General features: G+C 55.5%; 43 protein-coding genes (1 of these 43 running past the window's edge). 37 read left to right on the top strand and 6 right to left on the bottom strand.

Annotation, left to right across the window (positions count from 1 at the left end):
- The 28 genes from tagH to JNL86_11515 form a co-directional block, all read left to right on the top strand.
- A protein-coding gene (tagH, locus tag JNL86_11650; protein MBL8043561.1) for a type VI secretion system-associated FHA domain protein TagH crosses the window boundary here: on the top strand, window positions 1-557 show its end. 709 nt of this gene lie to the left of the window's left edge; 557 of the gene's 1,266 nt are visible here — the last part of the coding sequence; the start codon falls outside the window, past its left edge; it ends in the stop codon at window positions 555-557.
- Entirely contained in the window at window positions 547-1,023 is a 477-nt protein-coding gene (gene tssJ / locus JNL86_11645) for a type VI secretion system lipoprotein TssJ (GenBank protein MBL8043560.1), read from the top strand. Before tagH ends, tssJ begins: the two co-directional genes overlap by 11 nt.
- A 20-nt stretch (window positions 1,024-1,043) precedes the next feature.
- Complete coding sequence (gene tssK / locus JNL86_11640; protein ID MBL8043559.1) at window positions 1,044-2,384, top strand: type VI secretion system baseplate subunit TssK; 1,341 nt, start codon at window positions 1,044-1,046, stop codon at window positions 2,382-2,384.
- A gap of 6 nt (window positions 2,385-2,390) precedes the next feature.
- Window positions 2,391-3,089: a type IVB secretion system protein IcmH/DotU gene (icmH, locus tag JNL86_11635; GenBank protein MBL8043558.1), complete on the top strand. Its 699-nt coding sequence runs from the start codon at window positions 2,391-2,393 to the stop codon at window positions 3,087-3,089.
- A complete protein-coding gene (tssM, locus tag JNL86_11630) occupies window positions 3,089-6,721 on the top strand; it encodes a type VI secretion system membrane subunit TssM (GenBank protein ID MBL8043557.1) in 3,633 nt (1,210 codons plus the stop codon). Before icmH ends, tssM begins: the two co-directional genes overlap by 1 nt.
- A 5-nt stretch (window positions 6,722-6,726) precedes the next feature.
- Window positions 6,727-7,683 (top strand): type VI secretion system-associated protein TagF, encoded by a 957-nt coding sequence (gene tagF / locus JNL86_11625; GenBank protein MBL8043556.1) that lies wholly within the window; start codon window positions 6,727-6,729, stop codon window positions 7,681-7,683.
- Between the two features lie 142 nt (window positions 7,684-7,825).
- The gene (locus tag JNL86_11620; protein MBL8043555.1) at window positions 7,826-8,629 is read left to right on the top strand and encodes a hypothetical protein; all 804 of its coding nucleotides are present in this window, start codon (window positions 7,826-7,828) and stop codon (window positions 8,627-8,629) included.
- A gap of 12 nt (window positions 8,630-8,641) precedes the next feature.
- Window positions 8,642-9,760, top strand: coding sequence for a type VI secretion system protein TssA (gene tssA / locus JNL86_11615; protein MBL8043554.1), 1,119 nt, complete (start codon window positions 8,642-8,644; stop codon window positions 9,758-9,760).
- 23 nt (window positions 9,761-9,783) lie between these two features.
- A complete protein-coding gene (gene tssB / locus JNL86_11610) occupies window positions 9,784-10,317 on the top strand; it encodes a type VI secretion system contractile sheath small subunit (GenBank protein MBL8043553.1) in 534 nt (177 codons plus the stop codon).
- 2 nt (window positions 10,318-10,319) lie between these two features.
- The gene (gene tssC, locus JNL86_11605) at window positions 10,320-11,813 is read left to right on the top strand and encodes a type VI secretion system contractile sheath large subunit (GenBank protein MBL8043552.1); all 1,494 of its coding nucleotides are present in this window, start codon (window positions 10,320-10,322) and stop codon (window positions 11,811-11,813) included.
- 424 nt (window positions 11,814-12,237) lie between these two features.
- A complete protein-coding gene (locus JNL86_11600; GenBank protein MBL8043551.1) occupies window positions 12,238-12,693 on the top strand; it encodes a type VI secretion system tube protein Hcp in 456 nt (151 codons plus the stop codon).
- Between the two features lie 189 nt (window positions 12,694-12,882).
- Window positions 12,883-13,857, top strand: coding sequence for a hypothetical protein (locus tag JNL86_11595; protein MBL8043550.1), 975 nt, complete (start codon window positions 12,883-12,885; stop codon window positions 13,855-13,857).
- Window positions 13,858-13,892: 35 nt separating this feature from the next.
- Complete coding sequence (gene tssE, locus JNL86_11590; GenBank protein ID MBL8043549.1) at window positions 13,893-14,714, top strand: type VI secretion system baseplate subunit TssE; 822 nt, start codon at window positions 13,893-13,895, stop codon at window positions 14,712-14,714.
- Window positions 14,714-16,528, top strand: coding sequence for a type VI secretion system baseplate subunit TssF (tssF, locus tag JNL86_11585; GenBank protein ID MBL8043548.1), 1,815 nt, complete (start codon window positions 14,714-14,716; stop codon window positions 16,526-16,528). The genes tssE and tssF overlap by 1 nt, the downstream gene beginning before the upstream one ends.
- The gene (gene tssG / locus JNL86_11580; GenBank protein ID MBL8043547.1) at window positions 16,492-17,556 is read left to right on the top strand and encodes a type VI secretion system baseplate subunit TssG; all 1,065 of its coding nucleotides are present in this window, start codon (window positions 16,492-16,494) and stop codon (window positions 17,554-17,556) included. Before tssF ends, tssG begins: the two co-directional genes overlap by 37 nt.
- A gap of 23 nt (window positions 17,557-17,579) precedes the next feature.
- Entirely contained in the window at window positions 17,580-20,288 is a 2,709-nt protein-coding gene (gene tssH / locus JNL86_11575) for a type VI secretion system ATPase TssH (protein MBL8043546.1), read from the top strand.
- A gap of 35 nt (window positions 20,289-20,323) precedes the next feature.
- Window positions 20,324-22,603: a type VI secretion system tip protein VgrG gene (gene tssI / locus JNL86_11570; GenBank protein MBL8043545.1), complete on the top strand. Its 2,280-nt coding sequence runs from the start codon at window positions 20,324-20,326 to the stop codon at window positions 22,601-22,603.
- A gap of 12 nt (window positions 22,604-22,615) precedes the next feature.
- Window positions 22,616-23,110 carry a hypothetical protein gene (locus tag JNL86_11565; GenBank protein MBL8043544.1) on the top strand — a complete coding sequence of 165 codons (495 nt, stop codon included), beginning with the start codon at window positions 22,616-22,618 and terminating at the stop codon, window positions 23,108-23,110.
- A gap of 112 nt (window positions 23,111-23,222) precedes the next feature.
- Complete coding sequence (locus JNL86_11560; protein ID MBL8043543.1) at window positions 23,223-24,542, top strand: methyltransferase domain-containing protein; 1,320 nt, start codon at window positions 23,223-23,225, stop codon at window positions 24,540-24,542.
- Window positions 24,530-25,537, top strand: coding sequence for a DUF2169 domain-containing protein (locus tag JNL86_11555; GenBank protein ID MBL8043542.1), 1,008 nt, complete (start codon window positions 24,530-24,532; stop codon window positions 25,535-25,537). The genes JNL86_11560 and JNL86_11555 overlap by 13 nt, the downstream gene beginning before the upstream one ends.
- A 95-nt stretch (window positions 25,538-25,632) precedes the next feature.
- Entirely contained in the window at window positions 25,633-26,592 is a 960-nt protein-coding gene (locus JNL86_11550; protein MBL8043541.1) for a hypothetical protein, read from the top strand.
- Window positions 26,593-26,607: 15 nt separating this feature from the next.
- Window positions 26,608-27,027 carry a DUF4150 domain-containing protein gene (locus JNL86_11545; protein ID MBL8043540.1) on the top strand — a complete coding sequence of 140 codons (420 nt, stop codon included), beginning with the start codon at window positions 26,608-26,610 and terminating at the stop codon, window positions 27,025-27,027.
- Window positions 27,028-27,570: 543 nt separating this feature from the next.
- Window positions 27,571-28,521: a DUF3396 domain-containing protein gene (locus tag JNL86_11540; protein ID MBL8043539.1), complete on the top strand. Its 951-nt coding sequence runs from the start codon at window positions 27,571-27,573 to the stop codon at window positions 28,519-28,521.
- 310 nt (window positions 28,522-28,831) lie between these two features.
- Entirely contained in the window at window positions 28,832-29,296 is a 465-nt protein-coding gene (locus JNL86_11535) for a hypothetical protein (protein ID MBL8043538.1), read from the top strand.
- A gap of 207 nt (window positions 29,297-29,503) precedes the next feature.
- Window positions 29,504-30,784 (top strand): TIGR02270 family protein, encoded by a 1,281-nt coding sequence (locus JNL86_11530; GenBank protein MBL8043537.1) that lies wholly within the window; start codon window positions 29,504-29,506, stop codon window positions 30,782-30,784.
- Between the two features lie 100 nt (window positions 30,785-30,884).
- Window positions 30,885-31,478, top strand: coding sequence for an O-acetyl-ADP-ribose deacetylase (locus tag JNL86_11525; protein ID MBL8043536.1), 594 nt, complete (start codon window positions 30,885-30,887; stop codon window positions 31,476-31,478).
- A 215-nt stretch (window positions 31,479-31,693) separates the two neighbouring features.
- Window positions 31,694-32,227 carry a hypothetical protein gene (locus JNL86_11520; protein MBL8043535.1) on the top strand — a complete coding sequence of 178 codons (534 nt, stop codon included), beginning with the start codon at window positions 31,694-31,696 and terminating at the stop codon, window positions 32,225-32,227.
- Window positions 32,228-32,359: 132 nt separating this feature from the next.
- Window positions 32,360-33,247 carry an N-acetylmuramidase family protein gene (locus JNL86_11515; GenBank protein ID MBL8043534.1) on the top strand — a complete coding sequence of 296 codons (888 nt, stop codon included), beginning with the start codon at window positions 32,360-32,362 and terminating at the stop codon, window positions 33,245-33,247.
- Between the two features lie 775 nt (window positions 33,248-34,022).
- Here the strand turns inward: JNL86_11515 and JNL86_11510 are convergent.
- Window positions 34,023-35,402: an autotransporter outer membrane beta-barrel domain-containing protein gene (locus JNL86_11510; protein MBL8043533.1), complete on the bottom strand. Its 1,380-nt coding sequence runs from the start codon at window positions 35,400-35,402 to the stop codon at window positions 34,023-34,025.
- A gap of 233 nt (window positions 35,403-35,635) precedes the next feature.
- On the opposite strand from JNL86_11510, the gene JNL86_11505 reads away from it, so the two are divergent.
- Window positions 35,636-37,585: a caspase family protein gene (locus JNL86_11505; GenBank protein ID MBL8043532.1), complete on the top strand. Its 1,950-nt coding sequence runs from the start codon at window positions 35,636-35,638 to the stop codon at window positions 37,583-37,585.
- A 21-nt stretch (window positions 37,586-37,606) separates the two neighbouring features.
- On the opposite strand, the gene JNL86_11500 is transcribed toward JNL86_11505, so the two are convergent.
- The 4 genes from JNL86_11500 to JNL86_11485 form a co-directional block, all read right to left on the bottom strand.
- A complete protein-coding gene (locus JNL86_11500; protein MBL8043531.1) occupies window positions 37,607-37,816 on the bottom strand; it encodes a type VI secretion system contractile sheath large subunit in 210 nt (69 codons plus the stop codon).
- A gap of 62 nt (window positions 37,817-37,878) precedes the next feature.
- Window positions 37,879-38,520 (bottom strand): type VI secretion system contractile sheath large subunit, encoded by a 642-nt coding sequence (locus JNL86_11495; GenBank protein MBL8043530.1) that lies wholly within the window; start codon window positions 38,518-38,520, stop codon window positions 37,879-37,881.
- A gap of 8 nt (window positions 38,521-38,528) precedes the next feature.
- Window positions 38,529-39,176 carry a type VI secretion system contractile sheath small subunit gene (locus JNL86_11490; protein ID MBL8043529.1) on the bottom strand — a complete coding sequence of 216 codons (648 nt, stop codon included), beginning with the start codon at window positions 39,174-39,176 and terminating at the stop codon, window positions 38,529-38,531.
- Window positions 39,177-39,193: 17 nt separating this feature from the next.
- Entirely contained in the window at window positions 39,194-40,909 is a 1,716-nt protein-coding gene (locus JNL86_11485; GenBank protein ID MBL8043528.1) for a protein kinase, read from the bottom strand.
- A gap of 228 nt (window positions 40,910-41,137) precedes the next feature.
- On the opposite strand from JNL86_11485, the gene JNL86_11480 reads away from it, so the two are divergent.
- Complete coding sequence (locus JNL86_11480; GenBank protein ID MBL8043527.1) at window positions 41,138-41,902, top strand: hypothetical protein; 765 nt, start codon at window positions 41,138-41,140, stop codon at window positions 41,900-41,902.
- Between the two features lie 276 nt (window positions 41,903-42,178).
- Window positions 42,179-43,660 carry a transglycosylase SLT domain-containing protein gene (locus JNL86_11475; GenBank protein ID MBL8043526.1) on the top strand — a complete coding sequence of 494 codons (1,482 nt, stop codon included), beginning with the start codon at window positions 42,179-42,181 and terminating at the stop codon, window positions 43,658-43,660.
- A gap of 4 nt (window positions 43,661-43,664) precedes the next feature.
- On the opposite strand, the gene JNL86_11470 is transcribed toward JNL86_11475, so the two are convergent.
- Window positions 43,665-46,259, bottom strand: coding sequence for a protein kinase (locus tag JNL86_11470; protein MBL8043525.1), 2,595 nt, complete (start codon window positions 46,257-46,259; stop codon window positions 43,665-43,667).
- 535 nt (window positions 46,260-46,794) lie between these two features.
- Here JNL86_11470 and JNL86_11465 point away from each other — a divergent pair.
- The 6 genes from JNL86_11465 to JNL86_11440 all read left to right on the top strand — a co-directional run bounded on the left by JNL86_11465 (window position 46,795) and on the right by JNL86_11440 (window position 57,335).
- Complete coding sequence (locus JNL86_11465) at window positions 46,795-47,559, top strand: LPP20 family lipoprotein (protein ID MBL8043524.1); 765 nt, start codon at window positions 46,795-46,797, stop codon at window positions 47,557-47,559.
- Between the two features lie 533 nt (window positions 47,560-48,092).
- On the top strand, window positions 48,093-49,889 hold the full coding sequence (locus JNL86_11460; protein MBL8043523.1) for a ShlB/FhaC/HecB family hemolysin secretion/activation protein: 1,797 nt from the start codon (window positions 48,093-48,095) through the stop codon (window positions 49,887-49,889).
- 155 nt (window positions 49,890-50,044) lie between these two features.
- Window positions 50,045-52,564: a filamentous hemagglutinin N-terminal domain-containing protein gene (locus JNL86_11455; protein ID MBL8043522.1), complete on the top strand. Its 2,520-nt coding sequence runs from the start codon at window positions 50,045-50,047 to the stop codon at window positions 52,562-52,564.
- A 40-nt stretch (window positions 52,565-52,604) separates the two neighbouring features.
- Window positions 52,605-55,082 carry a CHAT domain-containing protein gene (locus JNL86_11450; GenBank protein MBL8043521.1) on the top strand — a complete coding sequence of 826 codons (2,478 nt, stop codon included), beginning with the start codon at window positions 52,605-52,607 and terminating at the stop codon, window positions 55,080-55,082.
- A gap of 41 nt (window positions 55,083-55,123) precedes the next feature.
- Window positions 55,124-56,068: a DUF4384 domain-containing protein gene (locus tag JNL86_11445; protein ID MBL8043520.1), complete on the top strand. Its 945-nt coding sequence runs from the start codon at window positions 55,124-55,126 to the stop codon at window positions 56,066-56,068.
- A 146-nt stretch (window positions 56,069-56,214) separates the two neighbouring features.
- Window positions 56,215-57,335 (top strand): IS3 family transposase gene (locus JNL86_11440; protein ID MBL8043519.1). Its coding sequence is split into 2 segments (ribosomal slippage): window positions 56,215-56,476 and window positions 56,476-57,335, totalling 1,122 coding nucleotides; the frame shifts between segments, so codons are not numbered across the junction.
- Window positions 57,336-57,671: the final 336 nt, after the last annotated feature.

The following is a 57,671-nucleotide window of genomic DNA, read 5'->3' as shown; positions in this document are numbered from 1 at the left end:
GCGCTGAATTCATCGGGCAGTTCGCGCAGCGGATCGATCAGATTCTCCAGATCACCTTCAGCAATCTGCTGGAGTCGTTACGAGGCAGGCGGCAATTTGCCCGTGAATTAGAGGTGGAGGCGACCCGTATTCTCAATTGGGCGCCTAATCAGATCAAACAGGCGGAAAACGAGCAGCAGGTCGGGGCCTTTCTTCTCGACGCCTTGTCCAATCCACAAGAAACAGAAGCCGTCATGGCAGATCTTCAACGGGTCTTTCGCGATTTGGCCCTCCATCAGATCGGGGTCATCAAGGGTTTTGAAGAGAGTCTTCGCGCCATACTGAAAGAGTTCGATCCGGCGGCAATCGAAACGGAAATTGAGGCCAGTCCGGTGGAAATCGGGCCGTTGCGTCTCCCTCCTTCCTTCCGTCTCCTGAAACATTGGGGAGCCTGGAAACACTTCAAACGAAAACACCGGCGGTTTACAGAAGAGGAAGTCAGGATCTTTGAACAAATACTGGCGCCACATTTCGCGAAAGGCTACCTGGATGTCCAGAAGACTCAACGTGGTCGGTAATCTGTGTTTCTTTCTGATCATCCTCATGATGGGAGGAATCACCGTCGGGTGCGGGAGCGGCATCAAAGATGTCCGAGTCACGCTCCTGCCGACCTATAGGCTGAATCCCGATGAATCAGGCGCCCCCTTGTCCGTTGTCGTGCGCGTGTATCAGTTGAGGAATAGGGAGCGGTTTGACCGAGCGGATTTCCGGGCACTCTGGAGGAATGACGAGAAGGAGTTGGCGGGGGATTTGCTCGAACGGAGGGAGGTCACGGTCTATCCTGAAACGAAGACCTCCATAGAATTGCAGGTAGATCAGAGGAAGGGGGTTCAGTTTCTGGGAGTCATGGCGTTGTTCCGTAAGCCGGAAGGAGAGCTCTGGCGGCGGGTCGTGTCGTCGGACCAGTCCACGTGGATTCCCTTTGCAACCCCCACCGTCAAATTGATTCTGGATGAACACAAGCTCAAATTGAAGGACGAATAAGGAAGGCGACGGTCATCACAATGGAGAACAACCAACGGGTCGTCTGGAGCGAGGGGATGCTCCTCACTCCGCAGTTATTTCAACAGTGGGACCAGTATTACGAGCGTCATCTCAATGAACGGCTTCGTGCGTTGGTCGCGTTCGGGTATGGCGCCTTGAGGCTGGACATCGATCATGACGGGCTCTCCAACGGCCGGGTCACGTTGCTTGGTTTTCATGGGCTGTTGCCGGATGGTGTGGTCGTCAGGATTCCGGAAGAGGACATGGCTCCGCAAACGCGGCTCATTGGTGACCTGTTCCCGGCCTCAGTCGATCACCTCGATGTGTTTCTGGCCTTGCCGGTGGAGCAGACGGACGGCGTGAACTGCGCGTTGGGCGGCGAGTCGGGCTCTCGAGCCGCTCGGTATTCTTCAGCCTATGTCGAACGGAAGGATTCCACGACGGGCGGCAATCCTCAGGAGATCCTCGTCGCACGAAAGAACCTCCGTATCTTGTTTTCGGGCGAACCCACGAGCGACATGGTGGTCCTGAAGATCGGCGAGTTGCTCAGGACCCAGTCGGGGGCCGTCGCATTGAAGGAAACCTACATTCCGGCTTGTCTGTGGATCTCCGCCTCGGCGTACCTCATGCGGCTGCTCCGCGGCCTTATCGAACTCATTACGGCTCAAATCGGATCCTACGGTAATGCTCAGCGTGGCATTTTGGAAGCCATCGGAATGGATCTGGGAAAATATCACCTCATCTCCGCGCTCATGGCCCATTTGCCGGCCATGCAACATGCGAATCTGGTTGAAAAGGTGCATCCGGAGTTTCTGTATCTCATCCTTGCCCGTTTGACCGGAGCGCTCTCGATGTTGGCCGGACCCCTTGAAGTCCTGACGCTGCCGCCCTATCGACACGACAACCTTGCAGCCACCTTCGAGGACCTGGACCATACCATCCGCTCCATCGTGGAACGATTTCAGCCCACGCATTACCTGACCATCGCGCTGGAGGCCAGCGGGGATAACGTCTGGGTGGCGCGGGTTCCGGAAAGCCGCCTTTTTGCGTCCTCTCAGTTTTTCTTGGTGGTCGCCGGCGATCTCAGCGAGGATCAGATTCGCCAGCAAGTGCCGCAATTCATCAGGATCGGTTCGCCCGCCAAGCTAAAGGAAATTGTGGCAGCCGCGATGCCTGGAGTTCGGCTGTACCATACCCCGCGCCCTCCTGCGACATTGCCGGTTCGGGTTGGCCAGCAATACTTTCGTTTGGATGATCGAGGAGTGTTCTGGGAGGAAATCAAGAAAACGCAAATCGTTGCCCTCCATGTTCCTCAAAGCCTGCAATCCCTTCGGCTGCAGTTGCTGGCAACGAAGGAGTAGTCAGCCATGGTCACCGTCCCGGCCGAAAAGACGAACTCCCTGAGCGAAGTGTTCAACGACCTGTTGGTGCTCGGCGTACAACTCCGTGATGCCACCAATCCGGGAGGAGTCGAGAGCCTCCGTACCCGGCTCCAGCAGTTGTTCCAAGCAGCTGAGGAAAGAGGCCGCACCTCCGGCGTGACCCAGGAGGCGTTGACACAAGCTCGCTACGCTGTGGCCGCATTTCTTGACGAGATGCTCATCAACTCGCGCTGGCCGCAGAAGGACGAATGGGCCGCTCGGCCGCTGCAATACGAATTATTCGGGGAATTTACGGCAGGGGAAGGGTTCTTTAAACGACTGGAAAGTATTCGCGGTGGCATCCCGATGAACGCCGACTTGCTGGAGCTCTACACCTACTGTCTCATGCTCGGGTTCGAGGGCCAATACAAGCTGCAGGATCGTGAAAAATTACGAGGGCTGGTCGAGGACCTTGCACGCCAGATTCAAGGAAAGCGCGGGGAGATCCCACCGCTTTCGCCTCGTGGGCGACGCCCGGAAGAGTTGCTGGAGATGGTCAAGAGCGAGCTTCCGGTCTGGGTCATCATTGCAACCAGCACCGCCCTGGTCCTTCTGTTCTATCTCGGACTGTCTCTGTTGATCGGACAGGATGCCGGCTATGTCGGCCATGAATTGAAACGGCTCCTCCAGGAGGTGCGGGGATAATGGGGTTGTTTGCGAGGATAAAATCGCTGGTGGTAGCCATGCTGGGGCATCGCCGCCTGGTGGTCGAGTTCGGACTAGTCTGTTTGGTCTGGTTGGTCTGGGTGGCCGGTCCGACGATCGGTCTGGATTCGGTCGAAAGCCGGGTGCAGATTATCATCGCCATCGTCTTATTGCGGTTCATCTTCTCTGTCATCCAACATGTCGTCTCTCAGCACCGTGCCGTGCAATTGGAGGTATCGCTGCAACAGCAGGCCCAGGTTCAAGTGGCGGCGGCCAGGCCTGACCATAAGGAGGAGTTGGAAGCATTGCGCCGCCAGTTCGATAAGGGCCTGGCGGCTCTGAAAGAGTCTACGATCGGGAAGGGGGTTAAAGGGAAAGCAGCTCTCTATGCCCTGCCCTGGTACATGTTCATCGGGCCGCCCGCCTCTGGAAAAAGCACCGCCCTTCGCCATTCCGGGTTGCAGTTTCCCTATCTCGGCGAATCCGGGCAGGGGCTGCAGGGAATGGGAGGAACCAGAAACTGCGACTGGTGGTTTACGAATGACGCGGTGCTGCTCGACACGGCCGGTCGCTATGTCACCCATGAGGAAGATCAAAAAGAATGGCTGGGCTTTTTGGATCTGCTCAAGAAGTGCCGGAAAGAAAAACCCCTCAACGGCATCCTCGTTGCGATCAGCATCGCCGATCTGATGCAGGCCAGTGAGGAGGAGCTGGAGGCTCATGCCAAGAAAATTCGAAGTCGTATCGACGAGCTGATGACGCATCTGGGAATGACATTTCCCATCTATCTGATTTTCACGAAATGCGACTTGGTGAGGGGTTTTGTTGAATTTTTTGATGAACTCACGAAGGCCGAGCGGGAGCGGATTTGGGGCTGCACGTTTCCCAAGAGCGCTGCCAAAGATCCGCCGCAAGTGCGTTTCAAGACCGAGTTCGATCAGTTGCTCGCCGCCGTGAAATCCCGCCGGTTCGCCCGCCTGGTGAATGCTCGCGGACCCTACAAGTTGAATATTTTCACCTTTCCTCTCCAGCTCGCTTCTGCGACCGACAAGTTGGCGCATTTTGTCGAAGTGTTGTTTCAATCGAACCCGTACCAGGAAGGTCCGATGTTCCGCGGGTTCTATTTGACCAGTGGGACGCAAGAGGGGGCGCCGATCGATCGCATCCTCGGGGTCATCAGTCGCGCTTCCGGACTTGGTGATATGGTCGCCTCAATGTTTTCGCCCGCCGAGACCAAGAGCTATTTTCTGAAGGAACTGTTTACCGACGTCATCTTTCCGGATCAATTCCTCGCGGGGCCCTCGACCGCCATCCATAAACAACGGGGCTTCCTGCGCGTGGCCGCCTTTGCGGCGGGAACGCTATTTGTCGCAATCTCAGTGATCGCGCTTGCGTTCTCCTATGTCGGGAATAGGGCGCTGGTCAGCAATACCCTATCGGTGGCGCTGAATGCGCCCGATCTCCAAGTGACGGATGCGGCGAGCCTCGAAAAGGATGTGGAGTATCTCGATAGGCTGGGCGGTCGTTTGGGGGAACTGGTCTCCAATAGCGAGAACGGTGTGCCGTTCCGACTCTGGGGTTTATATCGAGGAGAGCGGCTGCTCGGCGATCTCGAGGAGGTCTACGCGCGGCAGGTTGAAAAGATCTTTCTCCTTCCGACGAAGCGCGCGATGGAGGACGAACTTTATCAATTTGCGTCGGGAGAGTCGCGCGGGGAGGCGATAGGCGCAAGTGATCACTACTATTCCATGCTCAAAGCCTACATCATGCTCGGTGAGCCCAAGCGCCTGAGCAGCCCATATTTGGAGCGATGGCTGACCACTTACTGGAACGAGCGGCTGAAGGGCCTGTATGCCACCTATGCGGTTCCGGACTGGGTGCAGGCCAGTATCAAACGGCATATGGCTCTCTATACCGCTGTGCTGGCTCGCGCGCAACAGGGCCGGGTTGAGTTAAATAAACACCTGGTGGCGAGCGCGCAAGAGCGTCTGCGCGATATCCCCATTGTGGACCGGCTCTATGGCCTCAGCCTTCGTGAAATCGACGAATCTCTTCGGCCCGCTCCATTTTCTGTTGAGACGTCCCTTCAAGGAGGTCAGCAGGGGACGGTCGTCAGCAACCATATGATTCCTGGTGTGTTCACCTACGAGGGTTGGAAAGGACCGTTCCAGGTTGCCATGGGTCGCGTGCTCGAAGGTCTTGGAAGCGAAGCCTGGGTCGTGGGCGAGCCTGATACGAAACAGATCGATCTGGAGCGGGGGATCAAGACACTCTACTTTCAAGACTATCGACTGCATTGGCGGGCCTTCTTGAAATCCCTCTCACTTGGTCCCGCCGTCACTCCGACGGACATGGAAAAATTGCTCTCGATCTTGAGCCTGCCGGATTCGCCCTTCCTGCGAATATTGGAAGCGGTCGATCGCAATACCGTGCCGGAGCCTGAAGGCATTGCAAAACTTCAGGAGTCGGCAGTCGGCTTGCTGGGAAAGGTGAAGGAAAAGCTAGGGTTGGAAGCAGTCGGCAAGAAGCTCGAGAAGCCACCGCGTGCGTCGGACGCGACTGAGTTTCCGGGCGGAGTCACCGTTTATTTTCTTGCGCTGCATGATCTGATTGTTGCCCGGAAGGATGCAAAGGAAGAGACGCCTATCGTCCAGTACCTGACGGAATTACGGAAGGCGCACCAGGTGTTTCGACCCATTCTACTTGAGGAGACCATCAGCCCGGGTACCAACACCCTTGCGAGGACCATCGTGGCTGGAGGATCGAATGAGCTTAAGCAGGGGATGGAGAAGACAGATGCCTTCCTGCAGAAGCTGGACACCGAATTACGAGAATCCATGGCGGCGTTGCTGTCGGAGCCATGGTTGATGACCATGCGCGGAGTGTTAGAGCGGACGCGGTTGGATATCGACCAACGCTGGGGCACCGATGTGTTTCAAGCCTGCAAGCGTACGATTGAGGGTAAATATCCCTTTCGCTCATCTGGAGAGGATGCTGTGGTGGAGGACGTCGTCAATTTTTTGCACCCGGATAAGGGGGCGCTCTGGCGTTTCTACCAGGCAGACTTAAAACCATTTCTGGAAGAGAGGGGCGACCGTTTAGTGCGCAGAGCATCGAACGGAGTCGCGCTGACCGTCTCCGATGCCTTCATCGAGTCGTTGGAGAAGGCCAGGTTTGTTTCAGAGAGCCTCTTTACGAAAGCATCTCCGGATTTGGGATCGGTGATCGAAGTCTATCCCTATCCGCCAGGGGGGGCTGGCGGTCGAAGCGTCAGTGAGATACGGCTGGACATTGGTGGCGAGCCGCTGCGGTATCGCATGGAGCCGCAAGACTGGTGGGAGATGAAATGGCCTGGCCCGACACCGTCTCTTGGAGCCGCGCTGGTTGTCAAGGTTGGCGACAGCTCGGTCACGAGGGACTTCAAGGATGTCTGGGGACTGTTCAAGCTTATCAGGGCTGGTGCGATTGAGTCGACCGATCACAGCGATGTCAAGGTGAAGGTCCAATGGGAGTTACTAACCCCGGACTCCAAGCCGCTGCATATCCGATATGACGTGAGAGCCAAGAGCATTAGGAACCCATTCCGTCCTGGATTCTTCGAGCAATTCACCTGCGTCCCCCATGTGACGTGAGCTCAATGTATAGCTCTACGCTCGGCTATTACGGAAAGCTGCCTCTGTCTGCGGAATTTATTCGATGCCAGGCGTCAGGAGCGGAGATTGATGCATTGGATCAGTGGATCCGCGAGGGGATGTTCCATGCAAAATCCACCCTGGGGCCTTCCTGGTCCATGGAATTCATGCAAGGGGATCAGTGGACGTTTTTATACTTGCCGCCCGATCGGAGCCGCTTCCTGGTCGGCCTCCTGAAACCAAGTCAGGACAAGGCGGGGCGAGAGTTTCCTTTTTTGATTTACTTACTCTTGGAGAGGAAGGAGTTTCATGAGATCCCCTGGTGCGCACCCATGCATTTCAGGGAGTTTTTTGAGCAGAGCCATCGGTTGCTGGAGGATATCAGCACCGAAGCCGATCTCAACCGCCTGCAATTTCGGCTACAGGCGCTTTCACCGGTAGAGGCGCCTGAGACCACTTTTATAGAGACGCGATACCATGCGGAGCTGCTGCACCGCCGGATGCGAGAATACTGGACTGATGTATTGGGCGGGTTCGACAGTACCCAAAAATACGACCTGCTTCGGTCTTTGCTCCATTCACGGTCAGGATCGGACTCCGCGAGCCGACGCCACTGGCAGGCCCAATTCCCCTTGCTCATAGATAGCAAGGAGGAGACCTACGACCTCCCATTTTGGATGGATCTCGCATCTCACGCCTCGGGCCACCGGCCGGAGACTGGGATTCTCTTCTGGAATCGATGGCCTTCCAAGATGAAGCCGTTGCTGTTGGTCTCCATGGAACGACCGCTCCCCCAACTTCTGCTTTCTCTCATCCGTCCGGAAGGCCGGCCAAATGAGCTGTTCGAGAACGACGATGAGGGGCAGTTGACGGAGGCTGGACGTGAGCTTCTCGATGATGGAGACGTGACCTTGGAGGCATTTCTGCATCGTGTGTCGGGACTCAGCGCCGGGGGATCCTAAAAAGCGAGGTCGGTTCAAAGGGGTTCGGCGGGCAGTGGGGAAAGATGTGGAATGCAAGTATTTGCCGCAGAGACAGCCTTGCTCTTTTCCTGTGATTTCACTAGGATGGAATCCCTTCCACCCCTCAGCAGAGGTCCCTTGTATGGGAGCAAATGACTTACTCAAACTGCATCAACTCTCCGCGGCGATTTCCGAGTTAAACGAGGACATTAAGCGACATCCGACCGACGCCAGACTGCGGACGTTCCTGTTCGAACTCCTCTGCTTCACCGGTGACTACGAGCGGGCGCACCGTCAGCTTGACGTCATCGGACATCAAAACGAACAGGTCGGCATTGGCGTGGAGGTCTACAAAAACATCCTCCGTGCCGAAGTCACTCGGCGGCGATTTTTCAATGAGGGCATCAAGCCGAGTTTTCTGTTTGAACCTCCCGAACATGTCGCACTCTATATAGACGCTCATAACCAGCTGCGCGAGGCGCACCAGGTTGAGGCCAAGGCGCTGTATGAACGGGCACAGCGTGCCAGGCCGGAGATCCGAGGCCGGATGAAAGGGCAGCCCTTCACCTCCTTCCGTGATTCCGACGATCGCCTCAGGGGCATCCTGGAGGTGATTGTGCGCGATTCCTACATTTGGATACCCTTCGAACGCATTCACAAAGTGGTCATTCCACAGCCGAAACACTTGCGGGATTTGCTCTGGGTGCCGGCGACGGTGGAAATAGAAGATGGCCCTGTGGGTGAAGCCTTTCTACCCGTGCTGTACGCAGGATCGGAGCTGGAGGTCGATGACAAGGTGCGTCTCGGCCGGATGACCGAATGGCTTGATCTGGGCGCAGGATTGGTCGGAGGAGTCGGTCAGAAGACCTTTCTCGTGGATGACCGCGAAGTTTCGATCCTGGAAGTCGGGGAGCTGGAGTTTGAGGTGTTGGCGGCAGTGCGATAGGCAAAGGACATCATGGCTTCCGTGCCGACAGTGGATATCGATGCGATTCTCAAGCCGATCTCAGGCGACAAGCCCTGTGGGCTTGATCCGCGAGACGGCGTATCCTTTGAATTGCTCAAGGAAGCGCGTCGCGAAGAAGATGCCGCAAGCCAGGGCGAATGGAAGCGCGAAGTGAAGGTCGCGGACTGGCCGAAGGTTATTCAACTCGCGACAAGAATTCTGTCGACTGAGGGCAAAGATCTTCAAGTGGCGGCCTGGCTGACCGAAGGATTGGTCAAGAAATATGGCTCAGCAGGACTCCGGGATGGCTTCAAGATCTTGGGTGGATTGCATGAACAGTACTGGGATTCGTTTTACCCGTCGATTGAAGACGGCGACCTGGAGTTTCGCGGTGGACGGCTCGAAGCACTGAATAAAATCCTTCCGGTCGCCATCCTCAACATGCCGTTGGTTCAGCCACCCGGCGGGCCAGCCTACAGCTGCTGGCAATACAAGGAATCGCAAGAAGTCGAGAATCTGCGCCGGGGAGCGGCGACGGATGGGCAAAGAAAGCGGCAGCTTGCCGAGGCATTGGAAGAGGGCAAGCTCGAAGGGGAAACATTTGAGAAGGCGGTCGCGTCGACACCTTTGAGCCATTGCTCGACCATTCTTGAGAATCTGAACCAGAGTTGGGACGAATTTGAACGGTTCGAGCGTATCCTGGATGAGAAATATCGCCCGGAAGCGCCGAGTTTGCGACTCATCAAGGAGGCCTTGAGCGAATGCCGGTCTCTGATGAATAGCATTGTTCGAAAAAAGGGGGGTGTCGGGGTACCGACCATAAGTCAATCAGCCATCGTTCCTCAGGAGGCCGACATGGCACCGGTGGTACACATGACGGCGAGCGGATCCGGCATTGTGCCGGTTGATCGCGCAGATGCATTGCGGAGACTGGGAGCCGTTGCGGAATTTTTTCGGCGGACGGAACCGCATAGTCCGGTGGCCTATCTTGTCCAGCGCGCAGCGCGGTGGGGAGAAATGCCGCTGGAAGAATGGCTCCAGGAGGTTATCAAAAGCGATGATGTGCTCGGCAACGTCCGTGAAACGCTGGGGCTAACCCAGAACCGGTCGGCGAGTGACCAACATACGTAGTCATCTATCGATGGAGGATGTTCATGGCGCGTGAAAGCACTCAACACAAGTTGGATCGAGTTCGTCCGCCGCGTGTGCAGATCACCTATGACGTGGAGACGGGCGGCGCCATTGAGATGAAGGAGTTGCCCTTCGTCGTTGGCGTCATGGCAGACTTGGCTGGAAAGCCAGAGCAGCCACCTGCGCTCTTGAAGGATCCTAAGCGCAAGTTCGTGGAGACCGATCGAGATAACTTCAATGATGTGATGAAGGGGATCGGCCCTCGTCTCGCGTATAAGGTGGATAACAAGCTAACCAATGACGACACCAAAATTGGGGTGGAGTTGCGCTTCAATAACATCGATGACTTCAGCCCCGAGCAGGTCGCCGACCAAGTCGAGCCTTTGAAGAAGCTAGTCGAGGTCAGAAAGCAGCTGTCCGCCCTTCTGGCGAAAACCGACGGGAACGACAAGTTGGCGGAGAAACTCCAGGAGATTATCGCCAACTCTGAGTTGCAGCAGAAGATCGGAAAAGAAGCAGGACTGGGAACTGAAGGTGGTTCCCAGAAGGAGGGCTAACCATGGCGGAAGAAGCGAAACAAGCGCAGCCCCAGGGCGCGGCGGCGGCAGGAACGGTGGAGAGTGGGGTTCTTGATCAAATTATCAATGAGACCCGTATCGGAAAGGATGATTGGGAGCGAGACCAGTCGCGCCGTCAGATTGCCACCCTCGTGGAAGAAGTGATGAAGGGCACCCTCCGGGTATCCAAAGACCTCGAGGCGACGATCAATGCGCGGATCGCAGACATCGACAAGGTCCTCTCCGCGCAGCTCAATGCCATCATGCATTCGCCGGAGTTTCAAAAGCTGGAAGGGGCCTGGCGCGGGCTGCACTATTTCGTCATGCAGAGCGAAACCAGCACCATGCTAAAGATCCGCGTGTTGAACATCAGCAAGGATGAACTGCGGAAGGATCTCGAGAAGGCGGTGGAATTCGACCAGAGCGCGCTGTTCAAAAAGGTCTACGAAGAGGAGTACGGAACCTTCGGTGGAGCGCCTTATGGTGCCTTGATCGGAGACTTCGAATTCGGGCGACATCCTCAGGATTTGGCCTTGCTGGAGAAGGTGTCGAATGTGGCGGCTTCGGCTCATGCGCCGTTCATTTCGGCGGCTGCGCCAGGACTGCTCGGGCTTGAAACGTTCACGGACCTTCCCAATCCTCGTGATCTGGCCAAGAAATTTGAGACTCCGGATTATGCCAAGTGGAAGTCCTTCCGCGAGTCAGAGGACTCTCGGTATGTAGGGCTGACCTTACCTCATGTCCTGATGCGGCTGCCCTATGGTCCGGAGACGGTACCGGTGGAGGCATTTAATTTCAAAGAAGATGTGGATGGTACTGATCACAGCAAGTATCTCTGGGGAAATGCCGCCTATGCCATGGGGGCCCGGCTCACGGACGCGTTTGCCAAGTATGGGTGGACCGCAGCCATCCGCGGGGTCGAAGGAGGCGGGCGTGTGGATGGACTTCCGACTCATACGTTCCGCACCGATGAGGGAGAGATCGCACTGAAATGCCCGACAGAAATTGCCATCACCGATCGTCGCGAGAAGGAGCTGTCGGACCTCGGGTTTATTCCTCTCGTACACTGCAAGGGGACCGACTTTGCGGCGTTCTTCGGGGCGCAATCCTGCCAGAAAGCCAAGAAATATGACACGGATGCGGCGAACGCCAATGCGCGCCTCTCTACGCAGCTTCAGTATCTTCTGGCCATGTCACGGTTCGCCCATTATCTCAAGTCCATTATGCGGGACAAGATCGGAAGCTTCATGACGCGCAAAGATTGCGAAGATTTCCTGAATCGCTGGATCAGCAAGTATGTCGTGAGCACCGAAGATGCTGGGCAAGAGATCAAAGCCAAGTTTCCTCTGAAGGAAGCTCGAGTAGAAGTCGCAGAAGTGGCTGGGAAGCCTGGTGTCTACAAAGCCATTGCGTTTTTGAAGCCGCACTTTCAGTTGGATGAACTGACGGTCTCCCTTCGGTTAGTGGCAGAGTTACCACCCCCGGCGAAGCGGTAAAAGATAGGGGGCCTCGGTTTCCAAAAAGGGAAGGAGATATCGGTCTGGCCAAGCAAGCCCGGGTCGATGTGTCGGTTCAGTGAATCGGATAAAGCCAGAAACGGCAAGAGTCTTGCGCCGATCCATCCTTGTATTCAATGGTAGCGATTGCCTCAATGCCACTCTTTCTCTCATGGCTCTTGGTTACAGTGCGTATCCGATTGTATTGATCGCGTATCCTATTGGATGCCGTCCTAACTGAAATCTGAAAGTTCTAGACTGGACCGCATGGGGAGAAAGCCAACATTCCCACCATTCAGTCGCGATTTTTATACGCTGATGAGTGACTGCTCGGATGGGTACATATGTTGCGTTTGTGAATGAACAGAATAGATGCATTGAAAAGACATAACCGGCCAACCGCACTCACAAGGAGGAGGGCATCATGGCAGAGGTGAGGCAGGAGAACGCGTTTTTAAAGTTAGGTGATATCAAAGGGAAGGCGACAACTGATAAGTTCAAAGACCAGATTGTCTTTCAATCAATGTCTTATGGGGTAAATCAAGCCGGCGAATGGGAAGAAGGCGACCGGCTGTCCGGCAATATCACGACCTTTGCCGACCTCGTGATCGTGAAGGAGATGGATGCGGCGAGTCCCTCGCTCGCCAAGGCCTGTGCGGTGAAGGAACAGATCCCCAAGGCCGAAATTACACTGATTTCGGGTAAGGACGTCATGTGCAAGGTGACCCTGGATGACGTCATTGTGAGTAACGTATCGGTGGGGTTTCATAGCGCAGAGGCCAGGCCCACAGAGACGATTGCCTTGCGATATCGCGCTGCAATGTGGGAGTGGGGTACGTCGAAGGCAGGGTACGACCTGCGCAAGGGGGTGAAGAAATAGCCGATGTAAGATGACAGGTCCGTGCGGCACTTTTTAGCAATGGGTCTGTCTGTCAATTTTTCGCAGGGGATTTTCATCTGTTAGTGGTTCGAGAAAAAGGCTCTGAACCAGGGGACTCTTGCCCTCGGACTTTCGTCAAAAGACATGATTGTCGGTAATTACATGTGCAGTTCTGTTATGAGCTGACGAATGAGCAACGCACTCACACAAGTTAAGGAGCTAGTTCCTGCCAACAGTGACGCACCATTTGTCCTCTCACCCACACAAGTTAACGAGGTGATTCCCGCTAACGATGACTCACAATTACTGATTGGGGGCCTATGGGGATATGCCAAGAAGGGGCAAACCTGGATGGCGACAGACGGACTGCGAGTTGTTCTCTGGGCAGGACATTTAGGAGTATTTTATGTTTTGGTGAACGAACTGAGTCCATGCAATGGGATTAGCTATTTTCAAACGCCGAAGGGATTTATCGACGAAGTTAAGACCTTCCCGTTTATAGATGCTGCACGTCGGGCTACTCCAATAGCCAAACTGGCAGAATACGAAATGCAGTTTCTAATGGGCGTCTGTTCTTGTGTGAGCAGCGTAGGATTTGTCACGGTCATGGGAACTGATGCGTTGAAATTTGTCCTTAAGAATAAGGACAACTTCGCACGTTGGAGTAAAGCAGTTTCTGTCTGTTTCAGGGTTCGTGACATTCTGAAGGAACACACTCCGACATTGTATGAAAAGATTCTCGATTTGGTTCTTCTTTCGGCCTGGGGAGGTCTCAAGTCCATAGGTGGTAACCTCCCTGAAGCCATGGCAACGGACCCTATGATCTCCGCCCGCGGGGCCGGAGTCCTGGTTGGGAAATTGGGCAAAAAAGTTATGGCACAACGGCTCTCAGCCCTTTCAGTCATATGGACGATACTTTGGACTGTCCTGACCAAGGTAGCTAGCAGTATCCCTGGAGCGTTGAAGCTGACAGTGAGCGATCAGCAACAGAATGCAGAGCAGATCGTCGCTGCCCTCGGTAGCATCGGAGTTCCTATTAGCGATAAGGAAGCCCGCAAGATCATCGAAGAGATCATGCGGAACGCAAACACAGAAAGAGTACGGGATGCGTTGCGAATGCTTAACGAAAGCTTTGAACCATTCAAGCTTACAGTTGGTAATTAGATTCAACGAGATGGTGGTGGCAATTTTTGTCTGAAATGGCTCTCACAACTTCAATACTGGACCGCCTGCTTGATGACGATCCCCGTGCCGGAGATCCCTATCTGGACATGTTGGATCTTAAGGATCCGGCGAAACTGACGGGGCGACTGAAGAGCCCGCGTGATTCCGTGACGCGATTCATGCGAGAGCAACTTCGGCCGGAAGAGCGGGAATTCCTGGACCGAGAAGGAACTGGAGCGGGCGCCAATGCCCTCCTCCTCGCCGTGACGGAAGGCCTCAATCGCATCATCAGAGGGCCGCTTCTGTATGAGCGGAAGCGATTCGAAGGAGTGGCCCTTTCCCCGGACATGATCCGACTCATGGAAGATAGCCGGAAAGCCTCTCATGTGGCGCTGCTGAATCGTATGTTGCTGGATGAGATCTTTGCCGACGAACTGCACAAGATGCGGAAACCGGCCCTCTCCTCAGCGAATGTCCGCGAGCTGAAGAAATCGATTTCCCGTGATATAGAAGTGCTGCTGAACACTAGGCGTGAACTCCTGGAGGGCGCGCCCACGGAATACACAGAGATCAATAATTCTCTCTTGATGTTCGGGCTGCCGGATTTCACCAGCTACAGTCTTTTGAATCCCGAGCATCGCAAGGTGATGCGGCGGTCCGTGGAAGAGGCCTTGACGAAGTTCGAACCACGACTGAAATCAGTGCGGGTCACGCTGGAACCGCCGAGCAAGTTCGATGTGGCGATTCATTTTCGGATTGAGGCCCTGTTGCGTCTGGATCCGGCGCCGGAACCGGTGCGCTTCGATGCAGCCCTGCAACTGGGGACCTCGTCTTACTCCGTGCGAGGAGAAGTCTAGTGCGAGAGACGCTGCTCGAATATTACGAGCGGGAACTATCGACCCTTCGCCAGTTGGGGCAGGAATTCGCCCAGGCCTATCCCAAGGTAGCTGGCCGCCTCCTGCTGGAGCCCAATAAATGCGAGGACCCGCATGTCGAGCGGTTGATCCAAGCCTTCGCGTTCCTTTCGGCGAGAGTTCATCTCAAGATCGATGATGAGTTTCCGGAGATTACGGATGCCTTGCTCGGTATGCTGTACCCTCATTACCTGGCTCCCATCCCTTCCATGTCGATTGTCGAGTTCGTCCTTGATCCGGAGCAGGGAAAACTGACGAGCGGGTACGTCATGCCAGTGGGGACGCAATTATTTTCCCGACCGATCGACGGCACGCAATGTCGATATCGGACCTGCTATTCCACCACTCTCTGGCCGATCATGCTGGCCTCTGTCAAAGTGCAACCGGCTGAGCGGGCCTTGCCGGGGGGAAAGCCGGGGGCGGTGATGAAACTGGAGCTTCATGCGCAGGGCGGGCTTACCTTCAAGGATCTCCAGGTCGAGCAGTTGCGCTTCTACCTCAACGGCGAGGCGCCGCTTGTCTATTCGCTGTACGAACTGCTGTTGAATCATACGCACGAAGTTCGTTGTCGTGCAGGTGGGGCCAAGCCGGGAGAGAAACCGGCCCTGCTGCCCTCGGGCTCTCTGCGTCCGGTTGGATTCGGCATGGATGAAGGCTTACTTCCCTATCCGTCACAGGCGCTGCCGGGTTACAGACTCTTGCACGAGTATTTTACGTTCCCTCAGAAGTTTCTGTTCATCGAGATTGCTAACTTGCAACAGGTGGTGAAGGCAGGGATAGGAAACAAGTTGGAAATCGAGATCGTCCTCGATCAGCCGCCACGATCGGATTACATGCCGACCACCGATACCTTCCGGCTCGGCTGTGCACCGGTGGTGAACCTGTTCACTCAGACGGCGGAACCAATCCGTCTCGACCAGACACAGCACGAGTACCGGGTGATTCCTGAAGTGAGGCGGCCCCTGGCGAACGAGATTTATTCCATCGACGCCGTATCCCTCCTGTCCGGGGATAAACAGACCGTCAGACCGGTGCAGCCTATCTATTCGCTCAAGCACACGCGGCTGGACCGCGAGCAGAGCGCTTTTTGGTACCAGAGCCGCAGGCCTTCCGACCGTAAAGGTGATGTAGGCTCCGAGGTGTATCTCTCGCTGGTCGATCTCGACATGGATCCCACCGTGCCGGCCGGGGACACGCTCATGATTTCCACGACCTGTACGAACCGTGGCCTCACCAGACGGATGGCAGTGGACGACGTCCGGGGCGATTTCGAGCTCGAAAAGGCCGCGCCGGTGGCGCGTATACGGGCGCTCGTCAAACCGACAGAACCGATGCAGCCGCCGCTGGGGGGGGGGACTCAATGGCGCCTGATCTCCCATCTGTCGTTGAATTACCTCTCCTTAACCGAGGGCAGTCCACAGGCGTTACAGGAAATCCTGCGGCTTTATGATTTCTCGGATTCCAGCGTGGTTCATCAGCAAATCGAGGGCATCACGGCTGTGTCCTCTCGCCGTGTGACGCGCAGGCCGACATCGCTGGCATGGAACGGGTTCTGCCGCGGAATGGAAGTAACCCTGGAGTTTGATGAGAACAAGTATGTGGGGAGCAGCGTCTATCTGTTCGCGAGCGTGTTGGAGAAGTTCTTCGGTCTCTATGCTTCGCTGAACTCCTTTACCCAGTTAGTCGCCCGCACTCAACAACGAGAAAGGCCGATTAAACAATGGCCGCCCAGAGCAGGGGAACAGATCCTGATCTAAAACAGGACCTCACGCAGCGGGGCTTTCGCTTCGATTTCTTTCAAGCGGTCCGGCTGCTGGCGCGCGTCTATCCGGAACGGCAGCCGGTCGGCGAGAGCGCCATTCCCTCGAAAGAAATCGTTCGCTTCCGTGCCCATCAATCCCTTGCCTTCCCCCCGAGCGCCATTCATCAGATCAATCAGGCCCGCGACGAGAGACGGCCGGCTGAAATGACCGTGGCGTTTATGGGGCTCACCGGTCCCCAGGGTGTCCTTCCCCGCTATTACACCGAACTCATGCTGGAACGGTTGCAAGCCAAGGACCAGACGCTGCGTGATTTTTTCGATGTGTTCAACCATCGCATGATCTCCCTGTTTTATCGGGCCTGGGAAAAACACGATTGCACGGCGGGGTTTGAACAATGGCTGTTGAAGGGGAGCGACGATCGGTTCGCCCGCTGTCTGTTCGCTGTCGCCGGCCTAGGTACGACGGGACTATGCGATCGATTGACCATCGATGAACGATCGATCCTCCGTTATGTCGGACTCCTGGGACAACGCCCGCGATCAGCGGAAGCGCTGGAGCGCTGCCTCGCGGACTATTTTCAGGTACCGGTGCGTGTGAATCAATTTATCGGGGCCTGGCTCACTTTGGAAGAAACAGATTGGACCACGATCGGCGTGACCGGAAGCAACAATATATTGGGCTGGTCTGCGCTGGCTGGAACCAAAATCTGGGATCAGCAGGCTGCGTTTAAGGTCGAGTTGGGTCCGCTGGAATTTGAGCAGTTCGATCGGTTGTTGCCCTCCGGTCGGGCCTATCCGACCCTCGTGCAACTGACGAAATTGTTTGCCGGGCCGGAACTGGATTTCGATGTGCAATTGAGATTACGAGCCGAGGAAGTGCCGCCCACGAGACTCCGGTCGACGGACACCTATGCCCCGAGGCTCGGCTGGACGACATGGCTGAAGACCAAAGAGTTCGATCACCATGCAGACGACGTACAGTTCTCCGGCTCCACCATGACGGCACAGGCAGCGAGGGCGTAACAGGGTTCGCGGAGAGGACAGACATGAACATCAATCTCAAGGGACTCATCGGCAAGCTCAACGATACCTGTCGCCGCGCATTGGAAGGGGCCGCAGGGTTGTGTCTCAGTCGGACACATTACGATGTGGACATCGAACATCTCCTGGCGAAGGTGCTGGAAATGTCGAATACGGATGTCCACAAGATTTGTCGCCACTATGGCATTGATCAATCGCGATTGGCCCGGGATATCACGCGCACCCTCGATCGGTTTAAGACCGGCAACGCGAGGACCCCGACCCTGGCGCCACGGGTCCCGCGCCTCATCAATGAAGCCTGGTCGTTGGCGTCCATTGAATATGGAGTGAATCGCGTGCGGTCCGGTCATGTGATGCTGGCCTTACTCGCCGAAGACGATTTTGCCCGCATGATGCGCGAGATGTCGCCCGAGGTGCAAAAGATCTCGGCTGAGGACCTGCATGCCCAGCTGACGAAGATCGTCGCCGGATCGGCGGAAGACCTGGAAGAGGTCCAGACGGGCGGGGTCGACACGCCGGCGGCACAGGGGGCTCCCCATGCCTCCAGGACTCCGGCCATCGATCAGTTCACCATCGATCTGACCGCGAGGGCGAAACAGGGGCAGGTCGATCCGGTATTGGGCCGCGATGCGGAAATCAGGCAGGTCATCGATATTCTGACCAGACGCAGGCAGAACAATCCCATTCTCACCGGGGAGGCCGGAGTAGGGAAAACCGCTGTGGTGGAAGGCTTGGCGCTGAGAATCGTCGCCGGCGATGTGCCGCCGCCGCTACAGAACGTCACCGTGCGGGTGCTCGACCTCGCGTTGTTACAGGCAGGAGCAGGGGTGAAGGGGGAATTCGAAAGCCGGCTCAAGTCGGTGATCAACGAAGTCAAAGCGTCCCCGCAACCTATTATCACGTTTATCGATGAGGCGCACACGTTGATCGGCGCCGGAGGAGCGGCGGGACAGGGCGACGCAGCCAACATTCTCAAGCCGGCGCTGGCCCGGGGCGAACTACGAACCATCGCTGCGACCACCTGGGCCGAATATAAAAAATACTTTGAGAAAGATCCTGCGCTGACCAGGCGGTTTCAGGTGGTGAAGGTGGAAGAACCGACGGAGGCCACCGCCATCAATATGATGCGGGGATTGGCCGGGACTCTGGAACAGCACCATAAAGTAAGGCTCTTGGATGAAGCGATCGAGGCTGCGGTGAAGCTCTCGCATCGCTATATTTCAGGCCGGCAATTACCGGACAAGGCCGTGAGCGTCCTGGATACGGCCTGCGCCAGAGTGGCCCTCGGGCAGGTCGCTGAACCTCCCGCATTGGAAGACGCACGCCGGCGAATCTCACTCATCGATACGGAAATCGACATTCTGGAACGGGAAGACATCACGGGCGGCAACCATCAGGACCGCGTGGCTGAATTGGGCCGGGAGAAGGCCGCGGAAGAGAAACGCCAGGCTGAACTCAAGATCCGGTGGGAACAGGAAAAGAAGCTGGTCGGCGAGATTGCAGGGATCCGTCAGAAACTGGAGCAGCAGGCAGCGCCGCCGAAGATCCCGGAGAAGGCAACAACCGACAAGGCTCCTGACAAGGCAACGGAAAAGACGCCCGTCCGACTGACTCCGCAAGAAGTCGAGACATTGCAGGCCGATCTGACAAGGCTGAAAAAAGAGTTGGCCTCGCTCCAGGGAGAAAGCCCCCTCTTGCAGCCTAGTGTAGACGGACAGGCCATTGCCCAGGTGATCTCGGCCTGGACCGGCATCCCGATCGGACGCATGGTCAAAGACGAGATCAACACGGTCTTGAGTCTCAAGGAGAACTTGGAAAAACGCGTGGTGGGACAATCCCATGCCCTGGATGCGCTCAGTCAACGTTTGCGTACGGCGCGAGCCAAGCTGGAAGATCCTCGCCGGCCGATCGGCGTCTTCATGTTCGTCGGACCAAGCGGCGTGGGTAAGACCGAAACAGGACTGGCGCTCGCCGAGTTGCTGTTCGGCAGCGATCAAAATATCACCACCCTCAATATGTCCGAATTCAAGGAAGAGCACAAAGTCTCTCTGCTCATGGGGTCACCGCCCGGTTATGTCGGGTATGGCGAGGGAGGGGTGTTGACGGAAGCCGTGCGCCGAAGACCATACAGCGTGATCCTGTTGGATGAGATGGAAAAAGCCCATCCGGGCGTGCAGGATATTTTCTACCAGGTTTTTGACAAGGGCATGATGAAAGACGGCGAGGGGCGTGACATCGATTTCAAGAACACCGTGATCATTATGACCTCCAACGCCGGCACGGATACCGTGATGAAGCTCTGCGCAGATCCGGAGACCAGGCCTGAGCCAGAGGCATTGGCCGATGCCATCAGGCCTGATCTGTTGAAGTATTTCAAGCCGGCCTTTCTAGGACGACTCATCGTCGTGCCGTTCTTTCCGATCTCTCCCGACATCATGCGGCGCATCATCGGATTGCAGCTCAGCCGGATCATGCGCCGAATCAAAGAAAACCATCGCGCGGCGATGTCCTACGACGAAGCATTGGTCACGGCGATTGCCGACCGCTGCACCGAGGTGGAAAGCGGCGCGCGGAATGTCGACCACATTCTCACCCGCACCTTGCTGCCGGAACTCTCGACGGAGTTTCTCGCGCGCATGGCGGCAGGGGAATCGGTCAACAAGGTCCATATCACGGTCGAGCCCGCAGGGAATTTCCGCTACGAGGTGGCATAGGAACGAAAGAGTTTCCTGCTCATTGGGTTGAAGGGATGCCACACACACAAGAGAACAGGCTGATCGGGATCGAGACGCCGCTTGGAAAGGATATTCTGCTCCTCCGCGGCTTTTCCGGTCAGGAAGGGATTTCGCGTCTCTCGAATTTCGATCTGGACCTGCTCTCGCACGACCCTGATATTAAGTTCGAGGACATCATCGGCAAGCGCGTCACGCTTCGCGTCACGCTCGGCTCGGAGAAAAAACGATACTTCAACGGGTTCATCAGCCGCTTCATGCAGACCGGAAGCGACCGGGGGCTCGCCAACTATCGGGCGACCATGGTGCCTTGGACCTGGTTCCTCACGCGGACTTCTGATTGTCGAATCTTCCAGAAGAAAACCATCCCGGATATTATCCGGCAAATTTTTAAAGACCTGGGATTCACGGATTATAAGCTGCAATTGCAGGGCACCTTTGAGCCGAGGGACTACTGCGTCCAGTATCGGGAAACTGATTTCAATTTCGTGTCGCGCCTGATGGAACAGTACGGCCTGTTGTATTTCTTTGAACATGAAAAAGACAAACATACTTTGGTGATCGCCAACGATCCGACAGCGCATCAGCCCTGCCCGGAGCAGAAGGACGCCAAATGGGACCCGCAGGGCAGCGGTGCGTTGGCGGAAGATGTCATCACGAGTTTCCAATGGGAGCAAATTCTACGGCCGGGCAAGTATGCCGTCACCGACTATAATTTCGAGACCCCGAGCACCAGCCTGGATGCGGAAATGAAAAGCACGATCGAGGTGGGCGGGAACAGCAAACTTGAAATCTACGACTACCCCGGAGAATACGCCAAGAAGAATCAAGGCGATGCCATCGCCAAGCTCCGTATGGAGGAAGAGGAGGCGCAATACTTCGTCGTTACCGGCACCAGCTCCTGCCGGGCGTTCACGTCCGGCTATCGTTTCGACTTGAAAGACTATGTGCGCAAGGACATGAATCAGGCCTATCTGCTGACCAGTCTGCACCACGTCGCCACAGTGGGCGGCACCTATACGACGACCACGGTGGGCAAAGACGAATCGGCCTACACCAACTCCTTCACCTGCATCCCCCACAAAGTTCCGTTCAGACCGCCGCAAGTGACGCCGAAGCCGATTATCCAAGGTGTGCAAACGGCGGTCGTGGTGGGTAAGGCCGGCGAGGAAATCTGGACGGACAACTATGGGCGGGTGAAGGTCCAATTCCACTGGGATCGGGAAGGGAAGTACGACGAGAACAGCTCCTGCTGGACTCGTGTCTCCCAGAACTGGGCAGGCAAGCAATGGGGGGCGATGTTTCTGCCGCGGATTGGGCAGGAAGTCATCGTGGAGTTTATTGAAGGAGATCCCGACCGGCCGATCATCACGGGGCGAGTTTACAATGCGGAGCAAATGCCGCCTTATCTGCTGCCGGGCGAACAGACGAAGAGCACGATCAAGTCGAACAGCTCCAAAGGGGGCGCGGGCTCCAACGAGTTGCGTTTCGAGGATAAGAAGGGCGGCGAAGAGATTTATCTGCACGGCCAGAAAGACTGGAACATCGTCATTGAGAACGATAAGAGCCAGTCGGTCGGCCATGACGAATCGCTGAGCGTCGGGAATAACCGGACGAAGACCGTCAAGGTTGATCAGAGCGAAGATGTCGGATCCAACAAAAAAATCCACGTCGGCGCCACGCACACAGAAACCATTGATAGTGATAAGACCATGACGATTGGAGGCAACCACACCGAGACCATCAGCGGCAACGAAACCATCACCGTGAAGACCGCCTCAGCCCATACGATCATCTTGGCCCGCGCATTGAGTGTCGGGGCCGGTTACCAAGTGACTGTCGGCGGAGCGATGAATGAGTCGATCGTTGGGTTGAAGGCTGAAGAAATCGGCGGGCTGAAGTCTGTCAATGTTGTTGGAAACAGCAGTGAGAACACAAAGGCCAACAAGTCAGTGGATGCGACGGGCAACATCTCGGAGAAGGCGGGAAAAGACATCGCGATGGATGCCGGTAAAAACATTGCGTCAAGTGCCGGCGATAACATCACGGAGAGCGCTGGAAAAGACGTTTCGATTTCATCCGGGAAAAAGATGAACGTGAAAGCGGGCGATGATATCGGTATTACCGGCGACAAGAAAGGGGTGATCAACATCAAGGACGAGCTGACAATTAAATGTGGGAAAGCAGTAATTAGCATGAAAAGCAATGGAGATATCACGATCAACGGCAACAAAATTTCGGTCAAGGGCGACGGCGAGATCACGGTCAAGGGTTCGAAGATTGGTTTGAATCCGTAAGAGGAGTGAACGATGAGAGATATCGCTGGAGAGAATGTGCTGGAGGTCCTGATGGCGAGCGAGGACCGTCACGATGGTGAGGCTATCAATGGCGTAGTGATAGGAAAACTTGTCGATCTGACACGACAGGGAGAGCCGTTGGTGAACTTCGCGTCGAATCATTCTGGCGTTCCTCTATGCGCCAAAACCACTGTCGTAATAGGTCGAGAAACTCTTGGAAAAGAGGTACTTCTCGTATTTGAGGAAGCCAGCGCTTTTAAGCCAATCATAATAGGCGTTGTGCAATCAACCACAGTACCGGATGAGAAGACCCAATCTAAATCTGTTTCTGTGGAATGTGACGGTGAAAAAATAGTGTTGTCTGCGGAGAAGGAAATAGTCCTTCGGTGTGGTGAGGCGAGTATAACCCTGACTCGTGCCGGCAAGATCTTGCTTAAGGGAACCTATGTCCTAAGCCGATCATCTGGAGTGAATCGGATTAAGGGTGGGTCAGTCCAAATCAACTAGTAGGTCCTTTTCGGTCGCGGCACGCCAGGCTCTCGTTATGATGAACGCGAATATAGCAAATGGGTCACTACAGGAACCCGAATGCAAAAGTGCATTCAATCCGTATGATGAGTTGCCCTATAAATCTCTTCCCATCGAATGGACAGCGCCCGAGCGACTGGCCGTCGCCTCCCTGCTTCATGGTGGGCCGCGACCGCCGCTTGATACCTATCGAGTGCTCGAACTTGGATGTGGAGACGGATCAAATCTCTTGCCGTTAGCCTACTATCGCAGGAATGCGACGTTTGTCGGGGTCGACGGCGCGCGCAGCCAGATCGAGATTGCCGATTCCCGTAAGGCAGCATTGGGATTGCCCAACATCGAATTTATCCATGCGGATTTCCTTACAGCCGCCAAACAAATCTCGGGTCAGTTCAACTACATCATCGCGCACGGGGTTTTCTCATGGGTTCCCAAGGATGTCCGTGATGCCTTGCTGAGCCTCTGCGCCGAACGCCTCCGCGACGGAGGTCTCCTGTATCTGAACTACAACACAAGGCCTGGCTGGAATGTCCGGGGAATGGTACGGGAGTTTCTACTCGCGCAAACGGCTGAGATATCAAGCCTGCTGGACCGTGCCCAAGCGGCGCAGGATGTGGCCGCCAAAGTCGTCGCTTCATTGACGATAGGCGAGCACCCCTATTCGCAACTGTTATCGAATGAATTTAAGTTTGTGTGTGAAAACCACGTGTCCTATGTCGCCCACGAATTCCTTGCCATCGATAACCACGCCTATTGGCGGAGTGAATTTCTGGGTCTTGCGGAACGCTGCGGATTCCAACATGTAGCCGATGCAGATTTCAATTACCCTTCTGGCAAGATTCCGGAAGACTTGGGACCTCGACTCAGGGCAGATGGAATCATGGGGCGTGGATTCGAAGACACAGTGGACCTTCTAAGCTATCGACAGCTCCATACGCCGATCCTGACAAAAAGTCCGTGGACGCGACAGCCTCTTACGATTGAGGAGTTCGCGAACCTCTTCATCGCCTCCTGTCTCAGCCCTTGTGCCTCGAGCGATACAGAACATCAGATGTTCCAACATCCTTCCGGCTACCAAGTAGAAGCCAAGGAGGAGGTCATCTGGGCAGCGCTCAACAGGCTGCAACCTCGGTGGCCGCGAGGTGTGCGCATTGGTGATGCATTCCTTGACGTCACCCATGTGATAGACGATTTAAGGATCTTACACCGCAATGGGCTCATCGAACTCCGTTGCATCGAGCCCAGTGAGTGTGGCGAATGTTCGGAGTCGCTGAACAGGTTGGAAGCCCGCTGGGGTGGATATGTGACGACGCCCTACCATACAAGGGAGTCGGTCCCATCAGAGTTCGAAGCGGATTGCATCTATACGAGGACGTGCCCGCAGGAAGAAACACAGCAATGTGGTCCATAACGAACCATACGCCGTATAAGGCTAAGAAAACGTGGGGGCGTGATAAAGACGGCGTGCACGAGTGGATTGTGGCCGTCAAGGGAACCTATGACATCAAGGCCGACGGAACAGTTGTGCTGGCGAACGAACAGCTCGATCCACTGCTGGCTCCTGAGTATAACGGCGAGCCAGGGGTATCGAGTCTGCGCTATGATGCCGATCTTGTCGCTCCCAAGCCCACCACAGATGTAGTGATCAATGGCACGGCCTATGCTCCGAAGGGACGACCGAGCACCGAATTTCTGGTTTCGGTTCGTGTCGCTCAAATACACAAGGTGATTCGGGTCGTAGGGAACCGGCGGTGGAAGCGAGGATTGTTCGGTCTCAAACCTTCAAAAGCCGAACCCATCACTCAGCTGCCGATCATCTACGAACGCGCCTACGGTGGATACGACCAAACTGATCCTGATCCGAAAAAGCAGCGTATGGATCCACGCAATCCTGTCGGCTGCGGCGTCGTTGCGAAATCAAAAAATCGGCTGGGGCAGCCGCTCCCGAATTTCCAGTATCCCAAGGGAAGTATCGAGAAGGCAGGCCCAGCCGGTTTTGGTGCAATCGACAGCCATTGGTCTCCTCGCCGCGAGCTGATGGGCACTTACGATAAGGCTTGGCAACAGCACCGTCTTCCCCTCTTGCCTGAAGATTGGGATCCCCACTCACTGCAATGTGCCCCCAAGGATCAACGCCCTGACATGCATCTATTCGGGGGCGAAGATGTGGAGCTCGTCAACTTGACTCCGAATGGAGTACTGCGATTCATCTTGCCGAAGGTCCACTGTATCTTCAGCACCCGCATTGACGGGCGTAGGGAAGAGCACCGCAGCCGGGTTTCAACGGTGATTATCGAGCCGGACAATTCGCGTGTAATGATGGTGTGGCTGACCTCGTTGGCCTGCCGGACGAACGTCGATTATCTAGAAGAAACCGTCGTGCGGGAGAAGCCGTATATCAGATGAGTATTCCTGTCTTTATCGTAGCCACCGGTGCTCGAACGCCCCTGGGTATGCGGGCTGCACCGAGTGCGGCTGCTTATAGGGCCGGGATCAGCGGGATGGGTGAGCACCCCTTCATGATCGACCGAATGGGCGAACCGATGCCGGGAGCCCTCGACGTTCAGCTCGATCCTGGCTTGATGGGCCCAGAGCGGCTCCTGGCGTTGGCCGAAACCGCGCTTCGCGAGGCCTGCGCACCACTGACAAAGGATGCGCAGGCACCAGGTCTACGGCTCCCTCTGTATCTAAGCCTGCCCGAGATCCGACCGGGGTTTACCGAGCAGGACGCCGCGTCGGTTCGGTCAGGATTCATGCGGTTTGAGGGACTACCGATCACCATATCGGAGGTGAACGTGTATACCCAAGGGCATGCTGCGGGGCTAGCTGCGCTGGCAATGGCCATTGAGCAGATTCAACAGGGCGCGTGTGAGACGTGTCTGGTCGGTGGGGTGGACAGCTATTTTCAACCGGATACCATGGAATGGCTCGATGAGAATCGGCAACTCGCCGGGGCGGTATCACGCTCTGCCTTTGTACCGGGTGAAGGGGCCGGGTTTTGTTTGCTGATGACCGATCGAGCCTGCGCACGACTGGGCTTGAGTGTCTTGGCTCGTGTGCTTGTGGTTGCCACGGGCAGGGAGACCAAACTCATTAAGACCTCGGAGATATGTCTCGGTGAGGGGTTGACCTCGGTCGTAAGACGCGCTGTAGGTGGCCTGCCCTCCGGCCCTGAAAGGATCAATGCGGTAATCTGCGACATTAACGGCGAGCGTTACCGTGGTGAAGAATGGGGCTTTGTCTGTTTACGGCTGCCGCAGTACTTTGACGATCCGACCACATACGATTCTCCAGCCGACTGTTGGGGTGATATGGGTGCTGCTTCTGGCCCGCTATTCGTGATGCTTGCTTGCCAGGCCGCTACCCGTGGGTATGCCAAAGGCCCTCAAACCTTACTGTGGATGAGCTCTGAATGTGGTCTGCGAGGCGCAGCTGTGCTCCAAACCACAAGTAAGATCTAAAAAGAATCGCGCTCTATGTCTAGCGTAGCGATCCATCCACCCAAAACGCCGGTCACAAAAGGCAGCAGAGGCATTGCCAAGGCGACGTTGCCGAATGTCTGTAAGATGCCAGGTCCGCCGGCGCCCTTTGTGCCTGCGCCGTTGCCCAACATCGCGAAATCAGAACTCTCGCCAAAAGACTACTCGACGACGGTCAAAATCGAAGGCAATGCAGTTGCGATTCGAGGTGCAACCTTCGAGAGCATAGGTGATATGGCCAGCAAAGGAACTGGAGGGGGTCTCATATCAGCAAATTGCCATGGACCTGCTAAGTTCATCACCCCCGGCTCTATGACAGTAAAGATTGAGGGAAAGAGTGTTCATCTACTTGGCGAACCTATGTTGAACAATTGTGGGGCGAGTGGAAGTCCGCCGAATACGGGGGCGGCAATGTAATGTTGGATCAGGATGAACTGACAACACCGAGTACTGAGCACGATATCAAGTGCGCGATTCAAAAGTGCGACCAGAAAAATGAAGATGGAAATGATTACAACGTTAGCACCACCGTAGCGGGTGCCCCGATGCCTCCGGGTAGCCAGTGTTCAGCCCTAGGCTCCAAGAAACACACATGTGTAAAAAAAACGCTAGAAAAAAAGAATAAGAACTACCAGTGTGAAAAGACATTTGACATGAACAAAACGCCTCCGACTATGCAGCGTCCTGGGGCCCCACAACTGCCAGCCGGGCAAGGGCGCAGACCGGATGTGGTTGTGGGTGGGCCACCGCCCCAATCCTATGACGTTTACGATGCGAAGTTTCCCTGCTCGGCCTCTGTCAAGAAAAGTGTACCTACTGGGCCCATCCCGATGCCCTCTGACATGACAAGGTCCGGTCCGTCCATGATGGGTCATAGGCAGCGGAATGCATATAGCAGGATAGCGAATGGTGGTAAGGTGTCAGCGTTGTCTCCTATGAACTGCGCATCGGAGCCATGTGATGACTGATCAGCCAACCAGCACTGTAGCCGGATTCAATATCAGGGAGGGCGATTCGAGGCTAGTCTCCGTTTGCTGCGACGTGGTCCTCTACACGGGACAGGACCTTTCGGCCATCCCCAGGTCTGTCTTGCACATCTACGAAAAATTCCTGTCGCTTTGCCCGCCGGGCGTTTTGCGGTGGTATGCCACGGAGAACATGACGCGTCACAAAGCTTGCACACCACGCGCCCTGGACATGTTACGGGGTTGGCTAAGGCCTGGGGCGCCTCCGCGCGATGTCCTAAGTATTGAACTCAAGGATGGTGCTCGGTACGATGATGCGAGCGAGCACTCGTTCTTTGTTTGGGGCGAGGAGCAGGGGTATCCTGGCTACGGTGTTGATGCAAATGTCGTCCGTTGTGCGTTCCCTGCGCGATGGGCGATGGAAAAGCCTGGAGAGTTGCTCGCCTTTGCTGTCGACGCGTGTGAACATTTTCCGTTCCATTCCGGGCATGCGGGATTCGCCCTTTCACTTAGCCCATATCATCAAGAGAAAAGCGACAGAGCCGCTTGGGGTCTGTCAATACAACACCCTGGGCTGGACATATCCCGTTCAGTCGTTGACTCGGTGGCTCTTCGACGCGAGGGGATTAAGGGTGTCAATTGGTTAACCATGCTTGGGAGGGAATTTGCCGACCGACTTGGAGGTATTAAAGCTTTGCGCCAGCAATTAACTGACTCGGTGGGCGTACTTCCCGTGACCGCAGGCGTGATCCTTCAAGCGGGCCCCGCCCCACTTTGGGGACACGTTAATCGCGGCGAGCTGCTTCCCGATTACCGCTCAGTATACAATGCTGTGGCATCATTGCAGGAACCTATCATCGAGAGATATGGAGCCCTGGATCTCCCGGGTGGGGACCACCGTGACAAAACAAAGATGTGGTTAAGGAGGTTCGCCAATGGCGGCTGAGCCTCTTCCAAGATTGTCCATTAGTTGGACGAATGCTCCGCGGCAAGACCTGCTCTTGGAGTTCGGGCTTGGAGCGGTACCTACTCCAGAGCAGCTGACCAATCTCGAAGTTCTGGTTGGCTCATTCATAACGGCAGGCGGCCACGGTGCCTTCGCCCGGGAGATGGCGTCACCTTCTGACTCCTCTCTGGGCCTTACGCGTGCAAATCTCTCATCTCCAATGCAACCAGCCTTTCTGCTTAGCGGCTATGAGGTGGATGTCCGCGCCTTCCAGTTGGTCCGCCATCTTGTCTGGAGGTGGTCCGCACGAATGCAGCCGGTCCGCGATGTCACTGTTTCCGATCTGACGCCAGGCCAGCAGGCTCGGGTAGTGCACTTGCCCGACGCCACATGGGGGACTGAGGCGGCGGCATACCCGCCGCTGTCACAACGGTTTCAGATCCGCCTTGAGCGGGAAGACCCTGGGGATTACCAGAAGGAGCGCCGTTGTGTAGTGGAGTTCTCCCGGCCTGTGCTAAGAGACGTTTTGGAGAGTCTGGTGGCGCGGGTCGGGGAGTGGGTTGCTCTCATGGGTCAGGGAGCCTACGGTCCTCCTGTGAAGTCGGCCTACGAGGCGGAGGTGTGGCGAGAAACCCTGGCCGCTTACGACGAGTACTCTGCCGAGCTTGTCTTTTCTCTGTTTGAAGCGAGTGAATTTTCCTGGAATACCTTGCTGAATTGCCTTCAACACTACTCGCTCACGGTTGAACCTATCGTCCTTGTGACAATCGAGTGATGAGCGCATGGTCTGTTGTCTGACAACTCCATCTGTGATTCAGCCCACTGTGACTTAGAATGCCGAAGAAGGTGTTTTCTCCTGCTTCTCTGTGACAGGGCCGTCGGTACGAGAAACTATTCTCTTAAGGATCTCTCGAAACGTGACAATCGGGAGTGCCCTGGGGGGGTAGGCTTTATTCCCTCTCGTCAGAACTGATGGAGGGCAATGATCATGTTAGGTGTCAATAGAATGGAATCCAACCCGCTGTCAGGCATCATTGAAAAAATCGTGTCTCAACACGCCGAAGAAGCGGCGTTTCTGTGGACTATGCGGGAGAGGGCTGTGGGTGCGCAGCACTATTCGTTGAGAAGTGTGGCCAGGTTGGATGAACGTCTCGAGGCCCATCTGGACGGACTCAGGGTTGCCGGCGAACCAGGGTGGGAGATCTGTAAAGAGGCGCTCGGTTTAGAAGGACCAGGGGAAGTGTTTGCTGCGGCGGTCCTGGCTTTTGAGAGTGGCCATGAGGACTGGATGACTACTGTCCTCGAAGTTGCGACGAGATCGCCCGAGCTTGCACGAGGCCTGGTCTCGGCATTGGGATGGATTCCCCATACGCAGGTGAAGGAACAGATTCTCAACCTTCTACGGAATGAATCTCCTATTCTGAAGCGCATCGGCCTTGCTGCTTCGGTCATCCATCGTCAAGATCCTGGTTCAGCACTGAAAGACGCTTTATCGTCTCCTTCTCCGTTGCTTCGTGCACGAGCGCTACGAGCCATCGGAGAGCTTGGGCGAACAGACTTACTTGTTTTGGCCAAAGCCGGCGTGAACGATGCCGATGAGGGCTGCCGATGTGCAGCCACCTGGTCTGCGTTGTTGCTCGGTGACGTGACAACCATCCCTTTATTACAGAAGATCGCGACACAGGGCGAGCTCTTTTCACAGGGCGCCATGGAATTGGTCACGCGACGGATGTCTTCTTCCCAGGCCAAGACGTGGCAACAAGAACTGGCCGGCAAGGTGGAAACTCGTCGTTTGGCTGTGCAAGTGAGCGGCCTCGTCGGCGATCCTGTTTCGATTCCATGGCTGATCGATCAGATGTCTGGACCTGCGCTGGCTCGGGTTGCCGGAGAGTCATTTGCGATCATTACAGGAGCCGACCTCGTGAATGACATGTTAGAAGGCAAGAAGCCTGAAGGCTTCGAAGCCGGTCCGACAGACAATCCTGAGGATGAGGATGTTGAGCTGGATCCCGATGAACATCTCGCTTGGCCGGATCCTGCGCTGATAAACAATTGGTGGGGCAAACATCAAAAGAAATTCACCAACGGGACGCGGTACCTGCTTGGTAACCCCGTCAGCATTGACTGGCTCCAACAGGTGCTTCGCAATGGACGGCAACGCCACCGCGCCGTGGCCGCGCTTGAATTGGTCATGCGCCAACCAGGCACGGCACTTTTCAACACTAGCGCTCCCGGCTTCCGACAGCAGGCGCTGCTGAAATAGGGGCTGAGAAAGAGGAGCGATCCCATGGCCCTCGCCCCTCCGCGCTTCAAGCCGAGCAACGGTCTGAATACGACGGGCAGCAATTATTACGCGTGTTCTCATGAGTAACAGTATCTTTCCTCACACCAAACCGGCGGCGGTACAGGGAACCTTTTTGAATGGGCGTATCCATGTTCTGGTGGGGGACATCTGTACGCAACGAGTCGATGCCATCGTCAACGCTGCTAATTCCACCTTACTCGGCGGTGGGGGTGTGGACGGGGCGATCCATGACGCGGGTGGTCCAGTCATTCTGGAACAATGTGAAGAGATTCGGCGGACGCGATATCCGCATGGTCTCCCGACAGGTGAGGCCGTCATCACATCCGGCGGCTTATTGCCGGCGCGGTATGTGATCCACACTGTTGGCCCTATCAAAGGTGCGCATGGCGAACAGGATGCATCCTTGTTGGCTTCCTGTTACACCAATTGCCTGCATCTCGCGGTGCAGCACAAACTGCGAACTCTTGCCTTCCCGGCGATTTCGACAGGGATTTACGGCTATCCTCGTGAGGAGGCTGCCGTGGTGGCATCTGAGGCGATTAGTCGATTTTTCGCGCGAGACTCACTCCTCACAGAGATACGGTTAATCTTCTTTGCCGAACGGGACGCTGTTCTGTTCTTGAAGCACCAATGCTTCCCGACGAAGAGTTGAGCGAGCGAGGCATGCTGTTCCGTACGATCCATTTGGGATGTGTATTGCTTGTGATGACCGGGACGTTCCGCACTCGCAAGTAGTGCAGCGGATTGCTCTGTCAATCGAGGAGACCATGCGCCAACCAGGTCAGCCGCGACTGAGCGGCAATCGGCTCGTCGTTATGAGGCGCAGCTGATGCGCAATAAGTAGATCGAGCGAATGGAGGTACGATTGTGCCACGCGACACGGCCAAGTGGATCAATCAGGAGTTGATGAGTCAGGGTTACCACAAAGCCTTGGAAGGGATGAACATGGTTCGGCAGGTGGAACTCCATCCCGGTCAGGTGCTGTACCGGTTCATCGACACTTCCACCGGTAGCCCCGAGAGTGCAGCCAATGGTCCCTGGTGGCTGGAATATGAGTACTTCCAAAAGATCAAGCACTTCGCCTTACAGCATGGTTATTCGCTCAGCTATGCCGTCCGGCTGTTTGCCGCGATTCTGTACGAATACAGCGAGGTCAATGCCTATGTCCGAGCGGAGGTGATCCAGCCCCTCCTGTGTTGGAAGGGCAGAGGAAAACAGGTGAGGAGTGCTGGCAAAGATCCGCGTGACCTGCCCACCATGACGCCTATGCAAAGCATTCATGAAGTCTACCAGCTCTACGTGCCGGGCATTATTCGAGGGGGCTCGCTGTTTGGAACCGCCTTCAAATTTATCGAATACACTCCGCTGCCGGTCTCGAAGGGTTGGCCGGAGGTTCGCTAGATAGATCGCCGCCAGTGAACGCCCCATGAACTATCCACGGTGGGTTTAGATTGTGCGAACTTATCACGACCATGAATGACGTGCCCTTGGGGAACAACGGTTTCCGGAATAGAGTTGCGAGGGAGGACACCAATGGCTGTTTCGAGAATTCGGGGTAGCACTGGACTGAAAAACCGCCGCTGGATGGGGCCGCCTCGCACGCCTGGCCCCCTGGGAATCAATGACGCGGCAGATCCCTCGGTTCTTGCTTGCTTGGGTGATACTCCCGGGCCCCTCGGCGTTCAGGACAGTGCGGATCCCACAAGCCTGTCACGCCATCCCGGCGATTCGTTCTGGATCGGAGATGCCACAGCGGTGCTGTCGCCGATTTGCCTTCCTCCTGTTGGGTTGAAGCCATTTTCGACCACCTATGCGATTCCAAGACCGAGTTCAACGAACCCACCACGTATCTCTGACACCGACATCGCCAAAGAGGCGACCACACTTGCGGTGGAACCTGCTGTGATCTATGCCGTTTCAAAGGTCGAATCCGGAGGCACAACCGGATTTGATGACCAGGGACGACCGAAGATCCTGTTTGAAGCACTTTGGTTCAACAGGTTCACGGAGGGTCGGTACGACAAAAGCCACCCGCATTTATCACAAGCCAGCTGGACCGGCGCGAGGAGGTATTACAGTATCGATCAGTGGACACGCCTTACCGAAGCATTCGCACTTAATGCTGAAGCGGCATTGAAGTCTGCCTCGTGGGGAAAATTTCAGGTTATGGGCTTCAACCACAACGGGTTCGATGATGTGTTTACATTCTGCGATGCAATGTTTGTTTCGGAGGCTGGGCATCTTCGGTCATTCGTTGCGTTTTGCACAGACAACAAGCTGGTTCAGTATCTGAGATCGAAAGACTGGGCGAAGTTCGCCCTAGGCTATAATGGTCCGGCTTACAAGGAGAACAAGTACGACGAAAAGATGGAGTCAGCGTACAACGAGTACAAAAGGAGCAAGGGGAGCATTGAGAATTGACTCATCGGCTTCAGGGGTGCCGGCTTATGGGTATTTCGATCCGACGCAGTCTATCTGCTGTCACGTCCTGCGCCGCAGCTTTCTTGACAGTCCTGTTTCTAGGGGATTTGGCCGTTCCGGCATTCGGCGGTGGTGACAAGAACACCCCGTCTCGTTGCTCAGTAACAGAGCAAGTGATCTTCAGCTGCCAGATCACTGGCTCGAAGAAAGTGTTATCCATCTGTGCGTCGAAGTCGCTTACAACGCCGGAGCGCTACATTCAGTACCGCTATGGTGCCCCAGGCTCGTTGGAGCTGGAGTTCCCTGCTCAGCGTGCCAAGTCAGTCGATCAGTTCAAGATGGCACATTACTTTCGTGCGCAAGTCGACAGGCGAGAATTGACCTTTGCTCGAAAGGACACTCAGTACACGGTATATAGCTACTACGAGGGAGAGGAGAGTCCGCCACAGCACCAGGCTGGAGTCACAGTCCGAAAGGGGAGTCCCGTAGGGTACGAGAAGACTTTTCCGTGCGTAGCCCCCTACATCAATCATCTCCAAGAACTTGATGAGGTGGTGGCCTGCGACGCCAACTCTCCGCTCTCTCAAGGGAGCTGCCCTCCATAGCGAAAGCAATATGATGACGAAACCAATCACTGTCGAAATGCCAAATCTCAATCAGAGGGGGAATCCTGCATCAAGGCTTTGCATTCAAAGAGAACGAACCTCGGAACACCGCCAGGCTGACGAATTCTTAGGGTTTGTACCTCGATGTTCATCGTCCGCAAACCTCAGCTTTAGAGTTCGATCCGCAGCCCGAATGTCCCTGCGTAATTAGTAAACTGCTCGTTGCCTACCATCGCCCGGAAATTCACGAACGGCTGCCAGCCGTTGGGCAAGACCATGACGAGACCAGTCCCCAGATTGAAATAGTTCCGAACGGGAACATCGTTTTGGAACGTGAATTTGGTCGGCGTGGCGCGCAAGTCTTCGGCAAACTGGACCCCGATAAAACGCTGAGAATTGGCAAACTCATGGATGTAATCCGCATTAAATTGCGGAACTAGGACTCCCAAACCCGTACTGAACGCGGCTGATCCCTGGACGCCTAAGACGCTTTGCAATGAGTTAATACTTTGGTCGTCATACTTGAGTTCGATTCCTGTCCCACCGGATTCTCTGTAATTGTGAATCTGGGTATGGCTGTAATTGAGGCCTAGACGAGGGCCGATGGTAAACCGGCCGATCGGATGATCGTATCCCGTCATGAACCCAAGGTTGAAGACATCGCCGTTGGAATTACTGGAAGCGATACCATTCACAATATTTCCTCCGGTCGTTCCTCCAGCAGTTCGGGAATCAGCTGAGGCGGCACGTGCCACCAGATAATTGTTTCGCGTATAACCACCAGTGATCTGGACAAAGGTTTTGTCCGTTGGCACATAGGATGCGAACAAAATCCCGCCATAGGAGTTTGTGCTGAAGTCACCACCGCTGCGGAAGGAGCCATCGGTATTTGAATAGCTCAAGGCAAGACCGGCGACGAGTTTTTTGCTGAATCGATAATCGGCCCCCGCCGTAATGCCGAGAATAGTGGATTTATAACCATCCTGAAAGGTGGTGATGTCCCGGTTCAGTGATTCCACGAGTCCGCTGGCGAAAAATCCCACCCCGTTCCAGCGGCTGCGGCTGCCGGTATTGAACGAAGCCGCTGACCCACCTCCCGCTGTCGTAGCTGCATAAAAGGGAGACGACACGGACTGGTTGCCCGCGAACCCTGACATCAATGAGCCGATCGGATTGAACATGAGTGAGGATGAGCGCTTATGCTCCTGCCCCTCCTCTTCTTCAATCTCATTCAATCGTTGCAGCAAGGCTCTGTTGAGAATCGATGCGGCAGATCCTTGAACTGAGGCGGCTCCACCTCCAGTCGATGAAGCAGCGCCGGTGTTCGGAAACTGACAGAGTGCGTTAAGATTGGGGCCAAGCAAGAGTGCGTTTCCTCCGACCACGTTCGCTCCCAGGCCCGCGCAGTTATTCGCCAATAACTCATTCACTCGTTGATTCAATACCTGCGCGGTCGAGGCCATGGGCTGAGCAAACTGTAGAAGACCGATGCCAAGACTTATGGCGAGAATGAAGGTCCGCTTCCCGCTTTGTGAATCCTGATACATCATGCCACGGTCCTCCTTCCTTCTGGATAGGTGGTAAGCGACTGCCGGTGCCGATTCGAGATTGTCCGGAGGTGAGGCGCCTGTATCACGGCTATAGATCTGCCTCATCATATTGAAGCGGTGACTATTATAGGGTAACGTGAGTCTCCTCAATAGGGATAAATGTACCGTCTCGAATGAGAACCGCTCCACAACATATTCGAGCAAAACTCCGTGATGGGCTGACTGCACTTCTGATGGGACTGCTCGTAGGCTGTGCGTCAGAGCAGCTCGATGGCACGTCAAAGCTCGAGTTAAAAGACCCACGATCTGCCAATCCGTTTGATGTGGTCGATTGTCTTCTTCCCGGGCAGATCAGGCAACTTGGCACTCGTGTGACCTATCTCACTGACCGTCGGCCAATCAGGACGACAGCGGAAGATTGCGCGATTCGTGGTGGAGAGTACGTCGCGCTTGATCGGGCAGACTACCGGACGGCGCTCACGGTATGGATCAGTGCGGCAGAGGGAGGGGACCCAGATGCGCAGTACTACGTGGGAGTCTTGTATGAGAAGGGCGCCGATGGACGGCCGAACTATCCCAAGGCGGCATCCTGGTATCGACAGGCTGCTGAGCGCGGCGTCAGTCGAGCGGCAGTGAATTTAGGGCGGTTGTATGAACAGGGAATCGGCGTCGAGAAAAGTAGCGCTGAGGCCGGAAAGTGGTTTGCCAAGGCAAGCGGGCTGAGGGAAGGGAATCTGGCCGATGTGGAGAGCGGAAGCAACAGCGCTCCGGCGGGAGATCCACAGGTTCGATTGGATATCGTTCAACAAGAACTCGAACAGACCCGTAGTCGGCTGGCCGAACGGACCAGCCTACTCGATGACGAGCGGCGCAGGCTGCAGCAGTTGAAGGAGGAGGGGAGAACTTCGGATAACCGGCCTGCGTCAACAGTCAGCGATGTGATTGCCAAGCAGGAGCGACTGCTCAAAGCCCGTGAGAGCGAAGTGGCAAAGCTGCAGATGCAGGTGCTGTCTTTGAAGGAGGCTGCCCAAAAACAAGTTTCATTGATCCGGCAATCTCCTCCTCAGGATCTTGGTCTTGCTGGGCCTTTTCTCCAGATCGTCGATCCGCCCGTCATGGTGACGAGGGGAATACGAGTTGAGCAAGGCCGGATTCCAGTCGTGATCCAACCGGGACGGCCGCTGCGTCTCACGGGACGTGTGATCGCTCACGCTGGTCTTCGGTCACTCACCGCCAATGGAGCCTCGGTGGTCGTCGACGAACAGGGAACCTTCTCGTTGCCTGTCCAGACAAGCCAGGGGACCAGATCGGCTGTGCCCATGGATCTTGTCGCCATCGATAGGCAGGACAAACAGGGCAACATGAAGCTGATGGTGAGGTCTGGTGCAGCGGCTGCCGGCGAGGGAGAGACCACAACTGGTCTCTCAAGGGTTGGGCAGTACCATGCTCTTGTTATCGGAAATGATCACTATCGCCAATGGACTCCGCTGAACACCGCCATTGCGGATGCGACTGCTGTAGCGAACGTGTTGCAGGATCAATATGGTTTCCATGTCAAGGTGATCAAGGATTCCAGTAGAAAGGAGACGTTAAAAGCGCTCAATGACTATCGGAAGACTCTGTCTGAGCGGGACGATTTACTCATTTACTATGCAGGGCATGGGTTTCTTGAACCTGAAATCGATCGAGGGTATTGGATCCCGGTTGAAGGAGACCTTCTGGACAATACGGAGTGGATCGAGTTCCCGGCCGTGACCGACTTGCTGGAGTTGATTCCGGCTAAGCAAGTGCTCGTCGTTGCCGATTCCTGTTTCGCCGGTAAACTCGTTCGTTCAGCCATGGCCAGGCTCAATCCTGAGGTGCAAGACCAAGCCAGGCAATTGCTGCTGAGGTCGATTGCCGACAGGAAAATTCGCACCACCCTCACATCCGGCGGTGCCAAACCGGTTCTCGATGACGGTGGCGCGGGGCATTCCATTTTTGCGGCGGCTTTCCTAGCTGTGCTTTCGGAAAACACGACTGCATTGGAAACGGAGCGGTTATTCTGGACGGTGAGGGCGCGAGTCGCAGAAGCAGCCGAGCGAATGAAGGTGGAGCAGGTCCCGACCTATGGTCCTATACACATGGCCGGCCACGAAGGGTTGGGTGATTTTGTCTTTGTGCCGACACAGGCCAGACGGTGATCGTTCGCTCGTGTTGTGGTCCTATCCGGCCTCACTCCACCGGCCTTGCAACGGTTTCAACGGCGATGCGATCGACTGGAACCGCACGAGACAGATGCGATCCTGGTTTTTGTAGGAGAGGAGGGGCATCAGGCCCGCTTCAAGCAGCCGTTCGGCGGCCTTTTCTGTGAGCCAGGCTTCAGCACAGGGCTTGGTCACGGAATCCCCCGCCTCATCCTGATAGACAGGCAAGGGAAGCCCGTCGAGATCCCGAATTGATCCGGGTCGAAGCTGCCGCCATCCGCTGAAAAGGCCTACCCCAAGAGCACAAGACAGGCGAAGATCGGGTTGCCCCAGCAATAATCATCATGGTTTGGGCCGCCTGCCATTTCCTCAAAGTCAAAGGCGCTGATCGCTTCTGTCTCACGTCCGAACGGCAGGCAGAGTAAGAATCGCGGCAGAGAGAGACCGAGATACGACGCGTCCTCAATCTGTCGCAGCCGTTCCCACCGCTGCTGCTCCTCCTGATGGGCCGCCGGCCCTTCCCAGTCATCCGGATCCAGCCTTGATCCGAACGAAGAGCATCCCGCTATGCAGGGTGAGGCGGCGGCCAGAAACGGCGCTCCGGCTTCCTTGGCAATGTGGGCAATCCGATCCAGCATCTCAACATCGTTACCCGTTCGATCGAACGTATAGACTCCACCAACCACGGCCCACGGATGCGCGCCGGGAGTGCGGACCGTCTCTTGGACCAGGAGGCGGTAGAGCCGGGTCGTATACAGATCGTCGCTGCGGGGCAGATCTGCTGATAGTTCACCCTTGGAGAGATCTAGCAGGTAGAGCTGAAGCCGCGAATCGGTCTCAAGCCGATCCACGAGAAATGAGAGCCCCAGCCAGGCCGCTCTCAGTTCTTGGAATGTTGGATGGTGGAGCAGGGTTCGCAGGATCTGACTCATGGCGTCATTCACCTGTGCGACCAGCTCTTTTTCCAGCGGATGTGCTTTCGGGACCAGGTGTGGCCTGATGATGGAGCGGAGAAATAACTGCCATTCAGAAGATCCAAGATCGTGCAAGGACGTGGGAGCCTGTTCGAGTATGTGGTCGAGGAGACCGCTGGTTGGTGAGTCAGTGAGGGTTGCCTGCCGGGGTGGGGGGCGGCGGCGAACGATCGGGTTTCCGTTGGTTGCCGGGGCTGTGTCCATGCGTGGACTTCATCGACAGCCGCAGAGAATGTGGCTGGGCTGGTCAGGCGCCGGCGCAGGTCAGAGAGCTTTTGCAGGGGCTCGATCTGAGGAACCAGGCGATCAGGATGAAAGTCATCGAGATCGGTGAACCTCAGCGTGATGGGGGGCGTGTTCTCTCCGAGGAGGGGCCCCTCAAGTGTGGCAGAGAGCTTGCCGGGAATGCTCTGAAGATTGTCCCGATCCACTCGCAGCGGGCGCCAGGTGATCGGTGGCCTTCGTCTGGCGCCTTCCGGCGAACTCTCCCTGCCGCTGAAATTGCCCATGAGTAACATGCGAAATGGAATGTCTTGAGCCGGTCGTCTCAACGGACGGGATTCTCCGGCTGTGAGGACAACATCGACGCTGCCGGTGGGACGGTGTGTGGTCATAGTTCTGTCCCTTTCCTTTACCAGAGCACCTTGCTCCAATGGTCGCCGTCCTTACGCACTCTGATCCGAATGCTCCGCAGGATTTGATCGGGAGCAACTTTCTCACCGTTCTTATCGATCAATTGCTCGTGAATCAATGTTGCCGTGGCCTGATTGTTCCTGACTTCGATATCCTGGATGGAGGTTGTGATGAGCGAATAATTGTTCGACATCATATCCAAAAACATCTGGCGGTCTGGGCTGATGTCGGACAAGCGCTGCAAGGAGGACAAATCCTGTCTCTCATAGGCTGTTTGAAAGTCACTGAGGAGCTGGTCCAGCTGCTGTCGTGACGGAGCGATGGTCTTTGGCCCGGTTGACGGTCGGCTGGTGCCTTTCGAGCCTGTCAGTTGTGGCGGGGGTGACGGCACAACTTTTCTGTCCGGCTCTGGGGTCTCTCCTGTAGATAAATTGTCCTGGTCTCCGGTCCCCCTGTCAGCAGGCGGTCCTGGAGGATTAACCAGGGGCTCTTCCTTCTTAGGGGGATCCGGAGGTTGCGGTCGGTCGACGATATTGACGTAGAGGATGATGCCCACTAATGCCAGAACCCCTGCCAATGCTATGGCGACGAGCGGAAGGACGTTATATCTTTGCCAGAAGGGTTGCGGCACATGAGGAGATTCCGGCTTCCTTTGCGCCGGATGTTGCGGATGCACGTCCGTTTTATCCTCCGGACCTAACGGCGCAGAAACGACTTCGTCCGCGCTCTTTTGCGGTGGGTGTGTTGTCTCTAATGGGGACTGAGTGAAAGGCGAAGAAGACCGATAGGGCGCCTCTGAAGAGACAGGCGGCGGCATTCGCTGTTCAGGCTGCCCTTCGGGATGAGGCGTCACGAGAATAGTGCGTTCTTCTTCGGTTGGTTCAATTGATGGCGGCAGTGTGTGGAGGCATTCCTTGAGCTGGCTCACAAGCAATCGGGCCGTCGGGGTGCGATAGTCCCGGTCTCTTCGCACGAGGTCCTCGATGATGGCTTTCAGCGACGACGGGACATGGTCCGGAAAGGCAAGCCTGATTTCCTGGTTCGTATCGTGCAATTGGCTCTGGATCACCGTCTTTGGCAGATTTCCGAATGGATGGTGTCCGACAACCATCTCGTGCAGCACGATGCCGAGGGAATAGAGATCCGCACGACCGTCAACTTTGCCCCCGCTGGCTTGTTCAGGAGACATGTATTCCGGCGTGCCGAGCACTTGGCCGACCGTCGTAATCGACACTTCGTCGAGTGCCGCCGCAATTCCGAAGTCCGTGATTTTGACCCGGCCGTGGCTGTCGACAAGAATATTGGCCGGCTTGATGTCGCGGTGCACGATCCCTTCATGGTGGGCGTAAGCCAGGGCTTCAGCCACCTGGAGCGCAATTTCGACACTCGTTCGAACAGGAACCGGTTTGCGGGCTTGCATGAAGGCACGGAGATTGCTGCCTGAAAGATATTCCATGACGATATACGGAGTGCCCCGTTCTTCCTCGACTGCATGGATGGTCACGATATTCTGATGATCCAGCCGAGCCATGGCGCGGGCCTCGCGCAGAAAACGCTCGGTAAACGAGGGATCGCCGGAGAGATGTTCGTGGACAACCTTGATGGCGACGATTCGATTGAGGGTGCGATCCAAGGCTTTGTAAATGACTCCCATCCCGCCCTTCGCAAGTACGTCCTGGACGATGTACTTGCCGGAGAAGACTTGATTGGTCATTCAACATCTCCCGGGAGAGGGACGCAGGGGCAGTGACGTAGTAGCCTAGCTGAAACGCTTCAAGAAGAACAAGGATCGCCCTGCGGGCTCGTGACGTGACAGGAAGGCGATAAACTGGCGATCAGGCCTGACTGGAATGCGAGCCTCGCGCATCTGGGTTCGTCACGCTAGCCTTGATTTTCAGGCGATCGCGCTCGATAATGGCGCCGCGCTTGGGAGGTGTACCAGATGGAGAGCTCGCGTACGGGAGAAACGCTCACCCTGGACCAGGTCGCCTCGCTTCGTGAAAAGACTGATGCCGTGTCCCGCATCTTGGACAGCCGGTTACGCGTGTATATAGAAACCCTTAAACCGTTGTTGGCTCCTCGACGGTTGTTAGGCCGACATGTCGGATCACGCGATGACGTCAACGGGTCAGATCTTGCTCTTACCCGTTTGAAAGAACTGTATCGCGAGGTGAGCCGTAGTCCGTTCGGGTTGCCGCTCGAATTTCCCGATACCGCCCTCGCCCAACTCGATAGTCAGCCTGCCATCTATCGGTGGGAGTATACTCACAGAGCCAAGTCAGAACGTGACTCCAAGGATGTGACGATTACTTCTCCCGTGCAATGGGTGCTGAGCTTTGAGTCGGGGCTGACACTGTCCCAAGTGCATTCGATGGTGGAGAGCCGGATGGAACGGAAGACCGAGGTCTTGCGGCAATTCGTTGTCAATGCACTGGTGATGCAGCTTCTCATGAAGAGCCAGCCAAATCTGGTCCAACTTTTGGCAGCGTTGCGCTACCAGATGGACATGAAACCCTTGCCCGGTTTAGGGGCCTTGTCCTTTGTCACCATCACCGCTCCTCTCACATCGTTCCGTCCCGCGGATGATGTGCTGCTGATGACGACACGCTTCTCCGGTGTCCTTGCTTTTGTGGAGTTGATTTCGCTTGAGTTGATCGAGCACGTCGAAGATCCATTACGCTTGCAACTTCAACAAGCGCTTGCCTAGCAGGCTGTTGAAAAACCATTTTATGTCCCCGGACACGAACGACCGCACAAGATCGCGGATGGGAGCGGAACAGCTCGCAGGATGGTCAAAAAATCCGTCCAGCAAGGCCGCAGCGAGCGAAGAGGCGAAGCGTACTCTTTGCCGTACGTTGAGCCTCTGAGCGACACGAGAACGCCGCTGACGGACTTTTTCAACATCCTGCTAGTCTTTCCGTTCGCTCAGGTTGCAGTCCACCACTAGGATGTGAGCGGATCACATGCTCGTTACCCACCCGACATGTCTGACGATTTAACTGCCCCGCTCAACACAGTTCAACCGGTTCGCGTACGGGTCTGCATAGGCACCTCGTGGAGCGGCGAGCAGCGTTTTGTTCACACGTTTCTGATCGGACGATCGGCCGATTGCCAAGTGGTGGTGTCGGAACGAGTGGTCAGCCGTATCCACGCGGAGGTGAAGCTGGAGGCCGGCCAATGGTGGCTTGCCGATCATCAAAGCACTCATGGTTTGTATGTCGACGGGCGTCAGGTCACCCGGGTCCAACTGCAAAAACCCGTAACCGTGGAACTGGGATTGGGTGGACCGGCCGTATGGCTCGCCGTCGGCGATGAAGCTGTGTTTTCTGATCAGCCGCCCGAGCTGGCACGAGTAGGCGATGAACTGCCGTCGGTCACGGAGATTGTCAACCGCTGGAAGCGGGGAGACACCGCGGAAGAGAGCGAAGAGGCTCGTCGGTACCGGGAGGCGGCAAAGCGCCGGGAGCGACAACAGAAACGCTGGTATCGCGGGGCTGTTTCGGCTGTCGTCGTCCTCTTAGTCTGCGCCGTGGGATACGCATTATACCAACGGGCAAGGGTCGATCAGATGACGAGAACCGCGGGAGAGATGTTCTACACGATGAAGCAGGTCGAAATTCAGGTCTCGGAACTCGAAGAGGAAGTGGTCGCGACTAAGCGCAAAGACCTCATGGAGAAAATTCTGAGTAAGCGCCAACGACTTCGGGAAATGGAAGTGCAATACGATCGCTTTTTGAGCGAACTGGATATTTATGAGGGGATGGGTGAGCAGGACCGTCTCGTATTTCGGATGGCGCGGCTTTTCGGCGAATGCGAAGTGGCCATGCCGCGTGATTTTTTGTCGGAGGTGAAGAAATATATTCGTCGTTGGAAATCGACCGACCGGCTGCAGAACGCCATTAAGCGAGCCAGGGAGAACGGGTTTATCCCGACGGTGGCCAATGAAATGTGGACCCAAAACCTCCCGCCGCAGTTTTTCTATTTGGCACTCCAAGAGAGCGGCTTCGACTCAAAAGCAGTGGGGCCTCCCACGAGAATGGGGTATGCGAAAGGGATCTGGCAATTTATTCCGCAAACTGCCGAGCAGTATGGATTAAAGCCAGGACCGCTGAGAAACCTCGCCCAATACGATCCCCAAGATGAACGGTTTCATTTCCAGAAGGCCACGAGGGCGGCGGCGAAATATATCCGGCGCATCTACAATACCGATGCCCAGGCATCGGGACTACTCGTGATGGCGTCCTATAACTGGGGAGAGGGAAATGTGATCAACATCATCCGAAAGATGCCGAACAATCCGAGAGAGCGGAACTTTTGGCAGTTATTGAAGCAACACAAGGTTCCTCAGGAAACCTACGACTATGTGTTTTACATTTTTTCCGCCGCAGTGATCGCAGAAAATCCGGCGCTGTTCGGATTCGAATTTCAGAATCCGTTCGCCGAGCAGGTACGGTCCCGTCCTTGACGCGCTACCATTCAATCTTTGCCCATCGATCCCCGGTCTTTCGGATCTTGATTCGCGCCGATCTGAGAATCGGGCTTGGTTTGACCGCTTCGCCGTTGTTGTTGATCAGCACCTCGTGAATGATGGTCGCCGAGGCCTCATCGTCTATCACCGCGAGGCTTTGGATCGACACCTGAATTGTCCGATAGTTGCTGAACATGGTGCGCACGAAACCCAGTCGATCGCTTCCCATCTCAGAGAGTCGCTCCAAGGTTTCGAGGTCTTCCCCTTCATAGGCTCGCTTAAATTCATCCAGGAGCTCCCGTAATTGCCGCCGTGAAGCGCTGGCGCCGCTCTGACCGTCGGAAGGAAGTTTGGCGATCAATTCCTCTTTCTTTCGGCGATCTTCTTCCTGTGCGACGCGCCTCTTGCGTTCCTCCTCGTCCCTCTTCGCCTGCTGCGCGGCAGCCTCGCGCCGTTCCTTGTCCAGCCGTTCACGGTCAGCCCGGAGCTGCGTCTGTTCCGCTTCATAGCGCTCACGAGCGACACGCGATTCTTCTTCCTGGGCTTTTCGGCGTTCCTCCATCTCTGCTCGGGCCTTCTGTGCGGTCAGCTCTCTCTCTCTATCCAGGCGATCGCTTTCAGTTTGCAGCCGTTTCTGTTCCGCCTCCAGCCGTTCCTTTGCCAATCGGGCCGCCTCCTCCGCTTTGCGACGTTCCTTCTCTTGTATGGCTGCTCTCTGGGCGGCGAGTTCGCCTTCTTTTTCCATGCGCTGCTGTTCGTCGCGGAATCGCTGTTGCTGCGCCTCATGCCGCTCTCTGGCGAGTCGGGTTTCCTCTTCCGCCTTCTTACGCTGAGCTTCCGCCAGGCGTGCCTGTTCCTCAGCTGAGTCCCGTTCCTTTTCAAGTCGCTGCCGTTCAGCCTGCAAACGCTTCGTCTCGGCCTCCTCCTTGCCCCGTTTGGCTTCGAGTTCCTCCCGCTCACGGGCTGCACGCGCATCTTCCTGCGCCTTCCGACGTTGTTCTTCTGCTACCTGAGCTTGCTTGGCAGCGAGGTCCTTCTCTTTTTCGAGACGCTTCTGCTCTTGATCAAACTTGCGCTGTTCTGCTTCCTGTCGTTCGCGAGCGGCACGAGCCGTCTCCTGGGTTTTTTTGCGCTGCTCCTCCGCGATTTTCGCCTGTTGTGCTGCCTGGTCCCGTTCTTTTTTTTGAAGCGCCTCTGCTTCGCGGCGTTTCGCTTCGACTCTGGCCTGATCTATCTCAAGTTGTCGCTGTTCTTGTTCTATGTTGGCCTGTAGTTGGGCACTCTCCGTGGAGACCGGGTCGTGACGTGAACTTGCGGCGTTGGTTGGTTCGGCATTGCTGGAAGTGGTTGTGGCGGAGGCAGGATGTTCGGTCTTGTCTGTCGAAGGAGTTCTGAACAGGATGCCATTGGATAAAACATAGGCAAGGCTGCTGAAGACGAGGATCAGGCTCAGGATTCCGATCGCCATCGTTACCTGGGTAGACGTTCGCCGAATAGGTTTGCTCTCTGGTAGTAGCGGCGAGGTCTGCGAGGCCTGTTTTGTCCGCGGAAGAATATCTGTCGCTTCATCACGCACTTCTGAAGAAACAGGAAGGAGTTGAGATTGTTCGGCCGGCGACTGTGGCCCTGACTCGACCTGTGGCCCTATGTTCTGCCGGGAGGGGATGGTGTGCGATTCAAAAGAATAAGGGGCGGTGGCGATTCTCGTTGTGCGAGACGTAACCGGAGAAGAGGGCGTGACGATGATGGTGGGTGCCTCATCGGTATCCTCTCGGGGGAGGGATTCCAGACATTCCTTTAACTGGCTTGCGAGAATCGCAGCTCTCGGCGTTCGATACTCTGGTTCCCGGCGTACGAGGTCTTCGACAATGGCTTGCACGCTCGATGGTACCTCGGGAGGAAATGTCAGCGGAATTTCATATGCCGGATCCAGCAGCTTAGTAAGGATGCTGGTTTTGGGCATGCTGCGAAATGGAGTCTGGCCGACGATCATTTCATGCAGTACGATGCCCAACGAATACAGGTCGGTGCGGCCGTCAACCGCCGTGCCTCCGGCCTGTTCCGGAGACATATACTCGGGCGTTCCTATGATTTGCCCCGTGCTGGTAATGGCGGCTTCGTCCAATGCAGCCGCAATACCAAAGTCGGTCAATTTGACACGCCCTCTGGTATCAACCAGAATGTTCGCTGGTTTGATGTCGCGGTGAACGATGCCTTGGGAATGCGCGAAGGCCAGCGCGGTGGCGACCTGAAGTGCGATTTCGACCGCTTCACGGACGGAAAGCGAGTGGTGGGCCTTGATCTTTGCCCGGAGGTCCATACCAGAAAAATACTCCATCACAATAAAGTGAGCGCCCCGATCTTCTTCAACGGAAAAGATCGTGACGATGTTCTCGTGATGGAGCCGAGCCATGGCGCGGGCCTCGCGGATGAACCGCTCGGTGAAGGAGGGATCGCCGGAGAACTGTTCGTGGATGACCTTGATCGCGACGAGGCGATTGAGAGTCCGGTCCAAGGCTTTATAAAGCACCCCCATGCCGCCCTTGGCGATTTCTTCCTGGACGACGTATTTCCCGGAAAAGATCCGGTCTGGCATCAGGGGCCTCTCATCGGGCGGCGCCGGGGAGGTGGCAACGGCATGTAGGGTATACGAAAGTCTTGCGAGAGAACAAGACGACCTGGCCGAAGGGTGGAAATCACAAGGCCCGTATTCAGATAAAGCGTGAAAAGCCGTGGTACGGTTTCGACCTGGAGCCGACTGAAAGACGAGAGCGTTGGTGCCGTGGGGAAGAGCGCTGGCAAGGCATGATTATTGATCGTTCTGACCTGTGGGTAGGTAGGGCGGACCTCGAATGAGAGTCGAAGGGAGGCGGACGATGTATCACACGCAACACTGGCTGGTCGGTATCATCGCGGTATTGCTCATGGGCTGTCAGGGCGATAGGGAGGTGCGGGGCAAAGAAGGTTCAAACACTCCCGCGGTTAGCTCAGCACCTGCAGCAGGCCCGACATCGTCAGCCTCAACTTCGGTCCAGACTTCACCCGCGCCGGTTCCAACCTCACCCGCACCTGGTAGTGACGGCGATTTGGCAGGCTCAACTGCTTATACGGAAAAGCTAGGGCAGAACGGAATGGTGGACTGGACGGCAGGGATGGTGACCGCTTCCGGGATCGGCTATCCGCCTCCGGATACAATCAACCGCACGCAGGCTCGACTATTGGCAAGACGCGCCGCCCAGTCTGTAGCCTATCGAAACCTGTTGGAGGCATTCACGGCGATCCGCGTCGATTCCACCACGACGGTCAAAAATTACGTCGCTACCACTGACGAGATTCAGGTGAAGGTCCAGGGAATGGTTGAAGATGCGAAGGTTATTCAGGAGCGGGAATTAGAGAAGGGCGGGTATGAAGTCACGCTGCAAATGAAATTGACAGGACAAACATCGCAGATGTTTGCGCCTAAAGATGCTCCCGCACCCAAGCGTCTTGTGCGGGAAATCCCGACAGATGCTGGGTCCAAAACGGTCGCCCCCTATACGGGGCTGGTAGTCGATGCGCGAGGAATGGAGGTGCGACCGGCCTTGGTTCCAAAAATTCTCACAGAGGATGGTCAAGAAGCCTATTCGCAGAGCTACGTGCTCGCGAAGTATAGACAGAAGGAAGGAATCGCCGCCTATGTATCTGACCCTGTGACGGCCAAAACTCATCCGAAGGTCACGGACAATCCGCTGTATGTCAAAGCGCTCCGACCAGCGGGAAACAGCCATACGGATCTGGTCATCAGCAATGCCGCCGCCCAGACGATCCACGGGGTGAAAGATCACTTTGAATTCCTAGAGAAGGGACAGGTGATTGTGGTTATCGATCGGAGCGGGCGTGATGAGACAATCAGGTAATTCATTTACGTTGGTCGTTCTGTGATCGAAGACAGCCGGCACGGTGCGCCTACTTCCAAGACACGAACCGTTTCCGAGACGCAGTCGCGCCGGCAGTTGCTTGGGACCTATGCTTCAGCGATGACATTGGCCGATAACAACCTTCCATCCGGCGCCGAAATCTGTAATCCTTGATTCGGGTGCCCCTTCTTTCTTTCTTCCTCTTCATTTCCATACTCCATGTTCTTTCAGCGGCTCCTCAACTAGGTCCGAAGTTCTTTCTCAAAGTGAGACAAATAAAGAGCTGTTTGTCACATCGGACAAGTACATTTCATTGAGACGCGACTGTATCTGTACAGATACTTATCAGTATCCAATGAGATACGAACCTCACCCCTGGGCTGCTTGGCACGCTGACATGCTTAGTCATCCTGCCAAGAGGAAAATATTCCGAATCCAATGGCGAAGAAACTCTCCGTACGTGCAAGGGTACGTCGTATGCATCTCGTATAGGTGAATTTATAACGAGGCTGTCTCATGGAGGAGTGAAAGCGATGGTTCGGGGGCGAGCAACTCCTGAAGGAGAAGAAGCACTAGGGGCCTACCAGGAATTCATCGAAGGCCACGCAACGATATCGAGGTATGCTGAGTGCGGGGTATTCGTCGCCGCAGTCTTGCTCAATGTATTCTTGGCGTCTTCTGTATTCGGTCAAGCTGGACTACCGTTGCCTCTCGAGCTACCGATCCCCTTACCTCCTAAACAGCCAGAATTGCCTCAGGCCCCTCCGCCACCCAAGCCGCCTGCGCTCCAAATGCCGTCTCAGCCACAGGTCCGGCCTGGTGAACCAATTACAGGCCTCAAAATTTCGGTGAAGGAGATTCACCTCGTGGGGAACACCGCCTTCACTGATCAACAACTTGCCGAAGTGACTTCCAAGTACACGAATCGAGAGCTGACCACGGAAGATCTGGAAAGTCTCAGGCTCGAATTGACCATGTTCTACATCAACCATGGTTATGTCACCTCGGGTGCGATCATTCCAGATCAGGCGGTGACCGAACCGTTCATCACGGTCCAGATCATCGAAGGCACGCTGAAGGAGATCAATGTTGAAGGCAACCGGTGGTTCCGCACGTCGTACTTCGAGGATCGATTGCGACTGAGTGCCGGGCCACCCCTTAACGCGAATACATTGCAGGAACGCCTCCAAATTCTCCAGACGAATCCCCGTATCGAACGAGTGAATGCCGAGCTGAAACCCGGCCTCGTACGTGGAGAAAGCGCGCTCGATGTGCGAGTCAAAGAAGCGAATCCTTTCAAGGCATGGCTGGAGTTCAATAATTTCCTCTCGCCCTCCGTTGGAGCAGAGCAGGGTTCAATTACCTTGATGGATCAGAACCTGTTCGGCATCGGCGATACGTTGACGCTCCAATATGGAGCCTCCGCAGGAGTGAATCCCATTTTGAACTTCTCCTATGCCGTCCCGGTGACAGCGCGGGATACCACGCTCTCTGTTCAGTATCGCCGCTTCAATTTTAAGGTCGTAGAAGACCCCTTTGAGGTGCTCGATATTAAAAACGAATCCCAAATCATCGGTGTAATGCTTCGACAGCCCCTGTACCGGACGCCGAGGCAGGAGTTCGGTGTCTCACTCGGACTCGACTATGAAGAGAACAAAAGTTTTCTGCAGGGCCAGCCGTTTGAGTTTATCCAGGGCGCGGCGAACGGGGTGTTCAGATTAGCGGTCTTGCGCTTCACTCAGGATTGGGTGCACCGGGGCGACAACCAAGTTTTCTCGGCGCTGTCGCGCTTTTCACTCGGTATAGGGGCGCTTGGTGCCACCACCAATCCAACCGTGAATTTGCCAGACGGACGTTTCTTTTCCTGGTTGGGTGAAGGGCAGTGGTTGCGGCAGCTTCAGTTTCTGCGAACGCAATTAGTTGGGAGAGGGGTGGTGCAACTGTCCAACGATCATTTGTTTCCCTTGGAACAGATCTCGGTGGGCGGGCGCTATAGCGTGCGCGGATATCGAGCCTTCACGCTCATCCGGGACAATGCGGCGATCGCCTCAGTAGAAGCGCGCGTACCTCTATACAGGACGGCCGCTGGAGTCGATACCTTGTTTATTGCTCCCTTCGTTGACTTTGGCCACGGATGGCAGACGACCGTTCCCAGTCCGATCGATCCCCCCAAGACATTGGCGAGTGTCGGCGTGGGAGCAATTTGGAATTTCCTGCCAGGCAGCCACTTCGAAGTTTATTGGGGACAGCAACTCAACCATTTTCGCGGAGGCAATGGGAATCTGCAGGACCACGGCGTGTATTTACAGTTGGTCGTGCAGGCGTTGTAGATAGGATGAAATGAATGATCACCATTCAATACGTATAGAGCATCAACGCGCCGGACCGGTTCCCAGGATGTTATCGCTGGCCGAAAGTTTTACAGGGGTGGAATTATCAGCGGAAGTCGTCGATCTTCGACATAACGAACTAGAGGAGCGCCGTTATGTTTATTCAAATTGAGACCAACAGGCTGGCCTTGTTGTTACTGTGGTCGATTACTGGATCGATACTACTTTCGTTTAGTTCTATTAGCGGAGCTCAGGTTAATAACAACATCACTCTGCCTGGAAATTCTAGCCAAAATCTTCAAACTCAGATAACAAATGGTTCTGGCACTTCGACAACCATCACGGGAGGCACCCGAGCTGGCACCAATTTGTTTCATAGTTTTCAATCATTTAGCATTGGAGATAAGGCGTTGGCGCAATTTCATAATGATGGTTCCTCTACAACCAATATTTTCGCCCGAGTTGTGGGCGGAGAGCAGTCAGTAATAAATGGCACCCTCCAAACTACTGGCTATAGCAACTCCCAATTCAACTTCGGCAATGCAAATCTTTGGTTTATGAATCCCAGCGGGATCATGTTCGGCTCTCATGCACAGCTAAACGTCGGCGGTTCAGCGACATTCACTACTGCCAATACTTTGAACTTTAGCAATGAAGGTCAATTCACGATGAATTCGTCTGTCAAGGACGTAGGCATTCTTTCCATTGCCTCTGTCGTGGCATTCGGCTTTATGGGGAAAGAAGGGACAACGCCAGGCCCAATTACCATTACCGAAAGCAATTTATCAGTGCCGGGACCAGCTCTGGCGTTTGTGGGAGGGAACATCCTAATTGCTGGTGGAAATCTATCTGCTCCTAATGGAGTGGTAAGAGTTACGAGTGTTGGGCCCTTACAACCTGCATATGAAGGTGATTCGTGGACATTCGTTGACCTGAATCAAGAGACTGGGGCTCACAGCTACTCAAATTACTGTTACCCCTGCGAATCGTCTCCATCACTCGCCGGCACAATTACTCTTGGTCAGGGTCCTAGTGGTGTTGACGCCGTCATAAACGCTCGTGCCGCGATACAGCTCAACGGAGTGACCTACAACGGAACAAACGGGACCGGTTATATTGGCACGGATCTCACTAGTGGAAAGCCTCCGGTAATCATTATTCAGGACGGATCACTCCAGGTTGCCAATCTGCCATCCACCCAACTCATTGTGTCGTCTCCAGCCGTCACATCACTATCCCCGGCTACGACATTAGATGTTGGCGGAAATGGGCCTTTAACGGTGACCCTCAACCACGCTTTTACCAGGCAAGTTGACATTCAAGTCAACAGCGATAATGCGAATGTCGCCTCAGTAACCCCCGCCGCTGTAACAGTCCCTGCTGGAAGCAATTCAGCATCCGTCACTCCGGGAGTCCATGGCGTGGCGCCGGGTACGACATCCGTCAAAGCTTCCGCCGGCACCAGTGCGCCGGCTGGTGCCTTGGTCCAGGTAACATTTCCATCCAGTTCGCTGGCTCCCACTCCCTCGGCGCTGACCGAAGGAGATGGGGGGACAGTGAGCATTACGCTGGGAAGGCCGCTGTCAGTACCGGTGACCGTCACATTCGGAGCATCTAACTCTTCGGTGCTTTCACTCCCGAGCAATCAGGTCACCATTCCGGCTGGTCAAACCAGCAGCGCGTCCGTACCGTTTTCAACCCTCCAATCAGGCTCTGCCACTATCACCGCTTCCTTGCAGGTAGGTAATCAGCAAGTGGCGAGCACACCACCAAGTTCACCAATACAAGTCAATCCCATTCCGTTGCAGTCCTTTGGTCCTGCTACTCCGCTCATTGAAGGCAACAATGAGACCCTGAGCGTTGTGCTGGGAAAACCAGCGCCTCATCCGATAACCGTAACGTTCACAAGTTCCAATCCTGATGCAATCCCGGCACCCACTCCGATCACGATTGGCCAGAATCAAAGCACCGGCCCGGTGATCGTGCTTGGCCAGCACCCCGGGACAGCGACCATTACAGCTTCTTATGCTGGTGGAAACGTCACTGCGCCTGTGGTGGTGAACCCGCCCCCGATCACGACATTTGCACCCAACCTCACTGTTTCATCCAATACTACCGGTAATGTCACCATCACATTAGCCGCGCCCTCTTCTAGAGACGTGCGTGTGGCACTCGATAGCAGTAATACCGGTGTGGCAAGGCCAGATCCGTTCGTGATCATCCCGGCAGGTCAGAAGAGTGTGACGACGCCAATACGAGGCGAGGCTGTAGGAATTGCCACCATTACGGCATCGGAGGGAAATTCGACCGCCTCAGCCAACGTGCAAGTACTCGACACGTCCCTGAGCAATTCTGCCGCAGCGAGCAATTCCGTTGCAGCCGGAAAAGCGCCCACTACACCACTTCCATCGACTTATGCCAATCAACTCATTATGGCGTCGGATCGTTGCGTCGGGAGTAAGACGGGAGAGTTCAGCTCATTTGTTCAACGTGGTCGGGATGCAGCGCCACCGCAGCCAGGTGGAATGCTCGCGAGCCCGTTAGGTGTTCAAACCGGGACACCGAAAATCAGCGGCCTCTCGCTCCTTCCGGCAAGCGCAGTAAGGAGAGGGCAGGGCACATTGAATCTGGCCCCCGGCGTGGCGGCCTTTCTCCAGCTGGATAAAGGATGCTGATCATCAATGATAGGAATCGTCGGTCGGCACGGAGGGCATTATGAACTCACCCCTAAATAGCGTCAGGCAGGGCCATCTTGTCGGATGGCTCTGCACGAAATTCTTACGCTGGAGTTGCATTGTCATAGTGCTCATAGCGCTCGGGTTACATCATGTGCTCGCCAATGAACAGACTCTAAGGCCGGCTGAACAAGAAATGGCGCAGGGCCGGGAGTTTTTCACCCAAGGATCCTTTCCTCAGGCGGCGTTGCATTGGATGGAGGCAGCCCGTCTCTATGAACGAGAAGGCCAGTTAAAAGAGCAAAGCCAGGCGTTGACCCATCTTGCCTATGCGTTTCAGCAAGAGGGACAGATCCGCGAGGCTCTTACGACCTTGCAAGCTGCCTTGAAGCTGTCGGAGCAAGTTGGCAGCCGAGCACAGACCGCCGCTATTCTGGGGCGTCTCGGCAATGCCGCACTTGCATTGGGTCAGAGCGACCTTGCGCTCGAACACCTTACCAAGGCGGTGAGTCTTGTGCGTGAAGAGGAAGAGAAGGACACGGGGTTGCTCGCCATGCTTCTCAATGACCTGGGGAACGCCTTGACATCAACCAACCAGCGGATTGAAGCGATCGACGTCTATCTTGAAAGCAAGAGCCTCGCGAGCCTCACTGATCAGCCGGCGCTCGCTGTGATGGCGCAAACGAACATGGCGATGGCGTTGTTTGAAGAGCAGCAACTTACCGAAGCGGAAAAGCAGCTCGACCTTGCTTATGCAGAGATCCAAAGTCTGGAGGATTCTTACTCCAAAGCCTATGGTTTGCTCAATATAGGATTGACGTACGATGACCTTCGAATGGCGGTGTCTTCACCGCGGATGATGGCGCAAGCTGCGGAGGGTCCCTTTGCCGGTAATACCCGAGGGCTAGGCGTTGGGGCAGGAACGTCACCTGCTTCACGGGAGGGAAAAAAGGTGCCATCGTATGTCCCCTCCGACAATAGCCTGGTGCGACAGGCTTCGGATTCCTTTGTCGCCGCTGCGCAGGTTGCTACCCGGCTAGGAGACCCGCGGGCACAGTCTTATGCCTGGGGTTATTTAGGAGCTTTGTTGGAGAAGGAACATCGTTATGGAGAGGCCCTAGATTTCACGCGAAGAGCTGCACTCGCCGCCCAGAAGGGCAACGTGCCGGAGTCTTCCTACCGATGGCAATGGCAGACGGCCCGTCTGCTCAAGGCATCCGACAAACCAGATGAGGCGCTTGCGGCGTATCAGCGAGCCGTGACTATCCTGAAACCCATTCGCTATGAATTTTCTGTCGGCTATCAGGGCCGTCACCACTCATTTCACGATTCCATTGCACCGCTCTTTACGGAATTTGAGGATTCGCTGTTACGTCGAGCCGTGAATTCTCAAGAGCCCGAACAGGTTCAGCGGCTACTCGTGCAGGTTCGGGAAGCCGTCGAAGCAAGTAGAACTGCCGAGCTGCAGGACTACTTTAGAGACGACTGCGTGGGGAATATGCTTGCGAAGCGGGGCCGCGGGGCGATTCCTGATCACACTGCGGTTATTTATCCGATCATTCTTCCGGATCGCTTGGAATTGCTCGTTGATATGGGCGACAAGTTGTATCGTTTTGGTGTTCCGGTAAACGCGGAACAGTTGACTCAAGAGGTCAGAGCCTTCCGCAGGACGATCCAAGATCGTCAATCAAACCGTTACCTTACCCATGCTCAAAGACTCTATGGTTGGCTGGTAGCGCCGGCGCAACGTGAATACTCGTCACGCGCCATTCATACCTTGGTGTTCGTACCCGATGGACCTCTCCGGACGGTTCCGATGGCCGCGCTTTATGATGGAAAGCATTTTGCGATTGATACGTATGCTATGGCAGTTACCCCCAGCATGGATTTGACCGATACCCGGCCCGTCGACCGAACCAAAATCAATCTGCTCTCGATGGGGTTAACAGAGTCCGTCCAAGGGTTCCCGGCTTTGCCGAACGTCGCTACGGAGGTTGATACTCTGAAAACCCTCTATGGGGGGAAGCTTCTCTTGGATAGCCAATTTCTGGTGCCCTCTATGGAACGAGAAATAAAAGAACAGGGAGTGGGGATGGTGCATATCGCGTCACACGGGGTGGTGGAGAATGACGTAAACAAATCATTTTTACTCGCCTACGATGACAAGATCACAATGAACCGGCTTTCGCAGCTTGTAGGACTGCTTCAGTACCGGCAGACTCCGCTTGAACTGCTCACGCTCAGCGCCTGTGAAACTGCAATCGGGGATGATCGGGCAGCTCTGGGGTTGGCCGGAGTAGCAGTCAAGGCCGGAGCCAGAAGCGCGTTGGCTACGCTGTGGTTCATTGACGACAAAGCCACCTCGGAACTAGTCGACGAATTCTATCGGCAGCTTCGAGATCCTTCGGTGACCAAAGCAGTGGCTCTGCAGCGAGCCCAATTGATGATCCTGAATGAGCCCGGGTATGGTCATCCCAGTTTCTGGGCGCCGTTCTTGTTAATTAGTAATTGGATGTAGAAAAGTGTTGTGGCTGCGATTCCGCACCGTGAGAGCTTGTCATGAAATGGTCTCGGATTTCTAAACTTGACCGGTGGATTTCATGGTCGATTCCATTATTGGTCTGTGCGCTTATCACTCCCGCTTGGAATGCCCGGAGTGAGCCCCTATCACCTGGCGGGTCCAGCACATCTCAGGAGCCTGTCGAGGGGCAAGCTTGTTATGCCTACGGCGACAGCGAGACGCCGGCACAGGCGAAACGGGTCGCTATCAGCTTGGCGCAGGAGCAGGCAGTGCGGAGTCATCGCGTCTTTGTTGAATCTGCCACCATAGTGAAAAATTTTAGACTCGAGGAAGATGTGGTACAGACTGCCAGCGCAGCCCTCCTTGAACGTGTGCGCGTAGAAAAAGAAGAAAAACGAGGCCAAGAAATCTGTGTCACGATCACGGCTTTCATGAGTCCTGTCTCTATGGAGGACATGATCCGTCAACGGGTTAATGCGAAGGAAATTTCTCAGGCAGCGGTGTCTGTGGTGCCGCAGTCTCCTTCTTCAAAAGCCAAGATCTGGACGAATAAATCGGACGGTCACTATGTCGAGGGAGACCGGCTTATCATTTCTGTGCAATCGGAGCGGGACGCGTATCTGAAACTGGATTATTTTCAGGCAGATGGAACGGTTGTCCATATGGTTCCGAACCAATTTCGGGGACAAGGAGTCGTGAAGGCGGGTCGTGTATATGCCTTTGGAGATGACACCTCCCCGGAGCAATTCACGATCCAAGGTCCGTTTGGAGCGGAAACGATCAAAGCGATTTTCAGCTCCCGACCGTTTGATTTGGGGATCACGAGTACAAGCGTGATAAGTGATAGCCGCGAATACCTACAGGCCTTAGCCGGGTCGCGAGGGCTTAAAGTGGATGGCACCTCTCAGTCTATTTCTTTGAATACTGTGAGCAAAACAGTGGAGGAGTACAAGAATGGACGGAAAGTGAGCGTGTCTGATTAACCATAGTAAGAAGTGGCCTCCTTTATTTGAATCGGATGTTCCATTTGTTTGCCAACGCTAGTTTGACGTCTCCCCAGAAAACGACGGCACTCTAACACGAGAGTAGCATGATGGCTTCGACGGTCCTCGCCGAAAGGAGTGGATCGATGAAGCGGTCACGATTCTCCGAAGAGCAGATCGTCTATGCCATCCGGCAAGCCGAGAGTGGGATCCCAGTTGGGGATGTCTGTCGGCAACTCGGCATCGCCGAGCAAACCTTCTACGCCTGGAAAAATAAGTACGCGCACCTGGGCGTGAGCGAGCTCCGCCGGCTGCGGCAAGTGGAAGAGGAGAACGCCCGGCTCAAACGGCTGGTGGCCGATCTCTCCCTCGACAAACACATGCTCTCGGAGGCCTTACGAAAAAAAGTCTGAGGCCTGCCCGGCGCCGAGAATTGGCTCACTGGCTTCATGAGACGTTCTTGGTGAGTTGTGCGCGGGCCTGTCGCTTGGCGCAGTTTGGGCGAGCCTCGTGGTATCGAACCAGTCGCGCCAAGGATCAATCGGCCCTCCGGCTCCGCATTCGGGATCTGGCGCATGCTCGGCCTCGATTTGGCTACATGCGGATCTGGGTCTTGCTGCGGCGTGAGGGGTGGCTGATCAATCGGACGCGCGTCCGACGATTGTATCACCTGGATGGGTTACAGCTGCGCATGCGGGTGCGGCGCCGGAAACACATCGCCCTGCATCGTGGGCCGGCCCCGAATCCAACCGGGCCGACCGAGCGCTGGAGCATGGATGTTGTCCATGATACCCCGGCCGACGGGCGGCCATTTCGAATCTTGACGGTGGTGGATAACTGGAGTCGCTGCAGTCCGGTGCTAGAGGCGAGATTCCGAATGACGGGAGAGACGGTTAGCCAGGTGCTTGATCGCGTCCTCGGGGAGGGCCAGGGGCCTCGCTCCATCACCGTCGATCATGGAACGGAATTCCACTCGCGCGCCTTGGAAGATTGGGCCTATCGGCGGGGCGTCCAGCTCGGCTTTATTCGCCCCGGCAAGCCCGTGGAAAACGCCTTTATTGAATCGTGTAACGGGCGGCTCCGCGACGAGTGTCTGAACGTCCACCAGTTCGCCTCACTGGCCGAAGCCCAAGCGATCATCGAAACGTGGCGGATGGATTACCATCACCACCGCCCTCACAGCTCACTTGGGCACATGACCCCGGATGAGTTTGTCGCACAACGTCAGGCTAAACCGATCGCCGAAGAAGCCCTCTGCTCTGGTTAAGAATTGCCTCGGAATGAGACCAACGTCACCTGCCTGAAGATTCTCCTTTTGCGTGTCTCGATCTACGGGGAGCTTACAAATGGAGGGACTAACTCTTTCTGACCAAAAAGTCAGGGTATCCGGGGCTATGTTGGTGAACACCTAGTGAACCTTTTTTTGAGACATCAGACATTATTCCATGTAAACCATTGAAAAATGGAGCTGGCGAGAGGAATCGAACCCCCAACCGGCGGTTTACAAACCAACGAAGTGACGAACGAGGATGATGTATCCTTATGCAAAATAACGAATCATGACCTCGAATAGGTGGTGCTCGTTAGGCTAGAGCAGGGTGCT

The organism is Nitrospira sp., from assembly GCA_016788885.1.
Classification (GTDB): Bacteria; Nitrospirota; Nitrospiria; order Nitrospirales; family Nitrospiraceae; genus Nitrospira_A.
This window is presented reverse-complemented; position numbering and strand designations above follow the sequence as displayed.

Excerpts from the sequence above, each read along its gene's own strand:
- tssM (MBL8043557.1), top strand. The coding sequence starts at position 3,089 with ATGGGGTTGTTTGCGAGGATAAAATCGCTGGTGGTAGCCATGCTGGGG.
- tssK (MBL8043559.1), top strand. The coding sequence starts at position 1,044 with ATGGAGAACAACCAACGGGTCGTCTGGAGCGAGGGGATGCTCCTCACT.
- tssE (MBL8043549.1), top strand. The coding sequence starts at position 13,893 with ATGGCTCTCACAACTTCAATACTGGACCGCCTGCTTGATGACGATCCC.
- JNL86_11565 (MBL8043544.1), top strand. The coding sequence starts at position 22,616 with ATGAGAGATATCGCTGGAGAGAATGTGCTGGAGGTCCTGATGGCGAGC.
- JNL86_11490 (MBL8043529.1), bottom strand. The coding sequence starts at position 39,176 with ATGACCACACACCGTCCCACCGGCAGCGTCGATGTTGTCCTCACAGCC.
- JNL86_11485 (MBL8043528.1), bottom strand. The coding sequence starts at position 40,909 with ATGACCAATCAAGTCTTCTCCGGCAAGTACATCGTCCAGGACGTACTT.
- JNL86_11495 (MBL8043530.1), bottom strand. The coding sequence starts at position 38,520 with ATGAGTCAGATCCTGCGAACCCTGCTCCACCATCCAACATTCCAAGAA.
- JNL86_11525 (MBL8043536.1), top strand. The coding sequence starts at position 30,885 with ATGAGTAACAGTATCTTTCCTCACACCAAACCGGCGGCGGTACAGGGA.
- JNL86_11475 (MBL8043526.1), top strand. The coding sequence starts at position 42,179 with ATGTCTGACGATTTAACTGCCCCGCTCAACACAGTTCAACCGGTTCGC.
- JNL86_11480 (MBL8043527.1), top strand. The coding sequence starts at position 41,138 with ATGGAGAGCTCGCGTACGGGAGAAACGCTCACCCTGGACCAGGTCGCC.
- JNL86_11535 (MBL8043538.1), top strand. The coding sequence starts at position 28,832 with ATGCAGCCGGTCCGCGATGTCACTGTTTCCGATCTGACGCCAGGCCAG.
- JNL86_11505 (MBL8043532.1), top strand. The coding sequence starts at position 35,636 with ATGGGACTGCTCGTAGGCTGTGCGTCAGAGCAGCTCGATGGCACGTCA.
- tssG (MBL8043547.1), top strand. The coding sequence starts at position 16,492 with ATGGCCGCCCAGAGCAGGGGAACAGATCCTGATCTAAAACAGGACCTC.
- JNL86_11555 (MBL8043542.1), top strand. The coding sequence starts at position 24,530 with ATGTGGTCCATAACGAACCATACGCCGTATAAGGCTAAGAAAACGTGG.
- tssA (MBL8043554.1), top strand. The coding sequence starts at position 8,642 with ATGGCTTCCGTGCCGACAGTGGATATCGATGCGATTCTCAAGCCGATC.
- JNL86_11545 (MBL8043540.1), top strand. The coding sequence starts at position 26,608 with ATGTCTAGCGTAGCGATCCATCCACCCAAAACGCCGGTCACAAAAGGC.
- JNL86_11595 (MBL8043550.1), top strand. The coding sequence starts at position 12,883 with ATGAGCAACGCACTCACACAAGTTAAGGAGCTAGTTCCTGCCAACAGT.
- tssH (MBL8043546.1), top strand. The coding sequence starts at position 17,580 with ATGAACATCAATCTCAAGGGACTCATCGGCAAGCTCAACGATACCTGT.
- tssI (MBL8043545.1), top strand. The coding sequence starts at position 20,324 with ATGCCACACACACAAGAGAACAGGCTGATCGGGATCGAGACGCCGCTT.
- tagF (MBL8043556.1), top strand. The coding sequence starts at position 6,727 with ATGTATAGCTCTACGCTCGGCTATTACGGAAAGCTGCCTCTGTCTGCG.
- JNL86_11550 (MBL8043541.1), top strand. The coding sequence starts at position 25,633 with ATGGGTGAGCACCCCTTCATGATCGACCGAATGGGCGAACCGATGCCG.
- JNL86_11465 (MBL8043524.1), top strand. The coding sequence starts at position 46,795 with ATGGTGGACTGGACGGCAGGGATGGTGACCGCTTCCGGGATCGGCTAT.
- JNL86_11600 (MBL8043551.1), top strand. The coding sequence starts at position 12,238 with ATGGCAGAGGTGAGGCAGGAGAACGCGTTTTTAAAGTTAGGTGATATC.
- JNL86_11540 (MBL8043539.1), top strand. The coding sequence starts at position 27,571 with ATGACTGATCAGCCAACCAGCACTGTAGCCGGATTCAATATCAGGGAG.
- JNL86_11450 (MBL8043521.1), top strand. The coding sequence starts at position 52,605 with ATGAACTCACCCCTAAATAGCGTCAGGCAGGGCCATCTTGTCGGATGG.
- JNL86_11530 (MBL8043537.1), top strand. The coding sequence starts at position 29,504 with ATGATCATGTTAGGTGTCAATAGAATGGAATCCAACCCGCTGTCAGGC.
- tssB (MBL8043553.1), top strand. The coding sequence starts at position 9,784 with ATGGCGCGTGAAAGCACTCAACACAAGTTGGATCGAGTTCGTCCGCCG.
- JNL86_11510 (MBL8043533.1), bottom strand. The coding sequence starts at position 35,402 with ATGATGTATCAGGATTCACAAAGCGGGAAGCGGACCTTCATTCTCGCC.
- JNL86_11620 (MBL8043555.1), top strand. The coding sequence starts at position 7,826 with ATGGGAGCAAATGACTTACTCAAACTGCATCAACTCTCCGCGGCGATT.
- JNL86_11460 (MBL8043523.1), top strand. The coding sequence starts at position 48,093 with ATGGTTCGGGGGCGAGCAACTCCTGAAGGAGAAGAAGCACTAGGGGCC.
- tssC (MBL8043552.1), top strand. The coding sequence starts at position 10,320 with ATGGCGGAAGAAGCGAAACAAGCGCAGCCCCAGGGCGCGGCGGCGGCA.
- icmH (MBL8043558.1), top strand. The coding sequence starts at position 2,391 with ATGGTCACCGTCCCGGCCGAAAAGACGAACTCCCTGAGCGAAGTGTTC.
- JNL86_11515 (MBL8043534.1), top strand. The coding sequence starts at position 32,360 with ATGGCTGTTTCGAGAATTCGGGGTAGCACTGGACTGAAAAACCGCCGC.
- JNL86_11470 (MBL8043525.1), bottom strand. The coding sequence starts at position 46,259 with ATGCCAGACCGGATCTTTTCCGGGAAATACGTCGTCCAGGAAGAAATC.
- JNL86_11455 (MBL8043522.1), top strand. The coding sequence starts at position 50,045 with ATGTTTATTCAAATTGAGACCAACAGGCTGGCCTTGTTGTTACTGTGG.
- JNL86_11445 (MBL8043520.1), top strand. The coding sequence starts at position 55,124 with ATGAAATGGTCTCGGATTTCTAAACTTGACCGGTGGATTTCATGGTCG.